This is a genomic window from Photorhabdus hainanensis (assembly GCF_018448965.1).
Taxonomy (GTDB): domain Bacteria; phylum Pseudomonadota; class Gammaproteobacteria; order Enterobacterales; family Enterobacteriaceae; genus Photorhabdus; species Photorhabdus akhurstii.
On the sequence record NZ_RCWD01000036.1, the window covers coordinates 1 to 56,426 of the forward strand.

Sequence of the window (56,426 nt, forward strand, 5' to 3'; positions counted from 1 at the left end):
TGAAATAAACTCATGAATAGAAATGCCTTTTTGGAATTGAATCTGATTTTTAGCCATTTTCATTTACCTCCACACAGACTTATTTTAAGTATACGCCTATGGGAGCTGAATTTAAGTGATAATCAGGAAGATTTTTGTGTCATCATATATCCAAAATGGAAAAACTGTCAGAGCGGTTATTGACGGGCAACAGCGTATTACTGCCATACTTGGTTTTTTGAATAATGAGTTTTCTTTGGATGAACCATATTCGGGAGAATATAATGGTTTATACTTTCAGCAATTACCAGGGAATGTCCAAGATAACGTTATTCTTGCCTACGATATTGACTTTAATGAGGCAAAAGGGTTATCCGACGCGGATTTAAGAGAGGTATATTCTCGGGTTAATAAATATTTGGTTGCATTGAATAAGCAAGAACTTCGAAAAGCAGACTATCCTGGTGACTTTTTGAGTGTTTGCGAAGCTATGGCGAATCATGATTTCTTCGATGAAGCAGGTGTGTTCACTGCAGCGGCAAGGCGTCGTTCTCTTGATGTTGAGTTTACTTCTGAATTGGTTGGTGCATTGGTCATTGGTGTTTCTGAACGTAAAGATGCAATAGACAGTTGTTATCAAAAGTATAGTGTATGGGATCATCAAGAAAGAAATGCTATAAAAAATGAATTTGAAGGTATTCTTAGTGATATATCTAAAATATTTCCTACAGATATTTTACCTATTCGTAAAACTCGCTGGAAGCAGAAGGCAGATTTTTATTCATTATTTATGGCCGTCTCACAATTGAGCAAGGAAGGGTTTTCATTACCAGATAATACAGACTCCTTACGTAGTGATTTAGAATTGATCGGCTCCTTAATTGCACCAACTTCTAATGTCGATATTTTAAGTAAGTATGCAGTATATTGTGTTTCTCAAGCTAACTCTGCGGCTAGTCGCAGGTGGAGAACGAAATTTCTGAAAGGTATTCTTCGAGGAACTTATGCTCGTAATATAGATGATATTGAGCAGCGGGAAGTGATTTTTAAACTGGCTGTTGATATAAGATGGGCTAGTGGAGAGTGTTTTCCATTAAATACGGAAACATGTAGAGTTTGTGGGCACAGTGAATCAGGAGTAATTGTAGCTGAGGCTGCTATAGTTTGGCCTATAAAATCTGAAGTTTTTCAGCTAACTAACCTTGAGTGGATCCATCGTCAATGTGTTGACAACGCTGGTGATATCATTGCCATCTTACCTGAAGAATTTGGCTATTTCGACGATATGGATGAGGAGTAATCGGTGTTTTACCGATTAAAGTGGTAATCATGACTAGTGAAAATGTACACCTGATACGCCAACGGACCTGTTACTCTATACCTGGAACAGTCAAGGCAACTAATGATCGCGAATATGATGTTGGTGAACTTATAAATTCAGGTGGAAATGCAGTTGTTCATGAATGTATTGATCGATTAAGTGGCGATAAGTATGCAATTAAATTCCAGGTTGAGTTAAGAGGTAATCGGCCGTTGAGATTCTCGCAAGAAATACAACTCCTTCAATCCTTTGATGACCCACATATTATTGGATATGTGGATCATGGTGAGGTGAAAGGGTATGAACTGCAGAGATCACATAATCGTATACCATCATCAAAAAAACAAATTCAAATAAATATACCTTTCGTAATTCTACAATTAGCAGTAAGCAGTTTATCTGAGTTTATTAAAGAACGACCAAGATTATCTTCTGCCGAGTATTTAGGTCAATTTATTGGCTTGACTAAAGCATTGGTAAAAATAAACGAAAAAGCTTTACATAGGGATATTAAACCTGAAAATATCTTGATTATGGGGAATACATGGGTAATTAGTGATTTTGGTTTGTGTGATGTTCTAGATGTTGAGGCAGATCTTTCTGGTGAAGGAGAGAGGATAGGACCAATTTTTTGGATGTCTCCAGAAGCATTGAATAAGCAATTAGGTTGTGACGACAAGATATGTCAAGCTTCTGATATATATCAGTTGGCAAGTGTCCTTTGGTATTCAGCATGTGGCCGACACCCTTCAGGAGTTGTTGAACGTGCAGATTGGGTTGGCCCCGAAGAAATATTTCCAATCCTTTTTCAGGCATTGGCACATAACCGTCATCGTCGTTATCAGACTAGTTCCGAATTTTGTGAAGCCCTTCTTTCGGCAATAGGAGTATCCTAGCGGTCCTGGATACTCCTTAGGGAATATTAGTTATTTATGGCAGATTGCACATGAGCCTCCTCCTTCATCCTCGCCATAGAGATCATCTATGTCGATAAGCGACTCACCTGGGCGTAAAGGATTGATTGGTTTTCTGGCCTTTTCTCGTTCTTTACGCTTTTCGAAATCAGAGATGATTTGGGCGATCCTTTCTGGATTTTCAAGAGCATCTAATGGTTCACCCTTTGTCCAAGTGAATGGTGAGCCATGTTCGATAGCATTTTTTTCGTAGCGCTTAGCTTCCTCAAATGCTTCTGGATGCCGTTCTCTTAATCTCACCCATTCAATTTTTTGCTGAAAAAAGCAAAATGTGCAGCCACTACGTGAACGCCAATCGTAATATCTAGGTAGACCAACTCCTGATGAATCAAGAATATCTATAACACCTTTACGGTCAATGCCCGAATTTCTGAATGGTAAGCTAATGGTTAAGTTGGCGTTTTTTGAGCTATAGCCTTCGCGATATTCTTCATCTGCTCTTATTGCTACGTAACTAGTGACTTTATCACCAGCTGCGAGCATTGGGCGGACCCATTGTTCAAAGGGAGCCAGTTTTAATTGTCGTGTGCACCAGCGAGTTTGTGGTGAGGGTAGGTAATGATTATATTCGCGCAACCAGAAATCGAAGTCACGTCTAGGATTTAGTCGTGCAATTGGCTTGCCCAAAAATCCTTCTAACCGGCCAAGAAATTCGTAGACTTCAGGTAGTTCTTTGCCAGTATCAGTAAAAAAATAGTCAATATCCAGCTCAGGCCGAGTTTGGCGCATGAAAACAGCCAGTGCAGCACTGTCTTTACCACCGGAAATGCCAAGAACGTGCTTTTCAGTCATTCAGAACCTCTTCGCCATGTTGAGCGAGTTGAATACAGGCTTTACCTAATGCAGCCATTATTATTTCCGAACTCAACCCTTTTGCAGACAATGTATTAATCAGTTCATCGGTTAGGTTATCGATTTGTTGATTATATTGTTCTGGCACACTAAATTCGTGTGTAAATGTATGCATTTCAGCACCAGCACCAATAACCACTGCAAATGCTTCGCTTGTTGGTTTCCGTCCTTGTATCGCCACTAGTGCTTCAGACTGACGAAAGCGCAATGCAAAATGAGCTATTTCCATGAGCGCAGAGTCAATATCCCGATCATTCCAGTCTCTTGGTGGCTTGTTCGCGGCAAGGCTGAGGATGCCTTCTATCGTAGTATTACTACCGTCATACGTGGTTAGGCGAGTAGAAAATGCGTCTTGCCGTAGTTCACCTGTAATACCAGACAGTGTTTCTGCGCGCCCTTGTAACACAGACAAATCATTTTTATCAGCATTTAGGGCCTTTAACATGCTTGATGCTATTTGATGTAACAATTTGTCGTAGGCATTCCAGATTTCTTCGATTGGTGTTTGTAAAGCATCAATATAATCTTGACCACTGTCCACATCCAAAGCTGCTGCTAAGTCGATAAACAAGACTTTGTGAGGATCGCTAGCTTTCAGTAAGGTATCCCGTACCTTTTTGGCCTCAGATGAAAGTCTTGCTGTTCTTTGCGTCCAACTTGGTAACCCTATGACCATAGCAACCAGGCTTCTAGCTGCTTCTAAAGGATCAGCTGAATCAGATGTTGCGCCAATGGAAGCAAGAATTCGGCCTATCCCTTCTAGGATCTTTTGTTTTTCATTATCTATAACAATCCAGCGCAAGGCGAATCGCCTCTCATCTTGCAAGTATTCATCAATATCTGCGTCAGTGATATTTGGAATAAATAGCCCGTCTTTGTAGACGGCAATATTTCCCTTATACGCCAGTAAGAAGGCCATGAATACTATCGGTATGACTCCTTTTTTTAGACCAAAAGGAGGTGTTGTCCAAAGCGTGTGTACTTCAGATGCTGATATTTTGATGTTTTTATTTTGGAGTAATTCATGCGTTTTCTCCCAAAGAGCAGAAAATGAAGCATTTATTCCACTCACAGGGGGGAGAAAATGATAGTGTCCAGCATTGTCTTTTCTATACAATCCGGTACTATATAAAATAGTTTCGTGAAGCCCTCGTGTTGCAGGATATCCCTCTATGCCAAGATGAGGTTTCCCCTCGTTTTCGAGCATTCGGTACAATAGTTCTCGTCTGGCTTTGACGCTATTACTAGACAGATTGTCTCGATTAACCAGTTCACTCCACAGCCGTGGGGCTTTGTAATAAACGTTATCGGCAAGAGAGGAGGCGATTGAAGATAGTGTCTCTTTTGGCTCTGACTCAATATTATCAGCATACCAATCTGCGGTTGCTAACGCTTCGGCTAATTGCTCCTCTAGTGTTGTTTGTGTTGCAATCGTTCTTGCATGAACTTCCCGTCGTGCGACAGTATCACCCTGTAGCTCGTGCCCACGTTTAGTCTGTACGATTTGGAGTGCCAAAAGTTCAGTGCCTAAGTCTACTATGCGCAAATAGTTATTCGGCACTCCGACAACGATCGGCCATGGTTTTGACCGGGCAGCATTAGCACATGAAAGCTTGGCTTTGTTTTCATTGATATTTTGCTCAGGAAGCGCAAGTAGGAATAATCCAAATTCACCATTACTTGGTTGAAAGCCCTCAGCAAATTTCTGCACATCGTCTAATCGACAAAGTGCAATATTCATCCAACGAAATGAACCTGTCTGGTGGTAGTGTCGTTTAGCTATAATTGGATAAAGATTAGCAAGTCTATTTAATAAATTGAAATCTACTCCTGACATAGCAGCACGAGCCTGCGACACAGCTTGGTCAATATTAAAATCACTTCCTTCAAAAACAGACCACGCACCAATATGCTTTTTAAATATAATCACGTGCCATTTGGACAGTTCTTCAAGCGCAGCCCTAACTTCTTCTTTGGTTATATTAAGAAACAACGACTCAAGAATAGTCGTTTCAGCAATTAACCCCGATCCATCTTTGAAAAGGTCTAGGATGGCAATGTTTTTAATTAAAGCGATGTGCAATGCGTTATCAGATTTTGCTTCTGCACGCTCCACTGCATCGACTGCTTGGGCCCAACGGTGACCATCGTTTGAGGCAAGGATTAGCTGTTCAAGGTTTGCCTGGAGATAGTCGAAGTAGTTTGACGGCAAATACCAAGTAGCTTCCTTCACAGCAGTTGTACCCAGGAAGGTCTGAAATCCATATGGTTCAGATGAGGAAAGGAAGCCAAATGTAGATCGCTCATTTTGCCCAAATTGACGTTTTGATATAGGGCCTAGTAGCGCAGCCATTACTGGGTGTAGTGGCCAGCAAAGGGCTAATGCATGTTCGTACTGATCGCCAACCATAGGGCGTCGCTCACGTATTGCATTAGCAACTATATGTGCCACACCTTTAGCATGATCAGGTCTAATATGAACTTGGAGAGCCTTACCTATAAGTTCAACAATCTCATCACTGCCAGCAACTAAGGGTATATCTGTATAGCGACCCTGAATTTTAGCCCACTCATCACGAGTCTCAAGTCCAAGGCGTGTAGCATATTGACCAAAAGATTGGTGAAGTATGCCAATAATAACGACCTTACCATTAGTGCGAGCGGCCGCTTCGGCTAACTCTTGGTAAAAGTAAATATCATCACCATTACCTAGAGCCGATGCTTCCAGAAATTTACCCAATTCGTCAAGAATGAGCAAAGTACCGTCTAAACTTTCTTGTTCTGCTGCAGAACAAATATATTTAATCAGTAGTGATGCAGACTTGCCATAATCTTTTTCCTGCCCACATACTTTATTCAAAGTATGCGAAATTTGTTGGATTACGCTACCTCGACGACCAACTACGGGTAAAACCAGCCAACCCTTTTTAACTTGGAATACTTTATCAAAGTCGCTGTGTGGAGATACGTTTAACATAGCCCGAGCTTTGCTACGTATAGCCTCGTTGGGTGATAATGCGCTTGCAAGGGCGATTGATAGAGATGATTTGCCACTTCCATACGGTCCAGTCCAAGTAAAAGCGCGTTGTTGGCTATTAAGCAACTGTTTTGACATGTTTTCGAGTACAGTTTTTGCCGTGCCATTACATATATACCCATCAAGCGCATCTTCGCGTCCAAGGTCGGTATCAATACGGATAGAACGTTGGTACTGCCTCGCTATACGAACCTGTTCTGACAGCAGGTTTCCATGATGTTCAGTCATAAGCCTTCCTGAGCATATTCAACATTACTTCTTCTGTTTCTGATATTTTTCGATGAACTTGACGTAAACCGGCGATATCGGTCCATGCGAAGGAACCTTCAGTTAATTCCTCCAACGTGAATAAACGTTCTGCTATGGAATCCTCATCAAGCTTAAAAACTCTCCCGGGTGAACCCTCACCATATGCAATAGATTCAAATGATAATGTGCTGAGATTTTTGGCTTTCTGTTCCCAATAATCGATCAAAGCGTATGTAAACACCCCATCTGATAGAGTGATCTTAGGGCCACGACGGAATGAAAAATGCCCCTTTTTCTCTTCTGTTACGAGGCCAAGCTCTCCGAGCATAGGTTCTGCGAAATCTTCTGGTGTACCACCACCTGATCGGGGAGCATAACTACGCAAACATGTCTCAATATCCCGTGAGAGAGTCATTGTCGATAACTTACGGCCCGGACTACATTGAGCTGCGTATTCAGTTAAAAGGTTCCGGAGGTCCTCATGTGTAAAAGAGGGGGATACAACATGGTTAAAAAACCAGTACCAAGTAGTAGAGCGATGCCCTCTTCCTGACAATTGCCAATGGCTTAACCAAGCTGTCGAAGAATGTTCAGAGTAAGGATCTAACCCTTTGTCATCAAATATTTTTTTTGCAAATTCGGTGAGTTTAAATTTGCCATCTTCTTCCCGCATTACTTCACAAGCAAGTGCCCAATGCTTGATTGATGCGACCATATTTTTGCCAACACCAAATTTGGCAATGGCCTCATCATCAGAGAAAATGGATTTATCGATAGACCCATCCGACTTTGCACAGCTGTAGGCTTTTTTTAGCCACATCTGTCTTAGTGGAAAGGTCTCGTGACCAGAAAAGTGAGCCATGGCTTATCCTAATGCAATAACAACCTAAATATAAGCAGATTGTACATGAACTGGAGAGTTTCTCCAGTAGTAGGTTAAATTGCTAATTGTGTATGATATTAACGATAATCACATCCTGTTTTTGATTATTTTTCAATTAATTTTCAATGTGTTAATGGTTTGTTTTTGTTGGCTTGTGCTTGTTGCCCAAGGTTGCATCATTATGCAGCTCTTGGGTATCGATACATCTGCATTCCAGAGAGGATGTGTTGTCTATACCTGCCCTATCCTTGACTACACCCGAAAGAACATTCTTCTCGACCGTAAGATTTACTATGTTCTTTAGCGAAGTAGCTCAGTCGGAAAGTGAGTTTATCTTAAGTTGTCCTGTAGCCTGCATCATTGGTGTCCAGGTAATAAAGCGGATTCTCAGGGAAGTGAATCAACGTTCGGTATTCAGGCTGATGACTCAGTTGTAAGGCACTCAGCCAGGCTTCCTGTATCAGAGAAGCCAACCCAGTTCCGTTTTCACGGTAACTACCCAGTCTATTGAAAGACGAGCAGCACAGTGTGGTAATGCGACTTCTGGTTTGTTTTACCCACTTCCCGCACCTAGGCGTAACGCAGGTGACTTGGATAGATTCGTTTACCTTGCTTCAGCTTACTTCTGTATCGTGCTTTAATCCTCGTATCAAGGGATTCGATGAATCGGGATATCAGGTTCTGCCGTAAATTGAATATATCGTCCGTAAGGCGCATGTCTACCCGTATAGCCATGGTTCGAGGATGCTTTGTTGTTGCATTATCAATTATGCGAAACATGCGTTGTAGATAAGTGGTGTTAAACGGTGCATGACGGTGATCGGGCAGATATTATTAAACATAAGACTTTCCTTGAAAGTTTGTTATGGGCATGGTAAAGCCCTACTCATAACGGCTGGTAAATGATTTAAGGGGATGATTGAGCGATTGCTGTGTCCGCATTAGAGCATTCAGACTATGGGGATACATGACTGTACATGTGACAGTCATGGTCAGATATTATCGTTAGATGGACATTTTTTATATATTGATTTGTTATGTAAAATTACCAATCCATCAGGTTACGTTTGACAATCCCTTTAGCTCTGTCGCGTGAATGGCGAAAGTTGGTCGATTTTTACTCCGAAATTATGTTTCCCCATATAATAGTTATCTGGTGTGCCAGGTATGTGTTGTTAAAGCGATTCACTTATCCCGGCTGTAGATCACCGTTCTGCTCCTCGGGCTGACCGAGAAGGTGCCTGATGCTTCACTCCTGAGTCAGAACCGCCGCCGTTTCAACCATACGGCGGTCTTCCAGTAGATTTTTGACCACATTGTCGAACAGGCAATGGCCAAAGGATTGGTAGGAGGTCGGGTACTCTATAACTGACAGCACCTACCTGAAAGCCAGTGTGAATCCACATAGATCAAAGAACGAACAACGTGCTGTGCCCCTTGGCACCTATTTTGGTGTATTGGATAAAGCCGTCAGTGAAGACCGGGCCGCGGCCGGGAAAAAAAACCTGAAGCCAGCCCTTAAGGAACGGCAGAGAAAGAAGAAGGTCAGTACCACCGATCCGGACAGTGGATTTATGCATCGGACCAACAAACCCAGAGGATTCTTTTATCTTGACTACCGTAGCGTGGATGGGAAAGTCGGCATCATTACTGATACCTACTCCCCCCGGCAATTTCCACGACAGCCAGCCCTTTATTGAGCGCCTGGCGCGTCAGCTCAAGTGATTATCTCTGAATCCCCTCGCGGTTGGGCTGGATGCGTGCTATTTTACGGCCCCGGTTTGTTGCTTAACGGAACAGTTAGGAGTCATGCCGATAATCGGTTATCGCCGCCTGAATAAGGGGCTGAACGTCTTCCAGAAGAGGCATTTTACTTATGACAAGCAGCAGGACTGCTATGTGTGTCCCCCAGGGCGAAAAATTGATTTATAAAACGATTCGCCGGGAGGGATACCGGCATTATCAGGCTGCGACGGATATCTGTCAGTATTACCCGAAATGCGCGTTCTGTACGCAGGCTGAAAGGGGGTAAAACGCTCACCCGTCATGCCTGGGAGGACAGTAAGGAGCAGGCAAGGGAAAACTGGCTAACGCCGTGGGGTAAAAAGACCTACAAGCGGCGAAAGGAGACGGTAGAACGCAGTTTTGCGGATGCGAAGCAACATCATGGGCACCGTTACGCCCGTTTCCGCGGGTTACAGAAAGTTCAGATACAATGCCTTCTGGCAGTAATATCCAAAATATCAATAAGATAGCGTTGCTAGTCGCCATGTTTTGTTACTTTTATTGCTGGATACAAGAGGCATATGGTATGGCAAGGGCAAAAATGGAGCATCGGTGGGCGATCACATGGGTCTGTGAGGAAAATGGTCACAACATTTTTCATCATGAAAAAACAAACCACGGTATTTTCAACGAGGTTTGTCAGCGGTCTGAGCCAGTCAGTTGCTTAACTGACTGGCATTACTCCCACAGGGGGATGAAAAAGCGGCAAAAATCATCGACATTACAGAAAATTTCAACTAATTTACCCATAGCCTGTTTCTCCCCGGAGCTGTTTTAGGCGTTCACTAAAACTTTGTTCCTGGAACAGGCTCCCCGTTAATTTCTTATCCAGAATTTGGGTTACATTAGATTCCTGCTTAACACACCACACACATTGGCTTACCTGAAACTGGCTCGGGGTGAATTTCCGCTTCAATGCTGAATACCCGCTGCAATAATTTCGGTGTCATAACCTCCTCGGGCGAGCCTTGGGCGACAATCTGCCCTTGCGAAAGCAGCACCAGGTGGTCACAGTACCGGCTAGCCTGATTGAGGTCATGAAGTACGGTCACGACCGTTTTTCCTTCGTTGTTCAGTTCACGCAGCAGCTTCATCAATTCCACCTGATGGTTGATATCTAGGTACGTCGTGGGTTCATCGAGCAGCAGCACCGGCGTATTTTGGGCCAGAACCATCGCCAGAAAAGCGCGTTGGCGTTGCCCGCCAGAAAGGTCGGTAACGCGTTTATCGGCAAGATGGCTAATCTGCGTTTTTTCCATTGCTTGTTGTACAAGATGACGATCATGAGATGTTAAACGCCCCCAGAACGTAAGCCAGGGGCTGCGTCCGTATGCAACCAATTCATGGACGGCGATCCCCTCTGGTGTGAGAGGGTGTTGCGGCAAGAGCGCCAGATGTCTGGCGAGCTTGCGTGAGGAAAAGTGCGCTAAAGGTTGACTATCTATTGTTATCTTTCCAGATAATGGCGTTAATAGCCGCGAAAAGCATTTCAGTAATGTCGATTTCCCACAGCCGTTGGGGCCGAGCAGCGCCGTAATTTTCCCTGTCGGGAGGGTGAGCGACAGGTCATTCAGAATGCGTTTCTCCCCGTAGCCCGCAGATAACTTTTCCGTAGCCAGTTGCATTTAACGTGTCCTCACTAAAAGCCAGAAGAAATAAGGAGCGCCAATGATGGCGGTCAGCACGCCAGCAGGCAGTTCCATTGGCGGGGCTATGCTCCTTGCCAGCAAATCGGCTAGCAGCAGAACTTGTGCGCCCATAAGCATGGATGCGGGTATAAGCCAGCGATGCCGTCCTCCCACAAGTCTGCGAACGAGATGGGGCACCACGAGGCTGATAAAGCCAATCGGCCCGCAAACGGCGACACTTGTTGCGGCAAGCGCTACTGCCAGCATTAATCCCCAGGATTGTACCTGTAGGAGCGAAACGCCCAGTGTGCTGGCGCTGTCATCACCGAGCGCCAGCAAATCTAAATCGCGACAAAAGCGTAGGCTGAGCGGTATCAATATCATCAATACTGGCAGGGCTGTAGCCACAAACTGCCAGTCGCGTCCCCATAGACTGCCGGTCAGCCATAGAAGCGCGTTATTGATATCTTGTGGGCGTGAGAGCATTAGGTAATCGGTGATGCTTGTCCAGGTAGCTGAAAGTGCCACGCCAACCAGTGCAAGGCGCAGCGGCGAAGAGGGGCCGGCAATTGCCCGCAGCAGGATTAGCGCGGCCATTCCACCACCAAAAGCAAGGAGAGGAAGCCACTGTACCGGCAGAGAAGGGAAGAGGATCAGTGTGCTTATCGACGCCAGGCTTGCTGCATGATTTACCCCCAGTACATCGGGGGAGGCCAGTGGATTACGGACAATACCCTGAACCAAGACGCCGGAAAGCGCCAGTGCTGCGCCTACAGCGATGGCGAGTAAAATACGTGGTAGGCGGTACTGTGTTAGCACAAAGTGGTGTTTGTCACTGGGTTGCCAGCCGTTTATTAACGCTTCCCAGGGAAGTGGTTGTGCGCCCATGCGTAGCGCTAGCACCAGCGTAACTGCCAGCAATATTACTAACAGCGAGATAACCTGACGATTCATGTTCGCCTCCTTGCCAGCCAGACAAAGCAGGGTGCGCCAATCAGAGCCAGTACCGCTCCTGCCGGGAGTTCTCCTGGCCAGGCCAGCGCACGGGCCAGTAAATCCGCAAGTAGCATAAACACCGCTCCCAGCAACATGCACATTGGCAGTGTGCGGCGCAGATCATAGCCGACCCAGAAACGCGCCAGATGGGGCATGAGCAGGCCAATAAACACGATCGGCCCCGCCACACTGACGCAAGCCCCCACCAGAGTCAGTACCGCCAAACTGACGAAGATACGCAGGCGAGTTAGATTCACGCCAAGAGTATGGGCACTAACATCGCCAGCGTTGAGCAGATTAAGCGATTTCGCCAACAATAGAACTACAGGTACAGTGACCGCCACGAAAGGGAATAGTTGCCAGAATTCAGGCCAGCGGACATGGGAGACTCCCCCCGCCAGCCAGTAAAAAATGCCGTAAGCATGATCTTCGGCAAGCAGTAGCGTAATACGTGTTAGTGCCATACATAAGGCCGATAAGGCAATGCCCGCCAGAATTAGCTGGTTGCGATCGTATTTTTGCTGCCAGCTACCACTTGCGGCCATCACCATCATCCAGCTAATTCCTCCGCCGCAAGCCGCCACCAAGGAAATGGAATATCCGGCCAGCGGCGCTGGGCTGAAAGCGCTGACTAGCGCCATTGCCAGCGCTGCGCCACTGTTAATGCCCAATAAGGAGGGCGAGGCCAGAGGATTATGAGTGAGCGTCTGGAGTAGCGCGCCGGACAATGCCAGAGCTGCGCCGAGCAGAATAGCAACCAGACTGCGTGGTAGCCGCAGATTAATAACCAGTGCTTCAGGCAGTGTCGGTGTATGACCTGGCATCAGTGCCTTGAGCGCACTGATGGCGGGAATGGGAATAGCGGAATAGCAAAACAGACTTAGCCAGAACGCACTAAACAGTGCAACCAGCGGCAATCCCCAAAGCCAGACCGGATGATGGCGGCGTCTCATGGTGTTTCATTAACTGACTGATGATGGAAGATTTTTACCGCATCACTGCCAATACGTTCAGCGGCAAATATCCCGCGCATACGAGCCCAGGTGTTGCTGTCTACCGCCGCTATCTGATGCTTGTGCTGTGCTGTCATCATCTGCCACAGCGAATCTTGCTGCCAGCGCTTGACGATGCTCTCTTGGCGATAGTGGGCCACGATAAGCCAGTCAGGATTGAGCGCCAATAATTGTTCAAGGCTGAGAGAAGTCATTGCTGCATGGTTAATTGGCGTGGGAACCTTTAGCCCTAATGCCGTTAAGACGCTGCCGGTATAGGTATCGCTAGAGTGCAAGTTAAATTGCTGTTCGCGCGAGGTGCCAAAAATCACACTGACGCCTTGTGGCAACTGGCTGGCATAGCCTTTCATGCGTTCACGGTGCTCTGCCAGCCGTTTCTGCATCTCACTCTCTTTCCCCATCACTTTGCCGATGATCGCGGCAGATTGCAGGTTTTCTTCATAGGTTTCGTTGCGGGATTTGAGTAACAGGACGGGAGCGATACCCTTTAGCGCCCGATAAATCCCCGCGTGGCGTTGGCTATCTGCAATGATGAGATCCGGCTTCAGCGCACTGATGGCTTCAAGGCTTGGCTGAGCGCGAGTGCCCGTTGATTGCCAGGGCTTAATACGCTGGCGAACATCCGAGAGGATACGCTGCGGATCGTTATCATCGGCAATACCCACCGGGCTGATATTGATGGCGGCCAACGCGTCAGCAAACGACAATTCCAGCACGACTACGCGCTGAGGAACAGTATCGAGGGTAAAACTGCCCTGTTCATCCTGTACCGTGATCGCAATGGCATGGGGCAGGCTGGTGAAGAAGAGCAAAACGATAAACATAACGTGAATCGGTGCAAGCATGATTTAGCTCCAGAAATAGCAAAGCCGGGCAATAGCCCGGCGAACGGATTAATGTAACGTTAGAATTTTACAGAACCCTGCATATAGAACGTACGTGGCTGCCCGGCGTAGATGCCTTTGTTATTGTCATCATAGGAACGGGTGTAATACTCGTGGTCAAAGATGTTTTTCACCCCAAAGGCCAGACTCAGATTAGCCATTTGTGGACCGAAGTCATACGCCACGCGGGTATCCCACAACATAAAGCCCGGAATGCGACCAGTGCTGCCATTCGCGCTTTCCTGCACGGTATTAGCGTTATCAGCAAACTGACTGGATTGGGATGTGCTGTTGAGGTTGAAAGTCCAGTTGCCCGGTTTGTAATCTATGCCAAATGCGCCTTTATGTTTCGGTGAGAATGGCACTTGATTCCCGTAGGTGTTGCCTTCTTCACGAATTTCTGCGTTCACATACGTGTAGCTGGCGTAAACCGAAACGTTATTCAGTTTAGGCGTAAGTTCGGAAAGATCATAACGTGCCTGAGTTTCCAGCCCTGTGTGTCGGGTTTTTCCACGTGCCGTAACGGTATCGTTAGTCTGGTTGGAGTCGTACTGATTGTTGAAGTTAATCAGGAACAGCCCCATTTCCGCTGCTAATGCGCCGTCATCGTAGCGAGTTCCAACTTCCCAAGTTCGCGCCTTTTCCGGTTCTACATTGCCGCTTTTCACCGCCTTGCCAATTTGGCTGTACTGTACGGTGCCGAATGAACCTTCCGTATTGGCGTAAAGATTCCAGCTATCAGTAATATGATAAAGAACATTGAGTGCGGGCAATGGCGCATCGTAACTTACTTCTTGGCGGCTGCCTTTCACATTGTTGTTTTGGAAGGACTTGATATGTTCGAATCGTATCCCCGGCGTGATGGTCCAGTTGCCGATATCAATGCGGTCGTCAATATACCAAGCGTGTGCTTGGGTGCCGGAGCGGGTATTACGGTCATAAGGGCTAGATGTGCTAGGTAGTTCGCCGCTGCGGGTGGCGGTGTAGTAACGCATTTCGTGACTGGATTCATTCACATAACGGTAGCCAATCCCTACTTCGTGGGCCGAAGGACCTAAATTGAAGAGCTGGCTATAGCGAGGTTCGATGCTGCGCACCCAGTATTCTCGCGGGGAAAGGGTAATGCGCTTGCCCTGTTCAAGATAACCGCTGCGCAAGGTATGGGTATATAAGCCTTGAATATTGAATTTGTGCTGCTGGTCGGGTTGATACTGATAGCTGAGACTTGCGAGCTGACGGCGACCCCAGAAGCGGTCATATGGGCGAGTGGATTGCCAACGATTGGCATCGTAATCGGCGCGTGAAAGGCCGCCGGGCATATCCGCGCTGCCATCGTAATATTGCAATAGGCTGTTGAAGGTGTGCACTTCATTGGGTGCATAGCGGCTTTTGAGCATCATATCGTCAATGTGCGTGGCGCTGTGTTCGCGCCAGTCGCTGCCGCGTGTGCCGGAGTAGAGAAGCGCTGTGCCGAAACCGTTATCTGTCGTACCGCCAATCATCAGATTATGGGTTTCTTTGGGATTATTTTGTGAGGATGTGGGGCTAAGCTGGCCTTCTACGCTTGCGTCAATACCAAAATCCTGCGGGATAGCGCGGGTCACGAAATTCACTACGCCACCGACGCTTTGCGGCCCGTAACGCACGGCACCGCCGCCGCGTACCACATCTATTGCATCCATGTTGCCGAGAGATACGGGCGCTAACGATAGTTGTGGCTGGCCGTAAGGCGCGAAGGGTACCGGAACGCCATCCATCAGAACCGTAGAACGGCTGGCGAGACGTGGGTTCAGGCCACGAATGCCAAAGTTCATCGCCAGATCGTGACTACCGGTACCGTTGTTTTCCGGTGCGTTGACGCCGGGAATGCGGTTCAACACTTCACGCATTGTGGTTGCGCCTGTTTTCGCAAAATCTTCCCGGCGGATGACATCACGCGCGCCTGCATGTTCAAACACGTCAGCTTCACGCGCACTACCTAGCCAGTCGCCTACCACGGTCAGCACGTCTTTCTGCGCAGCAGGGGCGGGTTCGAGTGTGAACGTGTTATTGCCCAATGTTTTTACCTGCAAATCAGTGCCGGCCAGCAAGGTGTTCAACCCATCGGTGATGGAGTAATTGCCGTGTAGACCACTACTCTGTTTGCCGTGGGTTAAGCTGGCATCGACTGAAAGGGTAATACCGGCGTGGGAGGAGTACTGATTAAGAACTTTATCCAGTTCGCCTGCATTAATGTCATAGTGTACGCTAGCTGGCTCTACCGCAGCATACGTTATCCCTGAGGTTAGGCAAGCCGCCGGTAACAGGCTCAAACGAATCGCCATTACCAGCGGTGTTGCTTTGTGAAGCGCGCGCAGTGGCTGTGCACGTAAAGGCATCATAACGTCTCCATAATCATTTTGTTGCTGTATTCATTTATGAAGTCGAACGAGGAAACAAAAAGGGACAATTGAAAATGATTATTTTTTACGTTAACGATTTTTCTACAGGCAGAACATTTACCCAGTACCTCGTAATATATTGAATTTTAACGGGAAGTGTTTTCCCAATGACGGATAATATCGTATCGGTATTTTTTATCGGGAAAGTGCCGCTTAACCGTAGCGAGGCGACGGCCGGGTCGCAGCGTAATATACCGCTTCGATAACGGGCGAGGGTTGCTATCACTTCACTCAGTGGCTTATCGCTGAAGCTTAGTATACCCTGCGTCCATGCGTTGTCTTCGTCGGTTGCTGCGGTCAGTTCACCAAAATCGGTGGCGCTGAATTTTAGGCTTTCACCCTGACGCACAATACATTTGCGGTCAGTGCCAGTTAGTATCACCTCTACAGCATGTTGCTGCACGCTAAGTAGTGTGGTGCTGGCTTCCTGACGAACCGTAAACTTGGTGCCTAGCGCGGTCAGTTGTGCATGGCGGGTTTGTACATGCAACAGTTTTGCCTCGGTATCATGCCCGGTAGTGATAGCAATTTCGCCATACCGGAGATGTACCACACGTTGTTGAGGGGTAAAATGGACATCTACGGCACTGTCGGTATTGAGTGTAAGCAGCGTACCATCGCTCAGTCGATGATGCTGGACATCCCCTTTAGCAGTATGGTAATCAGCCCGCAGACCTTCTCCCACTTCTGAACACCACAGTTGCCAGCCACCGCCAGCCCCCAGTAGCAACAGTATGCTTTTCATCATCCTGCGTCGCGACAGCTGAGTTTCTTGAAGTGCATGGCTTGCTACATTACCTGGCACTACAAGCATCTGGTTACGCAGATTTTCCACTTGCTGCCATGCCCACTGATGATCTTGATGCTGTTCGTACCAGCGTTGCCATTTTTCAGTTTGCAGCGGACTTACCTGATCGCTACTTAGTATCGCATACCAGTGCGATGCTGCTTTTAATGCCTGGCGGCGAGAATGGGTCAACATGGTATTCATATCAGAGTCCATGCTCCAGGCGAAACAGCAGGCAGTGCTCAGTGGCTTTAGCCATATATTTTTTCACGGAACTGACGGACACATTGAGGCGTGAAGCAATGTCGCTGTAGGTCAGATTTTCAAGCTGAGACAATAAAAACGCTTGGCGTGTTTTGTTGCTCAGACCATCGATCATCTGGTCGATTTGCTGGAGTGTCTCAAGTTGACACTGACGGATTTCTGGCGAAGGCATAAGCGCTTCGGGCCGTTGTGCCAGCAGTTCCAGATAGGCTTTTTCCAGCGCGTTGCGGCGAAACAGATCGATCATTACCCTTTTTGCGATCGTGCAGAGGAAAGATTTTTGGTCGCGAATGGTTTGTAGCGAGTCGCCGGCCATCACACGCAGGAAGGTATCCTGTGCTACGTCGTCGGCGTCAAAGGACGATTGCAGTTTGCGCGTGAGCCAGTTTTTCAGCCAGCCATGATGCGCGCCATAAAGCGATTCAAGGGTTAGCTCAGCGTTAGCGGAAACAACAATGTGGTCAGACATAACCTATAGCATCAAAAATCAATAATCACGGCATCATCTTAATGTGAGAATAGTTATCATTACAATCATTACTAAGGTTTTTTATTTCATGTTGACGTGACTTAAGTCAGCATAGTCTGGAGACCTATCTCTGTTTCGTTAAGATGTTGGAGAAAGCGGTTAATGAAGATTGAGCTACGGTTGGAAAAAACTGAAGCCTGTCATAAAAGAGCGGTAGAGAAAGTCGATATGGCCGACCAGAAAGTGGATTTATACACCGAGCCAATTAACCTAAAGAGCGCTTTTTACTTACTCCATAGATCCCGATTTGCTCAGGTTAGACTAAGTGGTTTATCGTTTTTCGTGCTATCTGAAAGCAAAGGGTTACAGAAACTTTCACTCATTCGAGTAAAAGTAAATATGCCTTATCCTGAACGTGATAAAACAGGTATTTAAGAAAAGCCGTTTTTGTCTATCAGTGTGGTTTTAGAATCTGGGAAAAGAGGCAAGTGCACTATGAGTAAATAGGTAAAAACCTAAATCATTAAAGGTAAAAAGAAGTGATTAAGGATTTTTAAAAGTGGGTAAAAAATCTGATGTTATGTTGACATTAAAAGAGGAAACATCGGAGAAAACAGGTTTTAAATTGATTAACCAAAGTGTAAAATAACAGTGTTAACCCAATAATACGATGTTATATCAAAACATTTAACGGGATTAACGGGATTAACGGGATTAACGGGATTAACGGGATTAACGGGATTAACGGGATTAACGGGATTAACGGGATTAAAATTTATTAAAGAAATGGGCGTTGATTTTAATACCATTAATATACCTTTTACCCTTTCTGGTTTTAAGCCGCGTTAGGGGATGAAAAAAAACTATTATATTTGCATAAACTATCTAATGAAAACCATTTGTTAAATGAATTTTTATTTAAAAATATGAAAAACCTCGGAATGGGAATTGTTTTACAGATTTATTATCTTTATTAACGTGGTTTACTATCTCTTTTTACCTGCGTATTCTTTTTTTTTGTGTGTGATTATACGCTTATTTTTAACAATGATTAATCAGCTAAGAGTAAAAAAACAGGTGCTCCATTAATGCGAGGTTTTTAAAAGGTGAAGGGTGACTAAAAACGGCCTATTTACTACCATGTTTAATGTATTTATCAGCAATGGTGTTATTCGATTTTTTTATATTTAACTATAACCAGCAATGGCTATTTAAAAATGTAAATGCAGGGGTGGTGTTTTTTATGTAATTGATTTAAATAAATTAGCTTTTAATGAGAATAGTTAATTGAATCTAAATTTATTAACAGATAATTGAAAATAAACCAGCGCGTAAAATAATATTATTGAAACAGAAGGATATGAAAGTATTTTACTGCCGTTATTTTATGAAAAAAACCGTAAAAAATAATGAAATAAAAAAGGATAAAATGGTTGATTTGGTAGGATTTAATCTCTTAAAGATAGGTTTTTATCCGAAAAAAATAAGGGTAGTGACCTATAAAAACTGATTAAAGTTCCTGATAAGATAGTGTCAGTAAATATAAAAAGTAGGCGTCAAAAGTAATAAAAAACTGTTAAATCTTTATGCTGATTAAATAACTTTCTAAAATAGTGCTACACCTTACACACGTTACGTGACATATAACTCTATATATAACAATTGGTTGAATAAAACCACGTATAGCGTAATTATGAAACCTTATTTAAAATCAGTGGTTGAAAAAATGAATTTTAACAATAGCTTAAAACCTACCCATCATAAAGCTGCCAATGAAAACTGAGAAATAAAAATGGGTTTAATTAATGCTTATATTTCCAGGAAAAAAGATAAATAAGAATATGAATCTGCTAATTCGATAATCTATTTTTCAAAATGAGTCGCTTTAATAGTGTTTTTAATCGGAGAATAAACCCTGTCATAAACCAGTTAAATAATTGATGATAAAAAATCGGCATAACAAAATCCCCAGATAAATGATTTAACCGAATACAAATTGGGTTACTTGCAGCGTTATTATATTGCATTTGTTGTACAATTCTGTGATGCCTTAAATACGTCAGTTTAAATTACAGTCTCAAAAAAGAGGTCGGATATTTTTAGATAGTATAGAGGGGAGGTAAATTTAGTTTGTGAAATATGCTATAATTCTATTTGTTTTTGTTAAAGAGGAAAATGGAATGAAAGCGATATCAAAAATTAAACGCTCGCATATCATGAGGTCTATACACTCAAAAAACACAAAGCCGGAAATCATTGTCGGAAAAATCCTGAATAATCTTGAGATTAATCACATATCTCAATGTGAAAAAATATATGGTAAACCAGATTTTGTATGTGTCGAGCATAAAGCCGCCATACTTGTTAATGGCTGTTTTTGGCACAGTCATTCGTGCCACATGTTTAGGCCGCCAAAATCTACAAGTGAATATTGGACCAAAAAGCTCAAAAATAATATAGAAAGAGATATGCGTGTTATATCTAATTTGAGCAATCTTGGTTATAGGGTTCTGGTTGTATGGGAGTGTGCATTGTTAGGGAAGAAAAAACTGGATAGCATTATTTTGCAGGATTGTATTGAAGAGTGGATTTTTACAGGTATTAGAAATTGCGAGATAGACTATCAAGGGATTAAACTTATGCAGTCGTTGTGCTAGTAAGCTTAAACAGTGAAGATCGAGAAATCATCCCTCTCTCCTTTCTTTGACTCATTAAGCTCTCACTCCATCCTTCATTATGGCGTTTTTTATACGGTTTTGCGCACATTTAAAAAATAAAAAATCAATAAAAACAACATGATAAAAATAAATAAATTATTTGCAACTTATGTTGTGCACACATCAGGTTTTGTTTATCATGTATAAAAGATCAGGTTAAGGCCGATGAGAACGAGAGTGAAGAAATGACAACAAGCATTACATCAGAAATTAAAAGCGAGAAAATCCATTTACGGATTACTCCATCTCAAAAGGAAATATGGAAAGCTTTAGCTGAGGCGCAAGGTGTAAGTTTAGCGGCATGGATTGAAAATAAAATATCGATGGCATTAGCATCGAATAGTGATATCTTTCAAAAAGAAAAATATAAATTGGTTTCGCTTTTTGCTGGTTGTGGCGGAATGGATTTAGGCTTCTGTGGCGGTTTTTCTGTCTTGAATAAAGAATATAAAAAAACAAAATTTGAAATTATTTGGGCTAATGAATTCAACCCCAATGCAGTAAAAACATATAAGAAAAACTTTTCTCATGATATCGTTGAAGGCGACATATGGGAACTTATCGATTCAACCCCTACAGAATGTGATGTACTGATAGGAGGCTTTCCCTGCCAAGATATATCTATCAATGGTAAAAGAGCTGGCGTAGACGGAAAGCGCAGCGGTTTATATCTTGCTATGGTCGAAGCTGTTAAACGCTCACGACCAAAGATTTTTATTGCTGAAAATGTCAAAGGGCTACTCATGAAGTATAACGAAGAATCTTTAGCCCGTGTTATAAAGGATTTCAGTGAATTGGGTTATAATGTTAGTTATAAGCTATATAATTCAGCCAATTTTGGTGTACCCCAAACGAGAGAGCGAGTTTTTATTGTTGGAACATTACATGGAAATCCTTTATTCAAAGAACCTGTTGATATTCTCCATAAAAACGAATGGTTGACTTGTTATGATGCGATTCATGATTTAGAAACCGTTGATGAAGATCGCAATCTTAATCATATTTGGAGTAAGGCTAAAAAAAGCCCAGACCAAGGAAGTAGACGTTTAAAGAAAGATAAGCCGTCTCAGACTATAAGAGCGGAATGTCATGGTAATATTCAGTTCCATTATAAATTAGATCGTCGTATTTCGATGCGAGAGGCTGCGCGTTTCCAGTCATTTCCTGATAATTTTGTTTTCGAATCGAACTTGAGGGAAACCGAAAGACAGGTTGGAAACGCTGTTCCACCGGTTTTAGCTTGGCATTTAGCGCAAGCCGTTGAAGAATATCTCGATAAATTATAAGCAATATATTTAGAATACCATGACTGTTATTTGTTATCAGTCATGGTATTGTTGCAAAGACTTAATATTTAGCGGTTATAAATAGAGTTTCTGATGGTTTCCATCCTACAGCATAGGTATCTGCCAGTTTTAACCAGTACTTAATTCTTTCTTCTTTGGGAAGAACTACTCCCCAATACTCTTCAAATAAGGCATCTTCTAATTCATAAAACGCTCGAAGCATTTCGATCTCTATATCTTTTAATGCCCTTTCTATATAATTGCCACCTCTTTCTGGCGACGATCTCATTGCGACACTTCCAGCAGAAAATAAATCTCTAGCTTGATTACATAATATGCCATAATATGTTAGAAGGAACATTGTCACATCATCGTATTTTCCTGATACTCGGCTAGATTTAACAATCTGTGGACAAAGTACTGCTGATTCTGCTCGATACTTTCGCTTCTCCGGCTGAGAAAGTTTTGTATATAGCCTTACTTCCAATGGTAGAGTTCTTTCATCAGGTTGATCATCAATCCACCAAAGCCTTTCACCGGGCTTTAACCTATTTTTTGCATACTTTCTAATGAAGGGCATTTTTTCTTCCGGACTTAAAATCCTGAAGTCGTTATAGCTTATATTGAGCTTATCGAATAATGGTTCTTTGGCATTAATTTCCACTTCAAATCTTGGAACATGAGATGTTCTTACGTGCATGATACATTCTTCATAACGCCCCCATTTAGCTTCTGGTTCTCCGCCAATTTTTCCAAAAAGTAGATATACATAATCTACTCCTTGCTTGCGACTCCCTTCGAAAATGCTATTTGCTATTGATCTCCATGTATTATTATCTGAATATTTTACTTCTACACCAAAGTTTCCAATAATTATGTCTGGAAACTCTTGTGCAGGCGGATTCATATCTACAGATAACCTCATGTCCGTTAATATCTCTCTTAAAACCTCTCTGACTCTTTGCTCGAATTTTTTTGAGTTATGATGCTCGTTTGATGATCTCAAGTCTTGAGTGAGTTTTTCTGTTGTCTTAGTTAATAAGGTCTCAAAAATTTGGCGCTCTATCATTTTTTATCTAACATCTTTTCTATCCATATATGCCATTAGATTACAACGACATGTATCGTGGTCACAAGTTATAATAAAATTATTAAAAATCAATTAAATAGAGCAAGATGCCAAAGAAAAGACTCGGCATTAAGATATTTAAAACAATGATAGCTGGCAGAGTCCCCTTAACATACCGACAATTGTGTGATGTACCTACAAAACTTCGTAGCTCATGAGTTTTACTGCCTATGTTTCTAGTTGTTTCGTATAGAAAACATCTGATAAAATAGTAGCCGATTTATAATTAGCACTGTATTTTTCAGTAAATTAAACCATTCCTCTTTTATGCTTTTAATACGTTAAAATAATTTCATATTGTTGTTTTTAAAAACTATTTTCTCGCTCGATTAACGCTTAAATACCTGTTAAACCGTTATAATCTTGGCTGGTTAATTCGTTAGGTTTTTATAATCGTTGTATGAATGATATTAATGATAATATTAATCCAATCCAACGAAATACCATTATTTTTAAGATCGCCTTCTAGTTTGTTGGTGATATCTTTTATCTTGCCAATACCTTTATATTTTTCCAATATACGTAAGTGATTTATTGCTAGTAAATATTTTTAATTGACTATAATTTAAATATGTTATTTTTCCACCAGGACCATACTATCGGCATGTGTGCGTAAGTACATCTTTAACTGGTGCATCCCATTTTTTGCAGATTGGCCTGACAAATGACAGGAAAAACTATTAGTATTGGGAAAATGATCACTTTAGTTTGAAAACCGTTTTCAGGGAAATAGAAATGTTACATCTACTGGCATGGTCTGATCTGCTTATTTGCATTTTTGTCGTTTTCTTTGCTTATCTGGTTTTTGGTATGGCTGGGTTTGGTTCTGCGCTTATTGCTAGCCCAATTCTGGCATTTTATATTCCTGTAGCGAAAATTGTTCCTATGCTTGCGTTAGTGGATTTGACTGCCGCAGTGATTAATATTACCAGAGAGGGTAAAAAATCAGAGTTTAGTGAGATCAAATTAATCATTCCATTAATGGTTGTCGGTAGCTTGATTGGCGCTGTTATCTTATTGATGGCCCGGCCTAATGTTTTAGTTCTGGTGTTAGGGTTATTTGTTGTTTTCTATTCAATTTATTCGCTATTTTTCAGTAAAACCTACCGTCAATTCCCCGCTAAAGCCGCTATTCCATTTGGGCTGAGTGGCGGTATTTTCAGTGCTCTATTTGGTAGTGGGGGTTTTCTTTATGCAATTTATCTAACGGGGCGGATATCAGATAAGGAGGTTTTCAGGATCACTCAGACAACTTTAATTGGTTTCAGTACCCTGACGAGAGTGATTATTTTTGTTGTCATGGGTATCTATCTGGACACCTCATTTTTGTTATTGATACTGGTATTTATTCCAGCCATGTTGTTGGGAATCTATTTTGGCCGCCAGGTGACATTGAAAATCTCCAGAGAAACATTCTTGAAGTTTATCAATATTATTGTGCTGGCTTCGGGGTTAATGCTGATATATCGTTATATATTTACTATTTGAAATAGTAACCAATCAGAATTAATATATTCAATATAATATTATTAATTTGTTGTTTTCAGTTCATTTCATATTTATTCTTTCTATTTTTGCTGGATAGGCATAAATAAAATGAACAGTCGTGATTATAGAAATAATAATTTTTTTGCCATTTTTACTATTACCACGAGTGTCGCTGTTATTGGCATTGTCATTGGTTTGACGATCCCAATGATAGCGTTACGCTTGAATAGCCAAGGTATTGATGAGTTGTACATTGGTTTAATTTCCGCGGCTCCGGCGTTGGGGGTTCTTTTGAGTGCTCCGGTAGTCCAGAAAATTGTAGCTCTGGTAGGTAAGAAACACGCCATGATGATTGCAACAGGGGTTTCTGCTGGCAGTTTGCTCCCGCTTTTGGGTTCGTTGCCGATGGAGTTGCTTTTTCCTCTGCGGCTAATGACTGGCGCTGCTAACGGGTTAATGATCTGTCTAGGTGAAACCTGGATTAATGAACTCTCTGAAGAGAATAAACGAGGCAGGGTATTGGCTGTTTATACGACGGTTTTTACTATCAGTCAGTTGCTTGGCCCTTCTATCATTGCTTTTTATGGTATTGAAGATAAAGCGCCGATATTGATTTGTACTCTGATCCATATCATCTCCCTAGTACTTTTTGTCATGGTAGATCAGAAGAAAGGCGATAAATTGCCGCAACACAGTAAGCAATCCAATTTCTCTATTGTTCAATTTGTGAAGGTTGCACCGGCGATCTGTGGTGGTGTGCTGTTTTTCTCTTTTTTCGACGGGACCATTCTTTCTATGTTACCCATATACGGAATGAGTTGTGGGTATGTCGAAGCCGTAGCTGCACTAATGATAAGTGTTGTTCTTGCTGGCGATGCATTGATGCAGCTCCCGTTTGGTTGGCTGGCGGATCATATGAATCGTATGCGTTTGTACCAAATTTGTGGTGTAGCAACGCTCGGAGCAAGTACGTTACTGCCATTTGCTATGGCGCATCACTATCTTGTCTGGCCTCTGTTGATTGCTTTAGGGGCAACTGCGGGGGCTATCTACACCATTGCATTGGTCCAAATTGGTCAGTATTTTTCAGGAAATGATCTGATAGTGGCTAATGCCGCGGCGGCTATGTTGTGGGGGATTGGCAGTTTGTTTGGGCCGCTGCTTGCCGGTATAGCGAGTTCAGTGACGCCATCAGGTTTGCCTGTTCTACTTGTCATCATTGCAGCACTGTTTCTGATTTCAACAATGGATCGGTTTAATCCACAGTGTGAGAAAAGTGAAGTGTTCAGTCGATAGTTGTACAGGTGTAAAAGCTGGCTGTGAATGACAGTCAGCACTGAGTAAATCTTATGTTTTTTCAAAGGGCTGGTGAGCTGAATCCTAAGGCTGAAACATTGTGATTAACTATCGTAAAAAGTTTAATTTCCAGAAGTCATTCTTTTAATGCTCGGTTAAATAATACGGTTAGCTATTGATTTCGACACTATGATCACTGGATAATCTTTCGCCTTAAATTCTCTCTCTGTTTTCTATTCTGAAAGCCAAACGATTGCTTTTATGTTTTGTTGAACCGATTGGTGCAATATTCATTAAGTGTTGCGTTATTAAGCAAGGTAATCGTTTTCGTTTGATTAGAAAGTGGAAGAAATACCATGAACATAATGCAGGGGAATGACATGTCTGGCACTCAGGCACCAGTTAAATGCAAACTGGATAAGTATTTTAAATTGACTGAACGTGGCACAACAGTACGCCGTGAAATTCTGGCAGGACTCACAACTTTCTTGGCGATGGTTTATTCAGTCATCGTTGTACCGGGGATGTTAGGGCAAGCTGGGTTTCCCCATACTGCTGTCTTTATTGCCACTTGTTTGGTTGCCGGTTTTGGTTCTTTGTTAATGGGGTTGTGGGTTAATTTGCCAATGGCAATTGGTTGTGCAATTTCGTTGACTGCATTTACTGCCTTTAGCTTGGTTTTAGGGCAGCAAATCACTATCCCGGTTGCGCTCGGTGCGGTATTTCTGATGGGGTGCTTGTTTACGGTGATTTCTGTGACCGGTGTTCGTTCCTGGATTTTACGCAATATACCAATGGGTATTGCGCATGGCGCAGGGATTGGTATTGGGCTGTTTTTGTTACTGATTGCGTCAAATGGTGTTGGTTTGGTCATTAAGAACCCATTGGCAGGTCTGCCTGTTGCTCTGGGGGCGTTCACCTCTTTTCCGGTTGTGATGACTCTGCTTGGGCTGGCTGTTATTTTTGGCCTGGAAAAATTGAAAGTTCCCGGTGGTGTGTTGTTAGTGATCGTGGTGATTTCTGTTATTGGACTGATTTTTGATCCGTCAGTGAAATATCAAGGGTTTTTTAAGGTGCCGAGTCTGGGAGATGATGGTCTGTCCTTAATTTTTAGTATGGATATTATCGGGGCTTTGCAGCCAATTGTGTTACCTAGTGTGTTGGCGCTGGTAATGACCGCGGTGTTTGATGCGACCGGTACCATCCGCGCGGTAGCAGGGCAAGGGAATCTGCTGGATAAAGGTGGACAGATTATTAATGGCGGTAAGGCGCTGACTGCCGATTCTGTCAGTAGTATTTTTGCCGGTGCCATCGGCGCTTCTCCGGCTGCGGTATATATTGAATCAGCCGCGGGTACCGCAGCCGGCGGTAAAACAGGTTTAACCGCAACAGTTGTCGGTATCCTGTTCCTGTTAATTTTGTTCTTTTCTCCACTTTCCTATCTTGTACCAGCGTATGCCACGGCGCCGGCGTTGATGTATGTTGGTTTGCTGATGCTGAGTAATGTCAGAAAGCTGGATTTCGATGATTTTGTTGGGGCAATGTCCGGTATGCTTTGTGCGGTCTTTATTGTCCTGACCTGCAATATTGTAACCGGTATTATGTTGGGTTTCAGTTCGCTGGTTGTGGGTCGTATCTGTTCCGGTGAATGGCGCAAATTGAATATCGGTACAGTGGTAATTACGATCGCTTTAGTAGCATTTTATGCTAGTGATTGGGCTATTTGATTGATTAAAAAGTGCGTAAGCGGTGTTCACCCCTGCGCACTTTGCCATTTCTTGCGATTACTTTTAAATTCTCAATTATTTCCCCCGCTATTTATCTGATTAGTTTACAATATTCCTGCAATTCTTTCGGATACGGCTCCGTGTGTATCTACCTTTTTCGATTGATTCAGTTATTTTAGTCTTAAGATTTATTCTCACTGTTTTTGTGTTAACGGGAAGAAAGAGAGTTTCAATCTGTATACCAACGGTTCTTAGGTAAATTGTAAGGGCAACATGGAAATATTCTTTACTATTCTGATCTTGATTTTGGTGGTTTCAGTTTCTGGCGTTCTGACTAAAGTGATTCCGTTCCGCATACCTCTGCCGTTAATGCAGATTGCAATGGGAGCATTGCTGGCTTGGCCACACTTTGGCTTACATGTTACTTTTAATCCTGAGCTATTCCTCGTTCTGCTAATTCCTCCTTTGTTATTCGTTGATGGCTGGAAAATGCCAACCAGAGAGTTTTTCCAGTACGGACGGGAAATTTTTATACTGATGCTGGTATTAGTGCTGGTTACTGTTGTCGGTATTGGTTATCTGATTTATTGGCTGATGCCAGGCATTCCGTTAATTGCTGCTTTTGCTCTTGCTGCTGTGCTATCGCCAACGGATGCGGTGGCTTTATCATCCATTGTCGGAAAAAGGCGCATGCCTAAGCGCATGATGAATGTGATGGAAGGGGAAGCGTTAATGAACGATGCTTCCGGCCTGGTAGCTTTAAAGTTCGCTGTAGCGATAGCAATGGGAACGATGGCGTTTTCTGTTACTGACATGACCATTGAATTCTTCAAGGTTGCTATTGGCGGTTTGTTATCCGGTATTGCAGTAACTTGGTTGTACAGTAAATCCCTGCGTTTAATGAACCGTTGGAGCGGTGGCGATCCAGCAACCCAAATTGTTTTCATGTTGCTGTTGCCGTTTGCTTCTTATTTGATTGCGGAACATATTGGCGTTTCCGGTATCTTGGCTGCGGTTGCCGCAGGTATGACTATCAGTAAATCTGGGGTTATCCGTAATGCGCCATTAGCGATGCGTTTACGTGCTGATAGCGTCTGGTCAATGTTGGCGTTCGTGTTTAACGGCCTGGTGTTTATCATGTTGGGCCTGCAATTGCCGGGGATCTGGCAAACTTCCGTTGTACAGGCAGAACTTGATCCGACCGTTGAAACCTGGATGCTGTTCGCCGCGGTCGCAGTGATTTATGGCGCCCTTCTACTGCTGCGTTTCTGTTGGTTATGGCTGATGAAGAATATCAGCAAAGTTTTTATGAAAAAAAATCCACTGAATTTTGCGACTTATACCACTCGTGAATTATGGCTGGCATCTTTTGCCGGAGTTCGTGGAGCAATCACGCTTGCCGGCGCACTGTCTGTACCTCTGTTTCTGGCGGATGGTACGCCGTTCCCGGCCCGTTATCAGCTTATCTTTATTGCCGCGGGAGTCATTCTGTTCTCGTTGTTAATCGGCGTTCTCTCTTTGCCATTCCTGCTACGGGGCATTCAAGCTTCTGATAAAGAGGCAGATGTCAGCGAGGTACGAATGGCGCGGGCAGCGATGGCGGAAGTGGCGATTGTTAGTATGAATAAGATGGAAGAGCGTCTTTCTGCTAATCCCGAAGAACAACTGGATGCTGAGGTTATTACTGAAGTTGCTTCTAGGGTAATTGGCTATTTGCGTCGCCGTACTGTGGGGCAGGATGAGATAGAACATAATCTGCTAGTGGAAGATTTGGAACGTCGTTTTCGTTTGACTGCATTAAGGGCAGAGCGCGGTGAGTTGTATCATCTGCGTGCAACCAGAAAAATCAGTAATGAGACACTGCAAACTTTACTGCATGATTTGGATTTATTGGAAGCTCTACTGGTACAGAAAGAGCACTGATATCTTGTAGTTTGTTGGTTGTCACGGCAATCCTGCGAGTCACTTTATTCAGCCTGATCGGTGAGTATCTCGCCTGTCAGGTTGATAGTTGATTTGTGGTGTTTACTCGTAGCTGGTGGTATGAGTTTTTCCGCAATAGATACCGGAACCCCTTGGCAATGATGAATAATACGTTGGTTCCGGTGGAGTGGCTGATAAAATTTACCATTGAAAGGGGGGAGATTGCTGCGTTGTTCTGGGGTCATCAACGTTTAGTTTTGCAATTCCTTTTACGAATGGCAGATTATCCATCGCGTGCTGGCGTGCGGAATGGATAAATGCGTCAGTTTCAGGCTGATACTGCTCGCCTTCACGGACGGCAGCGTACAGCCTGCTCCATAAACCGTCTCCCAGTGTCTTAGTGACCACTAACCCCTGTCTTTCAAATGTCTCAACAACCCAATGTGGCAGGGCTGCAATCCCCATGCGGGCAGCGACCATTTGGATCAGTAACAGCGTGTTATCCACATTTTTCAACGTAGGGGCAATCCCCGCAGGTTGCAAGAAACGCCGCCAGATGTCGAATCGCTGACGCTGAACGGGGTAGATCATCAATGTTTCATCAATTAAATCTTTTGGCTGGATGTGCAATTTATTTGCCAAAGGATGATCCGGGGCGACAACCAGTTTGACCTCATAATCAAATAGCGGTGTGTAGTGCAAATGACTCTCCGGGAGAATATCTGATGTTAAAACGACATCCAATTCCCGTTGCAGTAATGCTGGCTGTGGATCAAAAGTGACGCCGGATTTGAAATCCACATTGACTTGGGGCCAGGTTTCTCGGAAATGCTTGAGTGCCGGTGTCAGCCATTGAATACAACTATGGCATTCAATCGCGATACGTAGATTTGTTTGGCCCGGCTCTTTACATTCGCGGAGCGCATTTTGAACCAGAGGAAGCACTTGTTCTGCTAGTCGTAATAAAATTTCACCCTGTGGCGTGAAGCGAAGCGGTTGACTTTTACGGATGAACAACCGGAAGCCAAGGCGATGTTCAAGATCGCTGAACTGATGAGACAAAGCGGATTGTGTTTGATGCAGATGATTGGCTGCCGCCGCTAATGAACCGCAATGACTCAATGATTGTAGTGTTTTTAGATGTTTTATTTCGATCATGAGAAACCTTCAGGATGATAATGAATAAATTGCGCTTGTGGTTTATACCTTACCTGTTGATTATGGATGTGTAAACATCTAGACGGCTAAAAATGACGGGATAATGAAATGACGATTATTAATCACACACTTGGCTTTCCACGTATCGGTTTGAAAAGAGAACTCAAAAAGGCTCAGGAGAACTATTGGGCAGGGAAAATTTCTCAGCAAGAATTATTGGAAACTGGCCGTGAGTTACGTGCCCGTCACTGGGAACAACAAAAGCAGGCTGGTGTTGATTTAGTGCCGGTTGGTGATTTCGCTTGGTATGATCATGTTCTAACCACTAGTTTACTGCTCGGTAATGTGCCGCCGCGTCACCAGAATCCAGATGGCACGATTGATCTAGATACACTGTTCCGTATTGCTCGCGGTCGTGCGCCGACGGGTGAACCTGCCGCCGCCGCGGAAATGACTAAATGGTTTAATACTAACTACCACTATATCGTGCCGGAATTTCAGCAAGGGCAGGAATTTAAACTGAGTTGGACTCAGTTATTAGAAGAAGTAGATGAAGCGTTGGCTCTGGGTCATCAAGTGAAACCAGTTTTACTGGGGCCGGTAACTTACCTGTGGCTGGGTAAAGTGAAAGGTCAGGTATTTGATCGTCTCTCTTTATTGAAAGATATTCTTCCTGTTTATCAGCAAGTATTAGCTGAGTTAGCTAGACGTGGTATCGAATGGGTTCAGATTGATGAACCTGCGTTGGTACTGGAACTGCCGGCAGAGTGGTTAGCCGCTTATCCGGTTGCTTATCAGGCGCTTCAAGGACAGGTTAAATTATTGCTGACTACCTATTTCGATAGCGTTGGTCACAATCTAGAAACGATCAAATCCTTGCCGGTACAAGGGCTACATGTGGATCTGGTTGCTGGTCAAGATGATATCGCGCAACTGAATGAGTCATTGCCAAAAGAGTGGGTGCTTTCCCTTGGTGTGATTAATGGTCGTAATGTATGGCGTGCTGATTTAACCGCTAAACATCAGTTGATTAAGCCACTAGTAGATAGCCGTACATTGTGGATCGGTTCTTCCTGTTCTCTTCTGCACAGTCCTATTGATCTGAATGATGAGACTGCGCTTGATGCCGAGGTGAAAAGCTGGTTTGCGTTCGCATTGCAGAAATGTGAAGAGTTAGCCTTGCTGGCTGCGGCATTGAATCAGCCAGAAGGCGGTAAACAAGCGGAATTGGATGCTTACAGTGCGCCAATCCGCGCCCGTCGTGAATCTAAACGGGTAAATAATCAGGCTGTTACTGAACGCCTTGCGGCAATTAATCCACAGGACAGCGAGCGTAATCAGCCATATCCACAGCGTGCGGAAATACAGCGTCAGCGCTATAACTTGCCATTGTGGCCGACAACAACCATTGGATCATTCCCGCAAACGACGGAAATCCGCGGCTTGCGTTTGGATTTCAAAAAAGGCCGGGTAGATGGCGCCAGCTATCGCACCAATATCTGTGAACATATTAAGCAGGCAATTAACGAACAGGAACGTCTAGGATTAGATGTATTGGTTCATGGCGAAGCTGAGCGCAACGACATGGTGGAATACTTCGGTGAACACCTCGACGGTTTTGTCTTTACGCAAAATGGTTGGGTTCAGAGCTATGGTTCCCGTTGTGTTAAGCCACCGGTGATTATTGGCGACGTCAGCCGTCCTGAAGCTATCACGGTAGAGTGGGCTAAATATGCTCAATCACTAACGGAGAAACCTGTCAAAGGGATGTTAACCGGTCCGGTGACAATTCTCTGTTGGTCATTCCCAAGGGAGGATGTCAGCCGTGAGACGATTGCTAAGCAGATTGCATTGGCGCTGCGTGATGAAGTGAACGATTTGCAAGAAGCGGGTATTGGTATCATCCAGATTGATGAGCCAGCATTGCGGGAAGGTTTACCACTGCGCCGGGAAGAGTGGCAGGCTTATCTTGATTGGGCAGTAGAGGCATTTAAATTGAATGCTGCAATTGCTAAAGATGGTACACAGATTCACACTCATATGTGTTATTGCGAGTTCAATGACATCATGCCTTCCATCGCAGCATTAGATGCGGACGTGATTACCATTGAAACTTCCCGTTCAGATATGGAGTTGTTGGATTCATTCGAAAACTTCTCTTATCCGAATGAGATCGGGCCGGGTGTTTATGACATTCATTCACCTAACGTACCTAGTGTTGAATGGATTGAAGCACTGCTACGTAAAGCGGCTGATCGTATTCCGGTCGAACGCTTGTGGGTTAACCCGGATTGTGGTTTGAAAACCCGAGGTTGGACTGAAACTCGCCAGTCACTGGCAAACATGGTACAAGCGGCGAAACGTCTTCGTGAATCAGTGAAATAACTCATCCAACAATTTGCCTGTCACCTTTAATTGGTGACAGGCATTTTTCATAAAATAATCTTTCTTTTTGCAGTAGTGCATAGTGATGCGAGCTTAGCCGGGATCTTTTCTATTACCAAACTTTTAGTAACTTATATATGCCATATTGGTATTTGTAAAAGTACATTTTATTAACAAAATAACTCGGGTATTAACAAGATGGAAGCATTGTAATAGAAACTTAATAATTAAAGAGAGGATTATATGGATGTTAATAAGTTGCAAGGTAAGAAAAGTAGCTCTCGAAGAAATTTTTTGAAAAGTAGCGCTGCTATTACGGCGACTGCTGCGCTTGCTCCGATGAGTTTAGCTCGTGCGGAAGCAAAATTATCATCACAACATGGAATAGGCATATGTACGCTTGCGCCAGAGCAGATATCAGGGCCGTATTTCCGAAATGACAAAATTGTAAGAAGGGATATTACTGATTCAGAATTAGGAATACCTTTTTTATTGAAGATTACTGTCATGGATGAAAAAACATGTAAACCCGTTGATAATTTATTTGTTGATATCTGGCATTGTAATAGTCGGGGGAAATATTCCGGTTGGACTTATATCAGTCCCGATGTAGTACCTAACGTTGAGGGAATAGCTTCTTCCAATAGAACTGATGATAAAAGTTTTCTAAGAGGAGCTCAACCATCGGATAAAAATGGGGTAGTTAATTTTACGACTATTTATCCCGGCTTTTATGCTGGTAGAGCGACTCATATTCATATTGCAATCAGAAAATTGAGCACAAATATAACTGACAAAGAGCATTTTGCTTTCGTGGGGCAAATGTATTTTCCAGAAGAGATCAATTCAGAGGTTTATAAATATGAACTGTATTCAAGACGGAGGGTAATCAGAACTAAAAATAATGAGGATACATATTTTAAAAATATGAATGGTCATCTCTCAGAAATAAAAGTAACAAAAATAGACGAATCTGATATTAACCGTGGGATACTAGGTGAAATAATTCTATCAATAGACTTGGATAATGTATCTAATTTTATAACTAAAGATGATTTATATTCCCATACCGTATGATCAGTTTTTTGAATAAACTAAATTTCAATGTAATAACAGCCGAAATTATAAAGTAACCTATGTAAATGGTGTTCTGATTAATAATTTAATAAAATATCAGGTACTTGATATTTACATATGGATATTGTGCAGGCACAGAGAGGATTATCTTTACTGTTTGATTGATATTATCAGTAGAGCATACTGTCTGTGCCTGTCATTTTCTGGAAGGGAAACTTTCAGTCCCGCAAGCAAAATGTCAAATTAATGAGTTGCGCCTCCATTAACAGTGATATCTTCACGGTTTTTTAATGCTTCATCGATAGCAATTTCCAGTGCGGTTATAACTGTTTCTAGGGACATACTCGGAGTTCCTGAATATCGAACTGCTTGCTCAGGCAAATAAGGAATATGGATAAATCCACCGCGTATTTCAGGATTAGAGTACGCTAAATGATGCAATAAGCCATACATGACGTGGTTACAGACAAAAGTGCCTGCGGTTTGTGAAATAGAGGCAGGGATTCCTGCTTCACGCAAGCCCTTGACTATTGCATTGATCGGTAACGTGGCGAAGTAGGCGGCAGGGCCTGTTGTGACTATGGGGGTATTGATAGGTTGATTGCCTTGATTATCAGGAATGCTAGCGTCATTGATATTAATTGCCACGCGTTCCACGGTAATATTTGGTCTACCGCCTGCCTGTCCTACGGCAATGACCAGATCAGGTTGTACATCATCAATAGCAGCATACAGACAAGCTAGGGAGACGTCGAACACACATGGAAGCTGACGCGCTTCAACGCGGGTCCCACATAATTCTCGTCCCTGTAATTGCTTAACTGCTTCCCAGGATGGATTAATTTTTTCTTTGTCGAAAGGTTCGAAACCTGTAATTAAAACTGTTTTTTGTGTTGTCATAGATAGCGCCCTTATATGATAGAAAGAGTCTAAGATATCTCAACAATATGCATTCTATAAAAAGGTAACTGTGATATTTATATTTGGTAATTGTTTTATTTTTGTTGAAAATATAATTGTAATATGTTGGTAAATAAGTAAGAAAATTGTTTATTAGTCATGGAAGTAAGATGCAATTAATTTTTTAATATGCTCATCATAAGAAAAAGTTATTTTTAAAATGATCCAGATTATTGCGTTGTTGATTTATAAATGTTAGGAGAATATTTTAATAACGACAGTGACTTATATTTGGTTAAGTTGATAGTTTATCGGAAATGTTTTGTTTTATGACCGGATTGTGAAACGATGATTTTTTCTTTTTGAGGGGGAGGGATATTAGCCTCTGTTAACTCTCAGGGAGAAAATATTTCGATGAGATAATCCAAGATATATTTTTCCCAGTATGTTTGAAATATAAATATAACTAAACAATGGATTGCTTTTTACATAATACAACCTTAATTCCAGTTAGTTTGTGGACGGAAGAAAACACCCTGTTTTTTACCCATTCTATGCCAATTTTGTGATTTATATCTCAAAATAATGTATGTTTTTCTTTTTTATATTACTTTGAAGTGACATTTATCACTAAAAGATGTCTAAATGCTCAATACAGTAGATCTCAACTAATTTCATTATAAATTCTTCTTGCTGAGGAGTCTGATATGTCTGATGTATTTCACTTAGGTCTGACCAAAAACGACCTACAAGGCGCAACTTTAGCTATTGTTCCGGGCGATCCGAAACGTGTGGAAAAAATCGCAAGATTGATGGATAACCCAGTTCATCTTGCTTCTTTACGTGAATTTACGTCATGGCGGGCAGAAATTGATGGCAAAGCTGTCATTGTGTGCTCTACGGGTATCGGTGGCCCATCAACTTCTATCGCTGTTGAAGAATTAGCGCAATTGGGGGTGCGTACTTTTTTGCGTATCGGCACAACAGGCGCAATTCAGGAAAATATCAATGTTGGTGATGTGTTGGTGACTACCGCGGCTGTTCGTTTGGATGGCGCTAGTCTGCATTTTGCTCCGATGGAATTCCCGGCGGTTGCCGATTTTGAATGTACGACTGCTTTGTACGAAGCAGCAAAAGATTTAGGTGCAACGGTACATGTGGGGGTAACGGCCTCTTCCGATACTTTTTATCCTGGTCAGGAACGTTACGATACCTATTCTGGCCGTGTTGTGAGCCGTTTCAAAGGTTCAATGGCTGAATGGCAGGCGATGGGGGTCATGAATTATGAAATGGAATCGGCAACTTTATTAACCATGTGTGCAAGCCAAGGACTGCGTGCGGGGATGGTCGCTGGTGTTATTGTTAACCGTACTCAGCAGGAGATTCCTAATGTTGAATTACTTGAGAAAACAGAAAGTAACGCATTAGGGATTGTAGTAGAAGCTGCTCGCCGTTTGTTGTAAATCATACTTTTTGGGCCGGAGTATTCCGGCTCACTCTTATTTTAAAGAGAAATCTGTTAATGTCTTAACACCTAACAATTAATTAAGAGTCATCATGATCACAACATCTTTATTGCATCCATCAGTGCTTCCACTCAATGGAGGGATTAATTTTCGTGATTTAGGCGGTAAAAAAGTCGCGAATGGTGGAAAAATCAAATCAGGTTTACTTTTCCGTTCTGGTTCTTTGGATCGCTTAACAGAAAAAGACCAATCTTTTCTGGCAAATAAAAATCTCTTTCAAATCATAGATTATCGTGATATCAGTGAAGTAGAGGATAAGCCTGATTTGATATGGAATGGCGCTAATTATTATCACGCCCCGGCCAACCCCTTATCTGATGAAGTGAATGCGAATTTGGAAAAATTAGCGTCCGAGATGTTGGAACAATTTAATCCTCAGGCATTTATGTTCCGTCTTTATGAATTATTGCCTCTAAAAAACTCAGCCTATAAGACATTGGTTAAGTTACTGCAACAACCGGAAAAGGGGGGGATAGTCCAGCATTGTGCGGTAGGCAAAGATAGAACCGGTGTAGGCTCTGCTCTGGTATTATTTGCATTGGGGGCTGATTTGGATACGGTAATGGAAGATTATTTAGTGACTCGCTCTACTTTGGCTCCTTACCGTGAATATTTGTTAAATGAGCATGCGAAAACCATGAGTGATGATCTGGTGGATAAATTCGCTTATGTTTATTCCGTGAGAGAAGAGTTTTTAATGACGGCATTAAACAGTATTAATCAGCATTATGGCAGTGTAGATATATGGCTGGAGAAAGATCTTGGCCTTGATTTTGCTGCTCGTAAGAAATTACAAGGTTATTTCCTTGAATAAAAAGTTGGTTTAATTCTGGTTAATGCAGCGGTGGTTAAATTGAATGTGGTATTACCCGTTATCTTTCAAGTTGCCTCTTTGTTGGCTGCGCTCGCTTACCCCAGTCACATAGTTCGCCATGCTCCCGGGGATTCACTCCCTTGCCGTCGCGATGCATCTTGAAATCCATAGGGTATATTAATCAATATAGGAATATGAATTTGAGTCTTCATGAAATAGTTGATCTGGTGATCGCTTTTGTTAAAGCCCATGATACCTGGATCATGCCGATTGTTTTCTTGCTCGCTTTTGGTGAATCTCTGGCTTTTTTCTCCTTGTTATTGCCTGCAACAATCATATTGCTTGGGTTGGGTGCATTAATAGGTGAAAGTGGCCTTAATTTCTGGCCAATTTGGTTGGCAGCCGCAGCAGGGGCTTTTTTGGGCGATTGGGTATCTTATATTGTAGGCGCCCATTTTAAAGGTGATGTTGGTAAAATTTGGCCGATTTCCCGTAAACCACAATTACTGACACGAGTACACCATTTCTTTGAACGTTGGGGTATCTGGAGCATTTTCTTTGGTCGATTCTTTGGGCCATTCCGGGCGATTGTGCCATTAGTCGCGGGTATTTGCGCCATGCCATTGCGTTATTTCCAGATAGCGAATATCTGTTCCGCGCTTATCTGGTCTTTTGGCGTATTAGCGCCAGGCGCGTTTGGTTTGCAATGGTTAGTGAAATGGGTGAGTTAATTGGGAGCGGCTTCGCAGACTGAACTATCTGTATAAATCATTCTGGACATCTATACAGTGGCAATTTAGTTTATCTGGTCTAAGCATGAGATAGAGGAAGTACCGGTGGGTATCCAGTTGTTATATACGTTGATAGGTACACTTGGCGGCCTGTTGGGCGGTGGTATTCTCGTTTGGTTCTCCGTTCATCAACGTATTCAACAGCAAGAGCTGGAGTTACGGAAATTGGATAGCCAGCTTGCCGTTGCCAATGAGAAACTTGAACAATCCGCTTATTGGCGGGTTGAATGTGAACAATTGAACCAGGAATTGCGGACTCAGAGAGAAGTCAATAGCGTGCAAGAATCTGAACTGCGGGAAGTGACGATACGCTTGGAAGAGAGTCGCCTTGCGGCTGAAGAGAAACAGCGGTTGCTGATCAACAGTGAACTACGTTTGAATACGCAATTTGAAAATTTGGCTAATCGTATTTTTGAACAAACGGGTCGCCGTACTGATGAACAAAATCGGCAGAGTCTCAATACGCTTTTAGCGCCATTTCGCGAACAGCTTGATGGCCTTCATCGGCAGGTACAGGAGAGTTTTGGTCAGGAAGCCCGTGAACGCCATACTCTTGCACATGAAATTCGTAATTTACAGCAACTGAATGTCCAGATGGCGCAGGAAGCTATCAATCTGACGAATGCCCTTAAAGGTAATAATAAGATTCAGGGAGATTGGGGCGAAGTTGTGTTATCCCGTATTCTGGAAGCCTCTGGTTTACGAGAAGGGCATGAGTTTTGTACTCAGGTAAGTATCAAGGTAGAGGGTAACCGTCGTTTCCAACCCGATGTTATTGTTCATTTGCCACAAGGGAAAGATGTGGTCATTGATGCCAAGATGTCGCTGGTCGCTTATGAACGTTATTTCAACAGTGGCGATCGGCATCAGCAGGAGTCAGCCCTTCAAGAACATATCGACTCAATTAAAGGCCATATTCGTGGTTTGAGCCGCAAAGATTACCAACAGTTGCCCGGGCTGAAATCGTTGGACTATGTATTGATGTTTATTCCGGTTGAACCCGCTTATCTGGTTGCGCTAAACAAGGCGCCTGAGCTGCTTGATGAAGCGCTTAAACACAATATTATGCTAGTTAGCCCATCAACATTGTTGGTTGCTGTACGTACTATTAATAACTTGTGGCGCTATGAGTATCAAAGCCAAAATGCGCGTTTAATCGCCGATAAGGCTGCCCGTATGTACGATAAAATGCGTTTGTTTGTCGATGACATGCAAGGTTTGGGGCAAAGTTTGGATAAGGCTCAACTTAATTACCGACTGGCAATGAAAAAGCTGACTGAGGGACGTGGCAACCTGATAAGTCAGGCGGAGAGTTTTCGTAATTTAGGTGTTGAGGTGAAACGGCCGATTGATCCAGAACTGGTTGATAAGGCCAGCCAACCATTCTGTGCTAATGATTAATACCAGGATAGGGTTTTACCTGAAAGGCTGATACACTTTTATAACGCTTTGAATAAAAAATGGGCAAATAACATGGTAGACCACACGAAACAAACCACACATTTTGGTTTCCGTACTGTTGCAAAGGATGAAAAAGCAGGCATGGTGGCTGATGTGTTTCATTCTGTTGCGACAAAATACGATTTAATGAATGATTTAATGTCGTTTGGCATCCATCGTATCTGGAAGCGTGTGGCTATTGATGCCAGTGGTGTGCGCCGAGGTCAGAGGATACTTGACTTAGCTGGCGGTACCGGAGATTTGACAGCCAAATTTTCTCGTATAGTTGGTGAAAAAGGCGAAGTTGTTCTTGCTGATATCAATGAATCTATGCTGAAGGTTGGGCGTGAAAAATTACGTGATGCTGGTGTTGTAGGCAATGTCAGCTATGTGCAGGCCAATGCGGAAGCGTTGCCTTTCCCTGATAACTATTTTAATTGCATCACTATCTCTTTTGGGTTGCGCAATGTTACCGAAAAAGAAAAAGCCCTGCGTTCTATGTTTCGGGTGTTAAAGCCGGGTGGACGTTTATTGGTACTTGAATTTTCTAAACCTTTACTCGCACCGTTAAGCAAAGCGTATGATGCTTATTCTTTCCATGTGCTGCCAAAAATTGGTCAGGTTTTTGTGCGGGATGCTGACAGTTATCGTTATCTGGCGGAATCCATCCGTATGCATCCTGATCAGGAAACGCTTAAAACGATGATGGAAGAGGCTGGTTTTGAACAGGTGACTTATACCAATATGACCGGCGGCATTGTTGCACTACACAGAGGTTTTAAATTCTGAGATGGAAAGACCATCACTGAGTACAGCCATTAATTCCACACTTACGCCGGTTTTAACCGCAGTGATGGAAACATCGTTGAATTACCTGTTGTACCGTGAACCGGTATTAAGACCAGCTCGTATGCGGTTGGTAGACAAAGTTTTGTCAATCGAATTAAAAGAGATGAACACACCACTCACATTGGTGTTTAGTGAGAAACAGGTGGATGTATTAAGCCAATGGGCCGAATCTGCCGATTGCACGGTTAAAACTCACTTTGCTGCTTTGCTTAAACTACGGGATCGCCAACAAATTTCCAAATTGCTCAATAGCGGTGAAATGGTTATTGAAGGGGATATGCAGGTTGTTCAGCAATGGTCTGCTTTGTTGGATATGGTTGAATGGGATTTGGCCCATTATCTTTCCCCTTATTTCGGGGATATCGCTAGCGAAAGTATTAGTCAAGTCCTTAAAAAGGGATTTCAGTTTGTTTCCGGTTCAATGGAATGCCAGAAAAATTATCTGGCGGAAGCGTTAACAGAAGAATGGAAACTGGCCCCAAATCAGCTTGAAGTGGCTTATTTCAGTGAAGAAGTTAGCATGTTGGCCAAAGATATCGGGCAAATAGAACAACGATTGGCAGTATTAGAGGGAAAATATGACTCCAGGTGAATTAAGGCGCCTTTATTTGATCATACGGGTTTTTCTTTCTTATGGATTGGATGAGCTCATTCCTCGGATTCGCTTAACCTGGCCTCTTCGTTTTGGTCGTTATTTATTGTTCTGGGTCCCGAATAGACATAAAGATAAATCACTTGGAGAGAGACTGCGACTCGCCTTACAGGAATTAGGGCCTGTTTGGATTAAATTTGGACAGATGCTTTCAACGCGGCGTGATCTGTTTCCTCCCGCGATAGCGGATCAACTGGCATTGTTGCAAGACCGAGTCGCCTCTTTTGATGGCGCTCTGGCGCGTCAATATATTGAAACTGCTTTAGGCGGACCACTGGAAACTTGGTTTGATGATTTTGAACCTACTGCTTTGGCCTCTGCTTCAATTGCTCAAGTCCATACTGCTCGGCTAAAAGAGAATGGACAGGAAATTGTTATCAAAGTCATTCGTCCTGATATTCTGCCGATTATCAAAGCGGATATCCGGTTAATGTACCGTCTGGCTAATTGGGTACCAATGTTATTACCCGATGGACGCCGTTTACGTCCTCGTGAAGTTGTGCGGGAATACGAGAAGACGTTAATTGATGAACTGAATTTGCTGCGTGAAGCGGCGAATGCAATTCAACTCCGCCGTAATTTCGAAAATAGTTCAACGCTTTATGTACCGGAAATTTATTCTGATTATTGCCGTGAAAATGTTCTGGTGATGGAGCGGGTTTATGGTATCCCTGTTTCTGATATTGAAGCATTAGAGGCGCAGAATACCAATATGAAATTGTTGGCTGAACGGGGAGTACAGGTCTTTTTTACGCAGGTCTTTCGCGATAGTTTCTTCCATGCGGATATGCATCCGGGAAATATTTTTGTCAGCTATGAACGTCCTGAAGATCCGTTTTATATTGGTATTGATTACGGTATTGTTGGTTCTCTTAATAAAGATGATAAACGTTATCTGGCTGAGAATTTTATTGCTTTCTTTAATCGTGATTACCGGAAAGTTGCTGAACTTCATGTGGATTCAGGCTGGGTTCCTAGTGATACCAATGTTGAAGATTTTGAATTTGCAATCCGTACAGTTTGTGAGCCGATATTTGAGAAGCCACTGGCTGAAATTTCATTTGGTCATGTACTTCTAAATCTATTTAATACTGCCCGTCGTTTTAATATGGCGGTGCAGCCTCAGTTAGTTCTGCTACAAAAGACGCTTTTGTATGTAGAAGGTTTAGGACGACAGCTTTATCCACAGCTTGATTTGTGGAAAACAGCAAAACCGTTTCTGGAGGAGTGGTTGCATAGCCAGGTTGGATTACCGGCTGTGATCCGGGCGTTGAAAGAAAAAGCGCCTTATTGGGCAGAAAAGTTGCCAGAACTACCTGAATTAGTGTATGACAGTCTTCAGCAACATAAACATTTGCAAGTGAGCATTGAGAAGTTGTCAGGCCATTTGAAAGGGCAACAGATAAAACAGCGACAGTCTCAGTATTTGCTTGGTGTTGGTGCTACATTGTTTCTCTGTGGCAGCTTATTTTTGTTGTCTGGCTTGGCAAATATTCCTTGGTTGTTTATAGGCGCGGGTACCGTTTCATGGTTGTTTGGCTGGTGTCGTCTGAGTAAAGTCGAGTAAAATTTGTCTTATGGCAGATTTTTTTTGAAGGTCGGTTATAGTTCGTGGTATGTATAATGAGCTATTAAAATAATCCCTATTAATTAAATAGAGGTAAGTCAGCATGGGCGGTATAAGTATTTGGCAATTACTCATTATTGCGGTCATTGTGGTGCTGTTGTTTGGTACGAATAAACTCCGTACTTTGGGTTCTGATCTTGGGGCATCTATTAAAGGTTTTAAAAAGGCGATAGGGGATGATAATCAGTCTCAGCAGGCCCCAAAAACCGGTAGTGATGCCGATTTTGAGACGAAAAACATTACTGAAAAACAATCTGTAGCTCAATCTGAAACATCTGAGAGCAAAAACAAAGAGCAGGTATAAACCGTGTTTGACATTGGTTTTAGCGAGCTGCTGCTGGTTATGGTCATTGGCTTAGTAGTTTTGGGGCCAGAACGGCTACCGGTGGCGGTAAAAACGGTTGCTGGTTGGATCAGAGCATTGCGCTCTTTAGCGGCTAACGTCCAGAATGAGCTGGCCCAAGAGCTGAAATTGCAGGAGCTCCAGGAGAGCCTGAAAAAAGTTCAAGAAGAGGCGGGGTTGCAGAATTTATCCCCGGAACTAAAAGCTTCGATGGATGAGCTAAAAGAAGCTGCTGAGTCTTTGAAAAAAGCATACCAAAATGAACCTGATGCAGAGAGTATGAAAGCATCAGGAATAAATGAGGCGGCACAAAAGCCGGCAGCATCTCAGGTTGTGGCTTCATCTAAGCCTTTAGCTCCAGTTGATGATCAAACGGCTTCTGCAACGAAGAAAAAAACTTCTGATTAAGTTAATGGTGAACACTAAAACATGGCTGTTGATGATACCCAACCACTTATCAGTCACCTTATTGAGCTGCGTAAGCGAATTCTGAACAGTTTATTGACTGTATTAGTGGTTTTTTTAGCATTGGTTTATTTTTCTAACGACATCTATCAAATGATTTCTGCGCCTTTGATTAAGCAATTGCCTCAAGGCGCCAGTATGATAGCGACAGATGTCGCTTCTCCCTTTTTTACGCCAATAAAACTGACCATTATGGTATCGATATTCGTATCTGCGCCTATGGTTCTCTATCAAGTATGGGCATTTATTGCTCCTGCGTTATATAAACATGAACGCCGCTTGATGATACCTCTGCTTGTTTCCAGTAGCCTGTTGTTTTATTTGGGGATGGCATTTGCTTATTTTGTGGTATTTCCGATTGCTTTTGGATTCTTTGCTAAAACGGCGCCAGAAGGAGTGCTGATTGCAACGGATATCAGCAACTACTTAAGCTTTGTTATGGCGCTGTTTATGGCCTTTGGCGTCTCTTTTGAAGTACCCGTTGCCATTATTTTATTGTGTTGGAGTGGGGTAGTTACTCCTGAGTCCTTGAAGAAAAAGCGTCCGTATATTTTGGTCGGTGCTTTTGTTGTTGGCATGTTGTTAACGCCGCCGGATGTTTTCTCGCAAACCTTGTTGGCTATTCCTATGTATCTGCTGTTTGAACTGGGGATTTTGCTCTCCCGTTTTTATACCAGACAGCGGAAATTGGGAGATCGTTCAGAGGAAGATGAACAGGAAACGCCAGAAGTGAATACGGAAAAGTGATAATAGTAATCTTAACATGTTGTTCTGTAGTGCTAAGATAATTAACACGAAGCGATAGCATATTAATTAACCCAGCGCGAGTGCGCTGGGTTTGAGTTAGGAGAGCTATATGAGCTATGCATTTCCAGGAACTTTCCCTGGTCGACGTATGCGCCGGTTGCGCTGTCATGATTTTTCCCGCCGTCTGGTTGCTGAAAACCAATTAACTGTTAATGATTTAATCTATCCTGTATTTGTGATGGAAGGTACCAATCGTCATCAAGAAGTGTCCTCTATGCCAGGGGTGTATCGTCTGACGATGGATCTTTTGCTGAAAGAAGCTGAAGAGATTGCCCGGCTGGGGATTCCTGTATTGTCTCTGTTCCCCGTTATAGAAGCAGATAAAAAATCTCTGGGTGCGGAAGAAGCTTATAACCCTGATGGGCTGATTCAGCGTACGGTTCGTGCGTTGAAAGATGTTGTTCCTGAATTAGGATTGCTAACTGATGTGGCATTAGACCCATTCACTACACATGGTCAGGATGGGATCATCGACCAGGATGGCTATGTAATGAATGATGTCACCAAAGAGATCTTGGTCAAACAGGCATTGTCACATGCAGAAGCTGGTGCTGAGATTGTTGCGCCGAGCGACATGATGGATGGGCGTATTGGCGCAATCCGTGAATTGTTTGAAGTGGAAGGACATGTAAATACTCAAATTATGGCTTACTCCGCTAAGTATGCTTCTGGTTATTACGGTCCATTCCGTGATGCAATTGGTTCAAATCGTAATCTGAAAGGGGGTAATAAAAAAACCTATCAGATGGACCCTGCGAATAGTGATGAAGCATTGCAGGAGATTGCACAGGATTTGCAGGAAGGCGCTGACACTGTAATGGTAAAACCAGGTATGCCTTATCTGGATGTTATCCGCAGGGTAAAAGACACATTCGGTGTACCAACCTTTGCTTATCAAGTATCTGGCGAATATGCCATGCACATGGCTGCTATTCAGAATGGTTGGTTACAGGAACAGGTAATTGTGGAGTCTCTGTTATGCTTCAAGCGTGCAGGAGCAGATGGTGTACTGACCTATTTTGCGAAACAGGTTGCTCAGCAGTTATATGAACAGAAGCGTTAATATTTGATAAAAAACGGGCGAATGTAAATTCTGCCCGTTTTTTGTTTGGTTAAATTTTTACAAACTGCTTATTATCAAGTGCCTTAGGTAATTGTTTATTCAGAATATTAAGTAACAGAATAGAACGGGTTTCTCCATCTGGCTCATTGTAAATGGCTTGCAATCCTTCAAAAATTCCTTCGGTGATTAATACGGTGTCGCCCGCCACAGGTGTATCTGGTGATACATATTCTTGTTCAGTTGCTGATACGATCTCTTTAATCAACGTTTCCGGTACGATAGCAGGGTGCACGCCAAAACGGACAAAATGGCTAACACCGCGTGTTGAATTGATAGTTGTAGTATGAATAACTTCAGGGTCAAACTGAACGAACAGATAATTAGGAAAAAGTGGTTCTATATTCACAGTACGTTTACCACGGGTTATTTTTTCAATTCTCGCGGTAGGAGTCAGGCAAGCAACATCCTGTCGTTCCAGATTTTCTATTGCTCGTGAAATTTGCCCACGCTTACAGTAAATGAGGTACCAGTTTTCCATCTTTATTTAACCTTGATCCAATGACTATTAAGCATAGCAAAATAGAAAAGGGCGTTACAGGCATTATCTTAGTGATAATTGTTTAATGATGCATATTTATTGTTATGAGTAGATCTTATGTTTTTCAGTAAAAAAGCGATAAGTAATATTTTGATAAGTGACAGATAAAGTAATTAATATAAAGTTGATTGTTATTTGTTCAACAGATATTAATAAAAGAAAAATATCAATATTTCTGTTGAGTAATTGCAAAATTTGATAATCATTAAGCAGTCATATGGGAAATCTGTGGTGAGCGATTGGCTGTATCTTGCGCAGTGAACCCAGAGGAGATAGTGATAACATTATTTCGGTGGTAAAAGTGAAGGTATCAGACTGTTCTAGCGCAACATGTTCCAACTAAACATCTTACTGAGTAATTTGATGCTCAAATATTAACTCATTAGGCTCTATTTCGTTGTATTTGACTTTAAGGTCGCAAGGTTGAATTAACCCCGTTGCTTTTTAGTAACTTATTGGTTTACTTTGTAGTCTTCTGAAAAAAACACAAAAAAGCTGAGTGGGATGGCTTATAATGATTTTCCCCTTAAAAACCGGCATAAATGAATAGTATGAAATACCGTGATTTAAGAGATTTTCTAACCTTATTGGAGCATAAAGGTGAGTTGAAACGCATCAGTCTTGAAGTTGATCCTTATTTGGAGATGACTGAGATTGCAGATCGTACCCTTCGCGCTGGTGGGCCTGCCTTGTTGTTTGAAAATCCCAAAGGTTATTCGATGCCTGTATTGTGTAATTTGTTCGGTACTACTGAGCGTGTTGCTATGGGGATGGGGCAGAAAGATGTTAAAGCTTTGCATGATGTAGGTAAGCTATTAGCTTTTTTGAAAGAACCCGATCCTCCAAAAGGTTTTCGTGATTTACTGGATAAGCTGCCGAAATTTAAGCAAGTCCTTAATATGCCAACTAAACGGCTTAATACTGCGCCTTGTCAGGAACATGTTTCGGTTGGCGACGATGTAGATTTGACCCGTATTCCTATCATGCACTGTTGGCCAGAGGATGCTGCGCCATTGATTACTTGGGGGCTGACAGTCACTCGTGGCCCGAATAAAGAACGGCAGAATCTTGGTATTTATCGCCAGCAAGTATTAGGTAAAAATAAACTCATTATGCGCTGGCTATCTCATCGTGGTGGTGCGCTTGATTTTCAGGAATGGTGTCAGGCACATCCAGGAGAACGTTTCCCGGTGGCTGTTGCCTTGGGTGCTGATCCAGCGACAATATTGGGGGCTGTGACGCCGGTTCCTGATACATTGTCGGAATATGCATTTGCCGGGTTATTAAGAGGATATAAAACAGAAGTCGTGAAATGTCTTTCAAGTAACTTAGAGGTGCCAGCAAGTGCTGAGATCGTCTTGGAAGGGTATATTGAGCCTGGCGAGTTAGCTCCAGAAGGGCCATATGGTGATCATACGGGCTATTATAATGAAGTCGATATGTTCCCGGTGTTCACTGTGACACATATTACTCAGCGTCATGATGCTATTTATCATTCGACTTATACTGGCCGCCCGCCAGATGAACCTGCTGTGTTGGGGGTTGCATTGAATGAGGTGCTGGTACCGATTTTACAAAAACAGTTTCCCGAAATTGTCGATTTTTATCTGCCTCCTGAAGGTTGTTCCTATCGTTTGGCCGTCGTGACTATGAAGAAACAATATCCGGGCCATGCCAAGCGGGTCATGATGGGGGTTTGGTCATATCTACGGCAATTTATGTATACAAAGTTTGTTATTGTTTGTGATGATGATATCAATGCCAGAGACTGGAACGATGTCATTTGGGCAATCACTACGCGAATGGACCCGGCAAGAGATACAGTATTAATGGAGAATACTCCGATAGATTATCTCGATTTTGCATCGCCAGTTTCAGGATTAGGTTCGAAGATGGGAATGGATGCAACGAATAAGTGGCCGGGAGAGACGCAGAGGGAATGGGGACGTCCTATTGTGATGAGTGAAGAAGTGCGTACCCGCGTCGACAAAATCTGGGATGAATTAGATATTTTAGGACCATAAGAGGGAACGCATGACAACACTGAGCTGCAAAGTAACCTCTGTAGAGGCTATTACTGATACGGTTTATCGGGTACGGTTACTTCCCGATTCTCCGTTCTCATTCCGCGCCGGTCAGTATCTGATGGTGGTAATGGATGAGAGAGATAAACGTCCGTTTTCAATGGCATCAACGCCTTCAGAAAAGGAATTTATTGAATTACATATTGGCGCTTCTGAACTGAATTTGTATGCAATGGCTGTGATGGATAGAATTCTGGATCAGAAAATGATCAATATTGATATCCCTCATGGTAAAGCTTGGTTCCGTCAAAGCAGCGCTAATCCGCTGTTATTAATTGCCGGCGGTACGGGGTTTTCTTACACCCGTTCAATATTACTGACAGCGTTAGAAGAACAACCTGAACGTCAGATCTCTATGTATTGGGGAGGCAGAGAATTACAACATTTATATGATCTTGCTGAATTACAGTTACTTACAGAGCGCTATCCTAATTTGAAGGTTGTTCCGGTTGTTGAACAATCAGAGAATGGTTGGTGTGGACGTACAGGAACAGTGCTTAAAGCAGTACTAGAGGATTTTGGTAGTTTGGTCAATTATGATATTTACATTGCAGGGCGATTTGAAATGGCAAAAATTGCTCGTGAGCGCTTTTGTGGTGAGCGTGATGCTTCTGCTGACAACATGTATGGCGATGCTTTCGAATTTATTTAAAATAATAAAAAAACCCGCCCCTGACAGGCGGGAATTACGGCAACAACGACTCAGTTATAATAATTCTTACAGATACGTTCTTAATCCATTCTTTCTATAATGGTGGCGATACCTTGACCTAAACCGATACACATGGTTGCCAGCCCAAATTGAACATCGCGGCGTTCCATTAAGTTCAGCAACGTTGTTGTGATGCGAGCGCCTGAGCAGCCTAGAGGATGACCGAGAGCAATTGCGCCGCCATTTAGGTTAACTTTGTCATCCATACTATCCAGCAAATTCAGACCTTTCAGGCAGGCAAGTGACTGAGCAGCAAATGCTTCGTTTAATTCCATCACACCAATATCACCCAGTTCTAAACCTGCTTTCTTGAGCGCCATTTGTGTAGCAGGGACCGGACCATATCCCATAATGGAAGGGTCGCAACCAACAGCGGCCATAGAACGGATGCGAGCACGAGGTTTCAGCCCCAGATTCTTGGCGTAACTTTCACTGGTTATCAACATTGCAGACGCGCCATCGGATAAAGCAGAAGAGCTGCCTGCTGTGACTGAGCCTGTTACTGGATCGAATACAGGACGCAGTGCGGCCAGATCTTTCAGATTAGCATCCGGGCGGATCACCTCATCGTAATCAAACAGCTTCAATATGCCATCGGCATCGTGACCATAAATTGCTGATATCTCATTGGAGAATGCGCCTGATTGCGTCGCCTGTGTTGCACGTTGGTGCGAACGAAGCGCAAATTCATCTTGCATTTCACGGCTGATATGGTGAATCTTCGCCAACATTTCAGCGGTTAAGCCCATGACTCCTGCGGCTTTGGCAACGCTCAGACTCATTTTAGGATGGAAATCCACGCCATGAGTCATTGGAACGTGGCCCATGTGCTCTACGCCACCGATCAGTGTGACATTAGCTTCTCCGGTCATGATCATACGAGCGCCGTCATGCAGCGCTTGCATCGATGAACCGCATAGCCGGTTAACAGTCACGGCTGGTACAGAGTGAGGGATATCAGCCAGTAAAGCCGCATTACGGGCAATATTGAAACCTTGCTCTAGAGTTTGCTGTACACAGCCCCAGTAGATGTCATCAATTTCATGTTGCTGTATTGCCGGATTACGTTTAAATAGCTCTTTCATCAGGTGAGCGGAGAGATCTTCAGCCCGGACCTGACGGAATGCGCCACCTTTTGAGCGCCCCATTGGGGTGCGGATGCCATCAATAATGACTACATTTTCCATGTTTCCAGACCTCACGCTGTTTTTCCGGTGCTGACAGCAATCGTTGCTGCTGTAGGGTAGTAACTTTCATTACGTTCAGCTTTGGCTTTCAGACCAGGTGGTACCTGATAAAGAGCGCCAAGGTGAGCATAATTTTCAGCCATTTTTACGTAAGCTGCTGTTCCTATTGTTTCCAGATAACGGAAAACACCACCGTGGAATGGAGGGAAACCAAGGCCATAAACCAGAGCCATGTCTGCTTCTGCTGGGCTGGCGATGACACCTTCTTCCAGACAACGGACAACTTCGTTGATCATCGGGATCATAGTACGAGCGATGATCTCTTCACTGGAGAAATTACTCTTCTGTTGGCAGATAGTTGCCAGCAGTTGGTCTGTTTGCTCGTCCTGCTCTTTTTTAGGCTTACCTTTCTTATCTTGAGTGTATTTGTAGAAACCAAGACCGTTTTTCTGCCCGTAGCGTTGATTGTCATATAGAACATCAATGGCATCTTTATAATCACGCTCCATGCGATCTGGGAACCCTTGGGCCATGACTGATTGAGCATGATGTGCAGTATCAAGACCAATAACATCAATAAGGTAAGCAGGACCCATTGGCCAACCAAATTCTTTCTCCATGATTTTGTCTATTTGGCGGAAATCACCACCATCACGCAATAGCAGACCGAAGCCAAGGAGATAAGGAAGCAGTACCCGGTTTACAAAGAACCCTGGACAGTCGTTAACGACGATCGGAGTTTTACCCATTTTGCTGGCATAGGCGACTACGGTTGAAATTGTCTTTTCAGACGTTTTTTCACCGCGAATTACTTCAACTAACGGCATGCGGTGTACCGGGTTGAAGAAATGCATACCACAGAAGTTTTCCGGGCGTTTTAGGGGTTTAGCCAATTCTGAAATCGGAATTGTTGACGTATTGGAAGCTAGGACACAATCTTCATTAACCAGAGTTTCAGTTTCTGATAGTACAGCCGCTTTGATCTTAGGATTCTCTACTACAGCTTCAACCACGATTTGAGCCTGTTCGATACCGGCATAATTTAAGGTAGGTTGAATAGAAGAGAGGGTTTTCGCCATTTTTATGGCATCTAGACGGCCACGTTCAAACTGCTTATTTAGAAGTTTCGCGGCTTCATTCATACCTAATTCAAGGGCTTGCTGGCTGATGTCTTTCATCATGACAGGAATCCCTTTGCGGGCAGATTGATAGGCTATACCACCACCCATAATTCCTGCACCTAGAACTGCGGCATACTCAGGTGTTGTGACTTCTTTCAGATGTTTTTTTGCCAGCCCTTTTACATACTGGTCATTAAGAAAAATACCCACTAAGGCACGGGCAACATTTGTCTGTGCTAGAGGAATGAAGCTGGCGGTTTCCTGTTTCAATGCTTCATCGCGACCAAGTGTAGCGGCTTTTTCTATGGATTTAACTGCGGCGATGGGAGCTGGATAATGAGGACCGGCGACTTTCATCACCATACCTTTTGCCACACTAAAACTCATGCTTCGTTCAATTTCATTGAGTTTCAAAGGCTCTAATTTCGGCTGGCGTGCGGCTTTCCAGTCAAGGTTCCCTGCAATTGCTTGTTCCAGCATTGATACTGCGGAGTCAACCAATTTTTCTTTGGGAACAACAGCATCAATCAAACCGTTTTTCAATGCATCTTCTGCACCAATGTCTTTACCTGCTGCAATGATATCCAGGGCATTATCAGTCCCGATCAAGCGAGGAAGGCGAACAGAGCCACCAAAACCAGGCATAATACCAAGTTTGGTTTCTGGCAGCCCAATGCGTATATCCGGGGAGGCCACACGGAAATCCGTAGATAGAACACATTCACAACCACCACCAAGAGCATAACCGTTTATTGCCGAAATGGTTGGTACAGGTAAATCTTCTATCCGGTTTAAAATGCTATTTGAAAAGTTGAGCCATTCTTGCAGTTTTTCTACAGGTGAATCGAATAAAGAGAGGAATTCAGTAATATCCGCACCAACAATAAATGCAGCTTTTTCAGAACGTAATAAAACGCCTTTCAGTCCAGTTTGTTGCTCCAGGCTAGCAACAGCCTTATCGAGAGATGCAACGGTTTTGGTATCTAGTTTATTAATCGCGGCTGGGGCATTGAAAACCAGTTCAGCAATGCCATCTTTCAGCCAGCTTACTTGAATTGTTTCACTTTGATAGAGCATGTCGTTCTCCTAAATGAGCGCATACCATCTGGTATGACCAGATGGGTTTGATTGTGGTTATTATGTTAAGCAAATGCAAATGAGTGATTAGTTTTTTGCAAGGGTGATCACAAGTGAGATTTGTATCTCATTGACAATAATTGTTTTTATATTTTGATAAATAAGGTGTTAGCGGGGGCTGATGAATTGAGAGGGTTTTGCGTGATACCTGCAAATATCAATGGCTGTGATAAGCTAATGGTCTAGCCATAAAATAAAAAAGGTCAATTGAAATGGAAAAGTTGGCATCTCTGTACCACGAACATATCTCTACATTGCAGCAACGTACCGGTGAAGCATTGGCCCATAATCAATTCGATGCTTTGCTGATTCACTCTGGTGAGTTACAGCGTATTTTTCTTGATGATAGAGACTACCCTTTCAAAGTTAACGCTCACTTCAAAGCTTGGGTGCCAGTAACTAAAGTACCTAATTGTTGGTTGTGGGTAGATGGTATTAATAAGCCTAAATTATGGTTTTACTCACCGGTAGATTATTGGCACAGCGTAGAACCGCTACCGACTAGCTACTGGACTAAAGAAGTTGAAATGATCCATCTGGCAAATGCTGGAGATATCAATGCAGAGTTAAGCACTTATGTCAAACAGAATGTTGCTTACATTGGTTGTTCACCACAAAGAGCAAAGGAGATTGGTTTCTCTGAACACAATATTAATCCAAAGCCTGTCCTTGATTATTTGCATTTCTATCGTTCATACAAAACAGATTATGAATTAGCTTGTATGCGTGAAGCGCAAAAAACGGCTATTGTCGGGCATTTGGCCGCTTATGAAGCATTTCAGGCTGGGATGAGTGAATTTGATATTAATATCTCTTATCTTACGGCGACAGGTCATCGTGATACAGATGTACCTTATGACAATATTATTGCTATGAATGAGAATGCGGCTGTTTTGCATTACACTGTATTGCAACACAATGTACCTTCAGAGATACGTAGCTTCTTGATTGATGCCGGCGCTGAATATAATGGCTATGCAGCAGATATCACCCGTACTTATTCAGCAAAAAGCAATAACGAATTTTCCTCTTTAATTAAAGATATGAATGCTGAACAAAAAGCACTAATCAGTACAATTAAAGCAGGAGTTCGCTATACCGAATATCATATTCAGATGCATTATCGGATTGCTAAATTATTGAAAAAATATGGTATCGTGAAAGATGTCAGTGAAGAAGTCATGGTTGAAAAAGGGCTGACAACCCCATTCTTTCCACATGGCATTGGTCATCCTCTTGGATTACAGGTCCATGATGCGGCAGGGTTTATGCAGGATGATACAGGTACACATTTGGCAGCTCCGGATATGTACCCTTATCTGCGTTGTACCCGTATTCTGGAACCCCGAATGGTGCTGACTATCGAGCCTGGCCTTTATTTCATCGAATCGCTGCTTGCACCTTGGCGTGAAAGTGAATTCAACAAACATTTTGACTGGAATAAAATTGGGATGCTTAAACCTTTCGGTGGTATTCGTATCGAAGACAATATTGTGATCCATGAAAATAAAGTGGAAAACATGACTAGGGATCTTCAATTACCATAATGAAGCCTTATTTGATACCCGCGGCTTCAGTGAGTTTTACTGAAGAGATTAAAAAAAGTCGCTTTATTACCTTTCTGAAGCATACTTGTGGGGTGGATGAGGCCAAGGAGTTTATCCAGCAAATCAAAGCTCAGTACCCTGATGCCCGCCATCACTGCTGGGCATTTGTTGCTGGTGCGCCGGATGATTCACAGCAGTTGGGTTTTTCAGATGATGGCGAGCCTTCAGGGACCGCAGGTAAGCCGATGCTATCCCAGCTTATGGGAAATGATATTGGTGAAATAACCGCGGTTGTTGTCCGTTATTTTGGTGGAATAAAATTAGGTACCGGTGGGTTAGTAAGGGCATATGGAAGTGGTGTCCAACAGGCGCTGAAATTGCTGGAAACAAAATATAAGGTTCCACAGAAACTCTGTTCCTTGCAGTGTGAATATGCCCATATCTCTATGATTGAACAGTTATTACAGAAATCATCGGGGCAAATTATTTCCAGTGAGTATGCAGAGAATGTTACTTTACGAATTTCACTTCCAACTACCTTAGTGGGGGAAGTCGGTGATAAATTACGTGATCTAAGTCGTGGTGTACTGCATTTAACACCTGATCTGTAAATATTCTCTGTAACTGGATTTCTAAGGAACCAGCTAAATGCATTTTCGTGCCATAACCCGTATTGTTGGGCTACTTGTCATTCTTTTCTCTGTCACCATGATAATTCCAGGATTGGTAGCACTTATCTATCGTGATGGCGCTGGGCGTGCATTTAGTCAGACATTTATTTTTGCCTTAATTATTGGTTTGATGCTTTGGATACCAAATCGGGAGCAAAAACATGAATTAAAGCCCCGAGAAGGGTTTCTTATCGTTGCTTTATTTTGGATTGTACTTGGTAGTGTTGGGGCTTTACCTTTCATCTTTTCTGAACAGCCAAACCTTTCTATTACAGATGCATTTTTTGAGTCTTTCTCCGGTTTAACAACAACGGGTGCTACGACCCTGATTGGGCTTGATTCCTTGCCTAAAGCGATTCTTTTCTACCGGCAGATGCTGCAATGGTTAGGTGGTATGGGGATTATTGTGCTGGCTGTTGCAATATTGCCTCTACTCGGGGTTGGGGGAATGCAACTCTATCGGGCTGAAATGCCTGGCCCTTTGAAAGATAATAAAATGCGCCCACGAATTGCTGAAACGGCAAAAACCTTATGGTTGATTTATGTATTACTGACAATCGCCTGCGCTTTAGCATTATGGGCTGCGGGGATGTCAGTTTTTGATGCCGTTTCTCACAGTTTTTCAACTATCGCGATTGGTGGATTTTCTACGCATGATGCGAGTATTGGTTATTTCAATAGCCCTGCGATAAATACCATTATTGCGATTTTTCTGCTGATTTCTGGTTGTAACTTTGGCTTGCACTTCGCAGTATTAACGGGACGTAGCCTGACAGTATATTGGCGGGACCCTGAATTCCGCATGTTTATCTCCTTTCAATTAGTGCTTGTCATTATTTGCACTTTGATCTTATGGCATCATACTGTTTATAAGTCGGGGATAGAGACATTAAACCAAGCTTTTTTCCAGGTTGTTTCAATGGCGACAACGGCAGGGTTCAGCACAGATAGCTTTGCACGTTGGCCATCATTTTTGCCAATATTACTGTTGTGTTCCGCGTTTATTGGTGGTTGTGCGGGTTCAACGGGAGGAGGACTGAAAGTCATTCGTATCTTATTACTATTCCTGCAAGGTTCCCGTGAATTGAAGAGATTGGTTCATCCAAATGCGGTTTATACCCTCAAGCTAGGGCGAAGAGCATTACCTGAACGGATTATTGAAGCTGTTTGGGGATTCTTCTCTGCTTATGCTTTGGTATTTATCATTAGCTTGTTATTACTTATTGCAACTGGTGTAGATGAACTTTCTGCGTTTTCTGCAATAGCCGCTACACTAAATAATCTAGGGCCTGGGTTGGGTGTTGTTGCGGATAACTTCACTGCAATGAATCCGGCAGCCAAATGGATATTAGTTATAACGATGTTGTTTGGTCGCTTGGAAGTATTCACTTTATTAGTTTTATTTACACCAACCTTCTGGCGTGAATAGTCTATTAGGAGAGGGGTATGGCTATGAATTGTTTGTTACTTTATTCCAGTCGGGATGGGCAGACTAAGAAAATCATTACCCGCATTGCTGAAAATCTACGCAAATCAGGGGAGGTATGCGAGCTCATAGATTTAGCAACAGTAAAAACGATTAATTTGGAAGATTATGACAAAGTTATGATTGGGGCTTCGATCAGATATGGTCATTTTAATTCGGTACTGAAAAAGTTTGCGATTTGTCATCAACAACAACTTAATAAGATGCCAACTGCGTTTTTTTGTGTGAATCTGACAGCCAGGAAGCCAGAGAAACGTACACCAGAAACGAATGTGTATGTTCGCAAATTTCTGCTTAATAATCCCTGGAAGCCAGATTTATGTGGTGTTTTTGCTGGTGCATTACTTTATCCCCGTTATCATTGGTTGGATCGGATAATGGTGAAGATGATTATGAAGATGACCGGTGGGGAAACTGATACAACCAAAGAAATTGAATATACCGACTGGCAGCAAGTCGATCATTTTGCTAATGATTTCCTTGAAATAGTGAGTGAAAAATAACTGATTTGTTCTTTTTGTCAGTGTTTTGTTGAAAAAATCCGCGAATGGCAATTTTTTTTCAATAAATACTTGCCAGCGTCAAAGAACTCCCTATAATGCGCCACCACTGACCGACACAACGCTGATAAACATTGTGAGGTCAGGCAGAGAGAAAGCGAATAAGCGCTTGACTCTGCGGGCGAAAAGCGTAGTATACGCAGCCCGGCTGAGCGAGAATATGAAATTTTAATTCAGCCTGCTCTTTAACAATTAATCAGACAATCTGTGTGGGCACTCACAAGACCGTATCACAAAAAAATACGTTTTAAAGTCTTGAAGAGTGAACAACAGTTAATTCATTACGAAATAATTAGTC

General features: G+C 43.0%; 44 protein-coding genes and 3 pseudogenes. 30 read left to right on the forward strand and 17 right to left on the reverse strand.

Annotated features, from left to right (window positions below):
• Positions 1-136: 136 nt before the first annotated feature.
• Together EAE92_RS18415 and EAE92_RS18420 are read left to right on the forward strand one after the other, a co-directional pair.
• Entirely contained in the window at positions 137-1,279 is a 1,143-nt protein-coding gene (locus EAE92_RS18415) for a GmrSD restriction endonuclease domain-containing protein (protein WP_214069134.1), read from the forward strand.
• Positions 1,280-1,308: 29 nt separating this feature from the next.
• A complete protein-coding gene (locus EAE92_RS18420) occupies positions 1,309-2,196 on the forward strand; it encodes a protein kinase domain-containing protein (RefSeq protein ID WP_214069135.1) in 888 nt (295 codons plus the stop codon).
• Between the two features lie 30 nt (positions 2,197-2,226).
• Here the strand turns inward: EAE92_RS18420 and EAE92_RS18425 are convergent, their stop codons facing one another.
• The 4 genes and pseudogenes from EAE92_RS18425 to EAE92_RS25270 all read right to left on the reverse strand — a co-directional run bounded on the left by EAE92_RS18425 (position 2,227) and on the right by EAE92_RS25270 (position 8,137).
• The gene (locus tag EAE92_RS18425) at positions 2,227-3,066 is read right to left on the reverse strand and encodes a phosphoadenosine phosphosulfate reductase domain-containing protein (protein WP_214069136.1); all 840 of its coding nucleotides are present in this window, start codon (positions 3,064-3,066) and stop codon (positions 2,227-2,229) included.
• Positions 3,059-6,391 carry an ATP-binding protein gene (locus EAE92_RS18430; protein WP_214069137.1) on the reverse strand — a complete coding sequence of 1,111 codons (3,333 nt, stop codon included), beginning with the start codon at positions 6,389-6,391 and terminating at the stop codon, positions 3,059-3,061. The genes EAE92_RS18425 and EAE92_RS18430 overlap by 8 nt, the downstream gene beginning before the upstream one ends.
• Positions 6,384-7,274 (reverse strand): DUF4007 family protein, encoded by an 891-nt coding sequence (locus EAE92_RS18435; protein WP_214069138.1) that lies wholly within the window; start codon positions 7,272-7,274, stop codon positions 6,384-6,386. Before EAE92_RS18435 ends, EAE92_RS18430 begins: the two co-directional genes overlap by 8 nt.
• 263 nt (positions 7,275-7,537) lie before the next feature.
• Positions 7,538-8,137: pseudogene (locus EAE92_RS25270) on the reverse strand (inovirus Gp2 family protein).
• A 371-nt stretch (positions 8,138-8,508) separates the two neighbouring features.
• Here EAE92_RS25270 and EAE92_RS18445 point away from each other — a divergent pair.
• Both EAE92_RS18445 and EAE92_RS18450 read left to right on the forward strand, forming a co-directional pair.
• Positions 8,509-9,588: pseudogene (locus tag EAE92_RS18445) on the forward strand (IS1182 family transposase); the annotation flags it as partial.
• 18 nt (positions 9,589-9,606) lie between these two features.
• Complete coding sequence (locus tag EAE92_RS18450) at positions 9,607-9,858, forward strand: hypothetical protein (RefSeq protein ID WP_214069170.1); 252 nt, start codon at positions 9,607-9,609, stop codon at positions 9,856-9,858.
• Between the two features lie 79 nt (positions 9,859-9,937).
• Here EAE92_RS18450 and fecE read toward each other — a convergent pair whose 3' ends face one another.
• From fecE to fecI, 7 genes are all read right to left on the reverse strand, one after another.
• Positions 9,938-10,705 carry a Fe(3+) dicitrate ABC transporter ATP-binding protein FecE gene (gene fecE / locus EAE92_RS18455; RefSeq protein ID WP_214069139.1) on the reverse strand — a complete coding sequence of 256 codons (768 nt, stop codon included), beginning with the start codon at positions 10,703-10,705 and terminating at the stop codon, positions 9,938-9,940.
• Positions 10,706-11,662: a Fe(3+) dicitrate ABC transporter permease subunit FecD gene (gene fecD, locus EAE92_RS18460; protein ID WP_214069140.1), complete on the reverse strand. Its 957-nt coding sequence runs from the start codon at positions 11,660-11,662 to the stop codon at positions 10,706-10,708.
• Positions 11,659-12,657, reverse strand: coding sequence for an iron-dicitrate ABC transporter permease FecC (gene fecC, locus EAE92_RS18465; protein WP_214069141.1), 999 nt, complete (start codon positions 12,655-12,657; stop codon positions 11,659-11,661). The genes fecD and fecC overlap by 4 nt, the downstream gene beginning before the upstream one ends.
• On the reverse strand, positions 12,654-13,562 hold the full coding sequence (locus tag EAE92_RS18470) for a Fe(3+) dicitrate ABC transporter substrate-binding protein FecB (protein ID WP_214069142.1): 909 nt from the start codon (positions 13,560-13,562) through the stop codon (positions 12,654-12,656). The genes fecC and EAE92_RS18470 overlap by 4 nt, the downstream gene beginning before the upstream one ends.
• Positions 13,563-13,621: 59 nt before the next feature.
• On the reverse strand, positions 13,622-15,982 hold the full coding sequence (gene fecA / locus EAE92_RS18475; protein WP_214069143.1) for a TonB-dependent Fe(3+) dicitrate receptor FecA: 2,361 nt from the start codon (positions 15,980-15,982) through the stop codon (positions 13,622-13,624).
• Positions 15,983-16,067: 85 nt separating this feature from the next.
• The gene (fecR, locus tag EAE92_RS18480; protein ID WP_214069144.1) at positions 16,068-17,033 is read right to left on the reverse strand and encodes a ferric citrate uptake sigma factor regulator FecR; all 966 of its coding nucleotides are present in this window, start codon (positions 17,031-17,033) and stop codon (positions 16,068-16,070) included.
• Between the two features lies 1 nt (position 17,034).
• Complete coding sequence (fecI, locus tag EAE92_RS18485) at positions 17,035-17,562, reverse strand: ferric citrate uptake sigma factor FecI (protein ID WP_214069145.1); 528 nt, start codon at positions 17,560-17,562, stop codon at positions 17,035-17,037.
• A gap of 162 nt (positions 17,563-17,724) precedes the next feature.
• Here fecI and EAE92_RS18490 point away from each other — a divergent pair, with 162 nt between their 5' ends.
• From EAE92_RS18490 to EAE92_RS18500, 3 genes are all read left to right on the forward strand, one after another.
• Entirely contained in the window at positions 17,725-17,997 is a 273-nt protein-coding gene (locus EAE92_RS18490) for a hypothetical protein (protein ID WP_110091871.1), read from the forward strand.
• A gap of 1,745 nt (positions 17,998-19,742) precedes the next feature.
• Positions 19,743-20,219, forward strand: a complete 477-nt coding sequence (locus EAE92_RS18495) for a very short patch repair endonuclease (RefSeq protein ID WP_214069146.1) — start codon at positions 19,743-19,745, stop codon at positions 20,217-20,219.
• 245 nt (positions 20,220-20,464) lie between these two features.
• Positions 20,465-21,565 (forward strand): DNA cytosine methyltransferase, encoded by a 1,101-nt coding sequence (locus EAE92_RS18500; RefSeq protein ID WP_046396326.1) that lies wholly within the window; start codon positions 20,465-20,467, stop codon positions 21,563-21,565.
• A 61-nt stretch (positions 21,566-21,626) separates the two neighbouring features.
• Here the strand turns inward: EAE92_RS18500 and EAE92_RS18505 are convergent, their stop codons facing one another.
• Positions 21,627-22,634 carry a restriction endonuclease gene (locus EAE92_RS18505; protein WP_214069147.1) on the reverse strand — a complete coding sequence of 336 codons (1,008 nt, stop codon included), beginning with the start codon at positions 22,632-22,634 and terminating at the stop codon, positions 21,627-21,629.
• A 795-nt stretch (positions 22,635-23,429) separates the two neighbouring features.
• Between EAE92_RS18505 and EAE92_RS18510 the strand changes: the two genes are divergently transcribed.
• The 4 genes from EAE92_RS18510 to EAE92_RS18525 all read left to right on the forward strand — a co-directional run bounded on the left by EAE92_RS18510 (position 23,430) and on the right by EAE92_RS18525 (position 29,128).
• Complete coding sequence (locus EAE92_RS18510) at positions 23,430-24,182, forward strand: sulfite exporter TauE/SafE family protein (RefSeq protein ID WP_214069148.1); 753 nt, start codon at positions 23,430-23,432, stop codon at positions 24,180-24,182.
• A 108-nt stretch (positions 24,183-24,290) separates the two neighbouring features.
• Entirely contained in the window at positions 24,291-25,478 is a 1,188-nt protein-coding gene (locus EAE92_RS18515; RefSeq protein ID WP_214069149.1) for an MFS transporter, read from the forward strand.
• Between the two features lie 380 nt (positions 25,479-25,858).
• Positions 25,859-27,205, forward strand: coding sequence for an NCS2 family permease (locus tag EAE92_RS18520; protein ID WP_214069168.1), 1,347 nt, complete (start codon positions 25,859-25,861; stop codon positions 27,203-27,205).
• A gap of 273 nt (positions 27,206-27,478) precedes the next feature.
• Entirely contained in the window at positions 27,479-29,128 is a 1,650-nt protein-coding gene (locus tag EAE92_RS18525) for a Na+/H+ antiporter (protein ID WP_214069150.1), read from the forward strand.
• Positions 29,129-29,329: 201 nt separating this feature from the next.
• On the opposite strand, the gene metR is transcribed toward EAE92_RS18525, so the two are convergent.
• Positions 29,330-30,286: an HTH-type transcriptional regulator MetR gene (metR, locus tag EAE92_RS18530; protein WP_214069151.1), complete on the reverse strand. Its 957-nt coding sequence runs from the start codon at positions 30,284-30,286 to the stop codon at positions 29,330-29,332.
• 108 nt (positions 30,287-30,394) lie between these two features.
• On the opposite strand from metR, the gene metE reads away from it, so the two are divergent.
• The gene (gene metE / locus EAE92_RS18535) at positions 30,395-32,671 is read left to right on the forward strand and encodes a 5-methyltetrahydropteroyltriglutamate--homocysteine S-methyltransferase (protein WP_214069152.1); all 2,277 of its coding nucleotides are present in this window, start codon (positions 30,395-30,397) and stop codon (positions 32,669-32,671) included.
• Between the two features lie 243 nt (positions 32,672-32,914).
• Positions 32,915-33,748, forward strand: a complete 834-nt coding sequence (locus tag EAE92_RS18540) for an intradiol ring-cleavage dioxygenase (RefSeq protein WP_036810289.1) — start codon at positions 32,915-32,917, stop codon at positions 33,746-33,748.
• Positions 33,749-33,991: 243 nt separating this feature from the next.
• Here the strand turns inward: EAE92_RS18540 and pcp are convergent, their stop codons facing one another.
• Positions 33,992-34,648 carry a pyroglutamyl-peptidase I gene (gene pcp, locus EAE92_RS18545; RefSeq protein WP_214069153.1) on the reverse strand — a complete coding sequence of 219 codons (657 nt, stop codon included), beginning with the start codon at positions 34,646-34,648 and terminating at the stop codon, positions 33,992-33,994.
• A gap of 707 nt (positions 34,649-35,355) precedes the next feature.
• Here pcp and udp point away from each other — a divergent pair.
• From udp to hemB, 11 genes and pseudogenes are all read left to right on the forward strand, one after another.
• The gene (gene udp / locus EAE92_RS18550) at positions 35,356-36,111 is read left to right on the forward strand and encodes a uridine phosphorylase (RefSeq protein ID WP_036810294.1); all 756 of its coding nucleotides are present in this window, start codon (positions 35,356-35,358) and stop codon (positions 36,109-36,111) included.
• Between the two features lie 94 nt (positions 36,112-36,205).
• On the forward strand, positions 36,206-36,988 hold the full coding sequence (locus EAE92_RS18555; RefSeq protein WP_214069154.1) for a tyrosine-protein phosphatase: 783 nt from the start codon (positions 36,206-36,208) through the stop codon (positions 36,986-36,988).
• Between the two features lie 194 nt (positions 36,989-37,182).
• Positions 37,183-37,719, forward strand: a complete 537-nt coding sequence (locus tag EAE92_RS18560; protein WP_377312254.1) for a DedA family protein — start codon at positions 37,183-37,185, stop codon at positions 37,717-37,719.
• Positions 37,720-37,884: 165 nt separating this feature from the next.
• Positions 37,885-39,153 (forward strand): annotated as a pseudogene (gene rmuC / locus EAE92_RS18565) (DNA recombination protein RmuC); the annotation flags it as partial.
• 99 nt (positions 39,154-39,252) lie between these two features.
• Complete coding sequence (ubiE, locus tag EAE92_RS18570) at positions 39,253-40,008, forward strand: bifunctional demethylmenaquinone methyltransferase/2-methoxy-6-polyprenyl-1,4-benzoquinol methylase UbiE (protein WP_065392249.1); 756 nt, start codon at positions 39,253-39,255, stop codon at positions 40,006-40,008.
• A 1-nt stretch (position 40,009) separates the two neighbouring features.
• A complete protein-coding gene (ubiJ, locus tag EAE92_RS18575; RefSeq protein ID WP_214069156.1) occupies positions 40,010-40,660 on the forward strand; it encodes a ubiquinone biosynthesis protein UbiJ in 651 nt (216 codons plus the stop codon).
• On the forward strand, positions 40,647-42,287 hold the full coding sequence (gene ubiB / locus EAE92_RS18580; protein ID WP_214069157.1) for a ubiquinone biosynthesis regulatory protein kinase UbiB: 1,641 nt from the start codon (positions 40,647-40,649) through the stop codon (positions 42,285-42,287). Before ubiJ ends, ubiB begins: the two co-directional genes overlap by 14 nt.
• Before the next feature lie 103 nt (positions 42,288-42,390).
• Positions 42,391-42,651, forward strand: a complete 261-nt coding sequence (gene tatA, locus EAE92_RS18585) for a Sec-independent protein translocase subunit TatA (RefSeq protein WP_214069158.1) — start codon at positions 42,391-42,393, stop codon at positions 42,649-42,651.
• Positions 42,652-42,654: 3 nt separating this feature from the next.
• On the forward strand, positions 42,655-43,098 hold the full coding sequence (tatB, locus tag EAE92_RS18590) for a Sec-independent protein translocase protein TatB (RefSeq protein WP_214069159.1): 444 nt from the start codon (positions 42,655-42,657) through the stop codon (positions 43,096-43,098).
• 21 nt (positions 43,099-43,119) lie between these two features.
• Positions 43,120-43,902, forward strand: coding sequence for a Sec-independent protein translocase subunit TatC (gene tatC, locus EAE92_RS18595; RefSeq protein ID WP_214069160.1), 783 nt, complete (start codon positions 43,120-43,122; stop codon positions 43,900-43,902).
• Between the two features lie 109 nt (positions 43,903-44,011).
• Complete coding sequence (hemB, locus tag EAE92_RS18600; RefSeq protein WP_214069161.1) at positions 44,012-45,025, forward strand: porphobilinogen synthase; 1,014 nt, start codon at positions 44,012-44,014, stop codon at positions 45,023-45,025.
• Between the two features lie 49 nt (positions 45,026-45,074).
• On the opposite strand, the gene rfaH is transcribed toward hemB, so the two are convergent.
• A complete protein-coding gene (gene rfaH, locus EAE92_RS18605; RefSeq protein WP_040153298.1) occupies positions 45,075-45,563 on the reverse strand; it encodes a transcription/translation regulatory transformer protein RfaH in 489 nt (162 codons plus the stop codon).
• 611 nt (positions 45,564-46,174) lie between these two features.
• Here rfaH and ubiD point away from each other — a divergent pair.
• Both ubiD and fre read left to right on the forward strand, forming a co-directional pair.
• The gene (gene ubiD / locus EAE92_RS18610; protein ID WP_214069162.1) at positions 46,175-47,647 is read left to right on the forward strand and encodes a 4-hydroxy-3-polyprenylbenzoate decarboxylase; all 1,473 of its coding nucleotides are present in this window, start codon (positions 46,175-46,177) and stop codon (positions 47,645-47,647) included.
• A 10-nt stretch (positions 47,648-47,657) separates the two neighbouring features.
• Positions 47,658-48,359 carry an NAD(P)H-flavin reductase gene (fre, locus tag EAE92_RS18615; RefSeq protein ID WP_036778280.1) on the forward strand — a complete coding sequence of 234 codons (702 nt, stop codon included), beginning with the start codon at positions 47,658-47,660 and terminating at the stop codon, positions 48,357-48,359.
• An 80-nt stretch (positions 48,360-48,439) separates the two neighbouring features.
• On the opposite strand, the gene fadA is transcribed toward fre, so the two are convergent.
• Together fadA and fadB are read right to left on the reverse strand one after the other, a co-directional pair.
• Complete coding sequence (gene fadA / locus EAE92_RS18620; RefSeq protein WP_214069163.1) at positions 48,440-49,606, reverse strand: acetyl-CoA C-acyltransferase FadA; 1,167 nt, start codon at positions 49,604-49,606, stop codon at positions 48,440-48,442.
• An 11-nt stretch (positions 49,607-49,617) separates the two neighbouring features.
• Positions 49,618-51,804, reverse strand: a complete 2,187-nt coding sequence (fadB, locus tag EAE92_RS18625; RefSeq protein ID WP_214069164.1) for a fatty acid oxidation complex subunit alpha FadB — start codon at positions 51,802-51,804, stop codon at positions 49,618-49,620.
• A 272-nt stretch (positions 51,805-52,076) separates the two neighbouring features.
• Here fadB and pepQ point away from each other — a divergent pair, with 272 nt between their 5' ends.
• The 4 genes from pepQ to hemG are packed head-to-tail and all read left to right on the forward strand — an operon-like array spanning position 52,077 to position 56,071.
• Positions 52,077-53,411, forward strand: a complete 1,335-nt coding sequence (gene pepQ / locus EAE92_RS18630) for a Xaa-Pro dipeptidase (RefSeq protein ID WP_214069165.1) — start codon at positions 52,077-52,079, stop codon at positions 53,409-53,411.
• Entirely contained in the window at positions 53,411-54,022 is a 612-nt protein-coding gene (locus tag EAE92_RS18635; protein WP_214069166.1) for an IMPACT family protein, read from the forward strand. Before pepQ ends, EAE92_RS18635 begins: the two co-directional genes overlap by 1 nt.
• Positions 54,023-54,059: 37 nt before the next feature.
• On the forward strand, positions 54,060-55,511 hold the full coding sequence (gene trkH / locus EAE92_RS18640) for a Trk system potassium transporter TrkH (protein WP_214069167.1): 1,452 nt from the start codon (positions 54,060-54,062) through the stop codon (positions 55,509-55,511).
• A gap of 23 nt (positions 55,512-55,534) precedes the next feature.
• On the forward strand, positions 55,535-56,071 hold the full coding sequence (hemG, locus tag EAE92_RS18645; RefSeq protein ID WP_214069169.1) for a menaquinone-dependent protoporphyrinogen IX dehydrogenase: 537 nt from the start codon (positions 55,535-55,537) through the stop codon (positions 56,069-56,071).
• The last annotated feature ends 355 nt before the right edge of the window (positions 56,072-56,426 follow it).

Excerpts from the sequence above, each read along its gene's own strand:
- EAE92_RS18420 (WP_214069135.1), top strand. The coding sequence starts at position 1,309 with ATGACTAGTGAAAATGTACACCTGATACGCCAACGGACCTGTTACTCT.
- EAE92_RS18425 (WP_214069136.1), bottom strand. The coding sequence starts at position 3,066 with ATGACTGAAAAGCACGTTCTTGGCATTTCCGGTGGTAAAGACAGTGCT.
- EAE92_RS18430 (WP_214069137.1), bottom strand. The coding sequence starts at position 6,391 with ATGACTGAACATCATGGAAACCTGCTGTCAGAACAGGTTCGTATAGCG.
- EAE92_RS18435 (WP_214069138.1), bottom strand. The coding sequence starts at position 7,274 with ATGGCTCACTTTTCTGGTCACGAGACCTTTCCACTAAGACAGATGTGG.
- EAE92_RS18450 (WP_214069170.1), top strand. The coding sequence starts at position 9,607 with ATGGCAAGGGCAAAAATGGAGCATCGGTGGGCGATCACATGGGTCTGT.
- fecE (WP_214069139.1), bottom strand. The coding sequence starts at position 10,705 with ATGCAACTGGCTACGGAAAAGTTATCTGCGGGCTACGGGGAGAAACGC.
- fecD (WP_214069140.1), bottom strand. The coding sequence starts at position 11,662 with ATGAATCGTCAGGTTATCTCGCTGTTAGTAATATTGCTGGCAGTTACG.
- fecC (WP_214069141.1), bottom strand. The coding sequence starts at position 12,657 with ATGAGACGCCGCCATCATCCGGTCTGGCTTTGGGGATTGCCGCTGGTT.
- EAE92_RS18470 (WP_214069142.1), bottom strand. The coding sequence starts at position 13,562 with ATGCTTGCACCGATTCACGTTATGTTTATCGTTTTGCTCTTCTTCACC.
- fecA (WP_214069143.1), bottom strand. The coding sequence starts at position 15,982 with ATGATGCCTTTACGTGCACAGCCACTGCGCGCGCTTCACAAAGCAACA.
- fecR (WP_214069144.1), bottom strand. The coding sequence starts at position 17,033 with ATGAATACCATGTTGACCCATTCTCGCCGCCAGGCATTAAAAGCAGCA.
- fecI (WP_214069145.1), bottom strand. The coding sequence starts at position 17,562 with ATGTCTGACCACATTGTTGTTTCCGCTAACGCTGAGCTAACCCTTGAA.
- EAE92_RS18490 (WP_110091871.1), top strand. The coding sequence starts at position 17,725 with ATGAAGATTGAGCTACGGTTGGAAAAAACTGAAGCCTGTCATAAAAGA.
- EAE92_RS18495 (WP_214069146.1), top strand. The coding sequence starts at position 19,743 with ATGAAAGCGATATCAAAAATTAAACGCTCGCATATCATGAGGTCTATA.
- EAE92_RS18500 (WP_046396326.1), top strand. The coding sequence starts at position 20,465 with ATGACAACAAGCATTACATCAGAAATTAAAAGCGAGAAAATCCATTTA.
- EAE92_RS18505 (WP_214069147.1), bottom strand. The coding sequence starts at position 22,634 with ATGATAGAGCGCCAAATTTTTGAGACCTTATTAACTAAGACAACAGAA.
- EAE92_RS18510 (WP_214069148.1), top strand. The coding sequence starts at position 23,430 with ATGTTACATCTACTGGCATGGTCTGATCTGCTTATTTGCATTTTTGTC.
- EAE92_RS18515 (WP_214069149.1), top strand. The coding sequence starts at position 24,291 with ATGAACAGTCGTGATTATAGAAATAATAATTTTTTTGCCATTTTTACT.
- EAE92_RS18520 (WP_214069168.1), top strand. The coding sequence starts at position 25,859 with ATGTCTGGCACTCAGGCACCAGTTAAATGCAAACTGGATAAGTATTTT.
- EAE92_RS18525 (WP_214069150.1), top strand. The coding sequence starts at position 27,479 with ATGGAAATATTCTTTACTATTCTGATCTTGATTTTGGTGGTTTCAGTT.
- metR (WP_214069151.1), bottom strand. The coding sequence starts at position 30,286 with ATGATCGAAATAAAACATCTAAAAACACTACAATCATTGAGTCATTGC.
- metE (WP_214069152.1), top strand. The coding sequence starts at position 30,395 with ATGACGATTATTAATCACACACTTGGCTTTCCACGTATCGGTTTGAAA.
- EAE92_RS18540 (WP_036810289.1), top strand. The coding sequence starts at position 32,915 with ATGGATGTTAATAAGTTGCAAGGTAAGAAAAGTAGCTCTCGAAGAAAT.
- pcp (WP_214069153.1), bottom strand. The coding sequence starts at position 34,648 with ATGACAACACAAAAAACAGTTTTAATTACAGGTTTCGAACCTTTCGAC.
- udp (WP_036810294.1), top strand. The coding sequence starts at position 35,356 with ATGTCTGATGTATTTCACTTAGGTCTGACCAAAAACGACCTACAAGGC.
- EAE92_RS18555 (WP_214069154.1), top strand. The coding sequence starts at position 36,206 with ATGATCACAACATCTTTATTGCATCCATCAGTGCTTCCACTCAATGGA.
- EAE92_RS18560 (WP_377312254.1), top strand. The coding sequence starts at position 37,183 with ATGAATTTGAGTCTTCATGAAATAGTTGATCTGGTGATCGCTTTTGTT.
- ubiE (WP_065392249.1), top strand. The coding sequence starts at position 39,253 with ATGGTAGACCACACGAAACAAACCACACATTTTGGTTTCCGTACTGTT.
- ubiJ (WP_214069156.1), top strand. The coding sequence starts at position 40,010 with ATGGAAAGACCATCACTGAGTACAGCCATTAATTCCACACTTACGCCG.
- ubiB (WP_214069157.1), top strand. The coding sequence starts at position 40,647 with ATGACTCCAGGTGAATTAAGGCGCCTTTATTTGATCATACGGGTTTTT.
- tatA (WP_214069158.1), top strand. The coding sequence starts at position 42,391 with ATGGGCGGTATAAGTATTTGGCAATTACTCATTATTGCGGTCATTGTG.
- tatC (WP_214069160.1), top strand. The coding sequence starts at position 43,120 with ATGGCTGTTGATGATACCCAACCACTTATCAGTCACCTTATTGAGCTG.
- hemB (WP_214069161.1), top strand. The coding sequence starts at position 44,012 with ATGAGCTATGCATTTCCAGGAACTTTCCCTGGTCGACGTATGCGCCGG.
- rfaH (WP_040153298.1), bottom strand. The coding sequence starts at position 45,563 with ATGGAAAACTGGTACCTCATTTACTGTAAGCGTGGGCAAATTTCACGA.
- ubiD (WP_214069162.1), top strand. The coding sequence starts at position 46,175 with ATGAAATACCGTGATTTAAGAGATTTTCTAACCTTATTGGAGCATAAA.
- fre (WP_036778280.1), top strand. The coding sequence starts at position 47,658 with ATGACAACACTGAGCTGCAAAGTAACCTCTGTAGAGGCTATTACTGAT.
- fadA (WP_214069163.1), bottom strand. The coding sequence starts at position 49,606 with ATGGAAAATGTAGTCATTATTGATGGCATCCGCACCCCAATGGGGCGC.
- fadB (WP_214069164.1), bottom strand. The coding sequence starts at position 51,804 with ATGCTCTATCAAAGTGAAACAATTCAAGTAAGCTGGCTGAAAGATGGC.
- pepQ (WP_214069165.1), top strand. The coding sequence starts at position 52,077 with ATGGAAAAGTTGGCATCTCTGTACCACGAACATATCTCTACATTGCAG.
- EAE92_RS18635 (WP_214069166.1), top strand. The coding sequence starts at position 53,411 with ATGAAGCCTTATTTGATACCCGCGGCTTCAGTGAGTTTTACTGAAGAG.
- trkH (WP_214069167.1), top strand. The coding sequence starts at position 54,060 with ATGCATTTTCGTGCCATAACCCGTATTGTTGGGCTACTTGTCATTCTT.
- hemG (WP_214069169.1), top strand. The coding sequence starts at position 55,535 with ATGAATTGTTTGTTACTTTATTCCAGTCGGGATGGGCAGACTAAGAAA.